This window comes from Streptomyces sp. CC224B, from assembly GCF_030010595.1.
GTDB lineage: Bacteria > Actinomycetota > Actinomycetes > Streptomycetales > Streptomycetaceae > Streptomyces > Streptomyces longispororuber.
The window spans coordinates 1-56868 of sequence record NZ_JASCXL010000061.1 but is presented as its reverse complement, the minus strand read 5'-3'; the positions used below and the strand labels follow the sequence as shown (position 1 = coordinate 56868).

The following is a 56868-nucleotide window of genomic DNA, read 5'->3' as shown; positions in this document are numbered from 1 at the left end:
CCCTACGACGCCTGGCGCCACGTCGTCGACACGAACCTCAACGGCGCCTTCCTGTGCGCCCAGGCCGCGTTCCGGCAGATGAAGGAGCAGGAGCCGCAGGGCGGGCGGATCATCAACAACGGCTCCGTCTCCGCCCACGCCCCGCGCCCGCACTCCGTCGCGTACACCGCCACCAAGCACGCCCTCACGGGCCTGACCAAGTCGCTGTCCCTGGACGGGCGCCCGTACCGCATCGCCGTCGGGCAGATCGACATCGGCAACGCGGCGACCGACATGACCGCGCGGATGCGGTCCGGGATCCTCCAGGCCGGCGGCGAGACGGCGGTCGAGCCGGTCATGGACGTGGCGGACGTGGCCCGGACGGTGCGGCACATGGCGGAGCTGCCGCTGGAGGCGAACGTCCAGTTCGCGACGGTCCTCGCGACGGCGATGCCGTACATCGGACGCGGCTGACCGCCTCCAGCTCCTCCCCGGTCGCCTCCGCCGCCCCCACGGCCGCCCTGGCGCACCATCCGCCGCACACAGGCGCGTACTTGAGGCAGGGAACACGACCCGCGACCACCCGGAGTCGTACGAATGCCGTACGTCGCCGGGGGCGAATTCCGGTCATGCGCCGGAGTCCCGCCCGGAGCCGGTGGCGCCCGGCTATGCTCAGCAGCTCTCCACACGAACTTCACACACGGAGCACATGTTGCGCATTCGTTCCGCGGCCACGGCCGTCCTCGCCGCCACCGCCGTCACGGCCCCGCTGCTCGCCGCCGCCCCGGCGTCCGCGGCGCCGCGCCACCAGGGTGGCCTGCACATCGGCTACGTCCAGTACGACAGCCCGGGCCGGGACAGCAGCTCCCGGACCTCGGTCAACGGTGAGTGGGTGAACATCCACAACAACTCCCGGAGCGCGATCCAGCTCAAGGGCTACAAGCTGAAGGACAACACCGGCTACACGTACACCTTCGGCAGCTACAAGATAGGCGCGGGCAAGACCGTGAAGGTCCGCACCGGCAAGGGCACCAACGCCTCCGGCGTGCGCTACTGGGGCCGCTCCTGGCACGTGTGGAACAACACCAGCGACAAGGCCCGCCTGATCAGGCCGAACGGCTCGCAGCTCGACTCGTGCGCGTGGACGACCCGCGACCGCGGCACCAAGAACTGCCACTGAGCCCCGGCCCGCACCACCGCCGTCCCACTGCCGTCCCACCGCCGCACGACTGCTGTGCGACTGCCGTGCGGCGGCCGTACGACCGCCGCACGACCGCCGCGCCGCCGGGAATGCCCCCGGCCGCGCGGCGGTTGTCGTCCGGCATGACCCACACCGCTGACCAGCACGCGAAGCCGCCCGAGGTCCTGCGCTACACCGCGTTCGCCACCGACCCCGCGGGCGGCAACCCGGCGGGCGTCGTCCTCGACGCCGCCGGACTCGACGACGCGCGGATGCTCGCCGTCGCCGCCGACCTCGGCTACAGCGAGTCGGCGTTCCTCACACCCGGCCCGGCCGGCACCGGCCCCGGTGAACGCGCCTACACCGTGCGGTACTTCAGCCCGCAGGCGGAGGTCCCCTTCTGCGGGCACGCCACGGTGGCGACGGCGGTCGCGCTGGCCGAGCGCGACGGGCCCGGCGACCTCGTGTTCACGACCCCGGCCGGGACCGTCCCGGTGACCGTCGCGGAGGCCGACGGCGCGCTGCGCGCCACCCTCACCAGCGTGGAGCCGTACGTGGCCGAGGCCGAGGCCGCCGACGTCACCGAGGCCCTGGCCGCCCTCGGCTGGGCGGCGGCCGACCTCGACGCGGCGCTGCCGCCGCGCATCGCCTTCGCGGGCGCCCGCCACCTCGTCCTCGCGGCGGCGACCCGCGCCCGGCTCGCCGACCTGTCGTACGACTTCGAGCGGCTGAGGGCGCTGATGCTGCGCCTTGACCTGACGACGGTGCAGTTGGTGTGGCGGGACGACGCCCACGCGTCCGGGACCGTCTTCCACGTGCGTGACCCGTTCCCGGTCGGCGGTGTCGTCGAGGACCCGGCGACGGGCGCGGCGGCGGCCGCGTTCGGCGCCTACGCGCGCGAGCTGGGCCTCGTCCGCGCCACGGCGGAGCTGACCCTGCACCAGGGCACGGACATGGGCCGCCCCGGCCTGCTCACGGTCACCCTGCGCGAGGAGGACGCCCGGGTCCGCGTCTCGGGCACGGCGGTACGCATCCCGGGGTGAGCACCGGCCCCGGGGCGCCCTGCGCGGTCAGGGCCGGGCCCGGCCCGGCGCCGGTTTCGAAGCGCGTGACGTTCCCCTCGGCCACCGTGGACCGCCACCACCACGTACGCATCTCGCCCCGGGTGTCGTCGCGGTACCGGGCGACCGGCGTCCGGCCGTCGCCGGACATGGTGACGTCGCGGGCACACGCCGCAGGCCGGACCGGTCGCCGCCGTTCAAGGCGGTGACGAAGGCCTGACCGCGGGGTCGGCGAGCCGGTCGGCGGGGACGGTCATGGCTCCACGGCCACACCGGGGCGCCCGCCCCGCCACCGGCCCGCGCACACTGTGTGACCGCTCACCCGGACGGCGGGCCGCACCGGGTGCGCGGGCCGCGCCCGGTGGACCGTTGAGAGCGGAGGGGGACGCGCCCCCGCGTCCCCGCCGACCCTCCTGACTCCGAGCCCGCCCGGGAGCTGCCGTGACCTGTCGTCGTCGTACCCCTCAGTCCGCCTGCCGCGGTCGGCAGGACGTCGGCCTGCTGCTGCTCCGCACGGGCGTGGGCGCGGTGCTCGCCGCGCACGGGGCGCAGAAGCTGTTCGGCTGGTTCGGGGGCGGCGGACTCGAGGGCACCGGCGCGTGGTTCGAGTCCGTCGGCTACCGGCCCGGCAGGACCAACGCCCTGCTCGCGGGGGCCGCGGAGGTGGGCGGCGGGGCGCTGCTCGCGCTCGGGCTGGCCACGCCGGTGGCCGGGGCCGCGGCGGCGGGGGCGATGGCCGGGGCAGCGCCCGTGCACGCGCCGAACGGCTTCTTCAACCAGAGCGGCGGCTTCGAGTACCCCGCGGTCCTCGGCCTGGCCGCGGCGGCCCTGGCGGTCACCGGGCCGGGGCGGCTCTCCGCCGACCACGCGCTCGGCGACGTCCTCAACCGCCCGTGGATGGCCCCGGCAGCCCTGCTCGCCACGGCCGCGGGCACGGCCGCCGTCCTCACGGCCCGCGCCCGCGCGCTGCGCGAGACCCCGCCGCCCGCCTGACCCTGCCGGGGGCTCCCCCCAACCCCGCCCCTTCCCGAAAACCAGGAGCTGCCGCCCCTGGACCCCGCCTTCATCGGCCTCCGGCCTCGTCCTCAATCGCCGGACGGGCTGGATATTTCCGCCGAGCGCGGCTGAGATCTTCAGCCGTGGCCGCGCTGAACGTCTCAGCCGTGGCTGCGGTAGAGATCCTCAGCCCGTCCGGCGTTTGAGGACGAGCCGCGGAGCGGCGATTTCGGGGGGCCAGGGGATGGAGCCGGGACATCGAGGAGTGGCTGGCCTCGCACGCCGGGCACCCCCGGGCCGCGGAGGTGCGCGAGCGCGCCGACCGGCACCGTGCGGCCTGGCTGCATGGCTACCGCCGCGTGCTCGGCGTCGCCTACCTGACCCTCATACCGGTGGACTGACCGGCCCTACGCCCGCCCGAACCAGCACTCGGCCAGCGCGTCGAGCGTCGGCTCGGGCGGGGCGGGCAGCTCGCGCAGGTACCAGGGCAGGCTGCTGTAGACGTGCAGCAGGGTGTACGCGAGCAGCAGGCGCGGCTCGAAGGTCCGGCCGTACGCCGCCATGAGGCGGGCGAGGAGGCGGGGGTCGGCGCGGGTGACGAAGAGGCCGACGCCGACGAACTCGTACGCCGGGTCGCCGATCATCGCGGGCTCGAAGTCGAAGAGGCCGGTGAGCTCCCAGCCACCGCCGCCGGGCGCGGGCGCGGCCAGCAGGTGGTCCCGCATGAACTCCGTGTGCAGCAGCGCCCGGCGGCCCGTGTCGGCGGGCAGCGGCACGGAGGCCAGGAAGTCCGGGATCTGCTCCAGCCAGTGTTCGGGGAGCCCCTTGGCGCGCTGCTGCTCGACCGCGCCGGCCCGCTGCCGGTCGACGAACGCGGCCCAGTCGCCGGGCCCGACGGTGTCCGCGAGGGGCGCGTGGTCGAGGGCGTGCAGCGCCGCGAGCACCTCACCGGCGCGCGCGACCAGCCGCTCCCGGCCGCCCTCGGGCACGCGCGGCCAGGCGTGGTGCAGCCCCTCGCCGGGCAGCCGGGACATCAGGACGTAGCGCCAGCCGTTCTCGTACGCGCCACTGGCGTGCACCTCGGGCGTGGCGACCGGCAGCCTGCCGTGCACATGGGCGAGGACCCGGGCCTCCGTGGCGCCGTCGGCGGCCGCCGCGCCCGGGAAGAGCTTGAGGACGAGCGCGTCCCCGACGGCGTACACCGGCTGCGAGCCCTCCCCGAAGCGGGTCAGGGGCGCCCCGGCGTGGCCGAGCCGCGCGCACAGGTCCTCCGTTCCCGGGCGCATCACGGTCTCGTCCGGGACGACGGCGTCCCACTCCTCGCCGGTGTACACGGGGGGCAGCATGAGCGGCACCGTAGGCGGGCCGCCGCGCGGCGACAACAAGATTTCGTACGGGGGCGATCGCGCACGGGAGCGATCGCGCAGGGGAGCCCCGGAGGGGCGCCGCGGCCCGCCGTCCGGGCCACGGCGCCCCGGTGGTGCCCGGCGGGGGCGTCAGAAGACGAAGGGCCCCGGCTTCTGCTCCGAGGTGGCGTTGCACGTCACCGTGATGCCGAAGACGACGATCCTGAGGGACTTCGCCGAGAGGCTGTCGCCAAGGGCGACGGTGCCGTTGAGCGGCCCGGTGGAGACCGGACTGCCCGCGGGCAGGGCCGGATTGGCGTTGCCGGTGAAGGTGGTGGTGCCGGTGCCGTTCCTGGTGAGGGTGAGGGTGGAGTTGACGGCACCCGCGCCGATGGGGACGGGCGCGGTGATCGCGGACGTGGAGAGCTCTATGGTCGCGCTGGTGCCGTTCTGGGCGGCCTTGAGCGTCGCCGAGCCGGAGCCGTACGAGCCGCACTCGAAGTCGAGGGTCGCCGTCTGCGGGTCCACGGCGGCCGCGGCCGGGGCGAGGACGAGGGCGCTCACCGCGAGCACGCCGGTGCCGAGTGCGGAACGGAGCGCGAGTCTGCCGTGCCTCATGAGGGCCTGCCTTCAATGGGGGGAGTGTGGGGTACCGGCTCGCCCGACGCGGCGCATCCCGCGTTTTGCTGACGGGGCGTCAGCGAGCCGGATTGGGGGCATTGAGGCACGGCCCTCCGGAGGCCGCAAGGGCCGCCTCCATGATTCTTGTCATGTCACGACCAAAACAGGTCGCGCACGCGCCGCCCGCCTACCGCGCCGGGCCACGAGTCACCCGTCGCGAGAGGGGGCCGCGCGTCACGGACCGCCAGTCGCCACGCCGCGCGGGCGGGACGGACACCACCCGCAGGCGAGGCCCACCTCCCCCGTCCGGCGCAGCCACCGGGGCGATCGCCTGAACGAGCCCCGTCGTGCGATGAACACACCGGTGAACGGCTACGATCACCGGGACCGCCACTCCGTCACGCCGCCCGGCACCACCAAGGCACCACCACGGCGGGGCAGCGGCAGCGGCAGCGGCAGCGGCAGCGGCAGCGGCAGCGGCAGCGGCAGCGGCAGCGGCAGCACAACGACCCGACGACGACCACGACTCGACCACGACTAGACCTGGAGGCCTCCCCCGTGTCCGAACCGCGCCTGGGTGTGGCCATCGTGACCATGGGCAACCGCCCCAAGGACGTCGACGCCCTGCTGGAGTCCGTCGCCAAGCAGGACGTCCCGCCCACCCGCGTGGTCGTCGTGGGCAACGGCACCGAGCTGCCGGACTTCCCCGCCTACCCCGGCGAGGTCACCACGGTCGAGCTGGACGAGAACCTGGGCTGCCCGGGCGGCCGCAACGTGGCCCTGCGGCGGCTGCGCGAGTTCGGCGACGTGGACGTGGCCGTCGAGCTGGACGACGACGGCCTGCTCGTCGACCCCGACGTGTTCCGCACGATCCAGCGGCTGTTCGCCGAGGACGCGCGCCTCGGCGTCGTCGGCTTCCGCATCGCCGACGAGCACGGCGAGACGCAGCGCCGCCACGTGCCGCGGCTGCGCGCCAAGGACCCGATGCGCCGGGGCCTCGTCACGTCCTTCCTCGGCGGCGGCCACGCCTTCTCCATGGAGATGCTGGCGCAGACCGGCGACTGGCCCGCCGACTTCTTCTTCACGCACGAGGAGACGGACCTGGCCTGGCGCGCCCTCGACGCGGGCTGGAAGGTCCTCTACGAGCCGGCGCTGCTGCTCCAGCACCCCAAGACGTCCCCGGCCCGGCACGCCGTCTACCACCGCATGACGGCCCGCAACCGCGTCTGGCTCGCCCGCCGCCGCCTGCCCGTCCCGCTCATCCCCCTCTACCTGGCCGTCTGGACCCTCCTCACCGTCGCCCGCACCCGCTCCCTCGGCGGCCTGCGCGCGTGGGCGGCGGGCTTCGTCGAGGGCGTCCGCACCCCCGCGGGCGAGCGCCGCCCGATGCGCTGGCGAACGGTCTGGCTGATGACCCGCCTGGGCCGCCCGCCCATCATCTGACCGGCGGCCGGGGCCGATCGGGAGCCGGGGCGGCCCGGGGGCGGCCGACCACGGTCACAGGGTGAGCAGCCGGGCGAGCACCACCGCCGCCGTCCCCACGGTGAGCACCAGCCCCAGTACGAGGAACAGCCGGTCCACCGCCGTCGAGTCCCAGCCCTCGATCACGAAGCGGTGCGGGGCCTGAGGGTCGTACCGGACGGTGACGTACGCCCCCACACCGAACCCGCCGCCGGCGGTTCCGCGGCCGAACCTGGACGCGTACGCGCACTCCGTCCCGTCCCGAGTGGTCCAGGCCGCGACCGGGTGGTGGAACCGGGCACCGTCCTCACCCCGCCTGACCTCGTACCGGACGATCCGGGCACGGGCGGTGACACCCACGCGGCCGAGCACCTGGGCGCGGCGCAGGCCGGAGGCGCCGAAGCCGAGGAAGACCGTGCCGATCGCGAGGGGGACGAGGGAGATGAGCCATGCGCGTTCCATGGGGGAGGTGACGCGTGCGCGGGAGCGCCGGTTGCGGCGAAAGGGCGGGCAGGAGCCCCGGGCGGCACATCCGGGCCGTCCCGGGTCGGAGCCCGGCGCCGGGCTCAGGCGTCGGCGTCCACCAGGCGGCGCCCCGGGGCGGCGGCCGGGGCGCCGGCGCGCTCGGACTCGTCCTGCACGAGCAGGGAGAGCAGCGAGGCCACGGACAGCCCGGCTTCGGCGGGGTGGCGCAGCACCTTGTCCGGATCGATGCGGTAGGTGTTCGTACGCCCCTCGCGGGTGTGCGACAGGTACCCGTCCTGCTCCAGGTCGGAGATGATCCGCGACACGGCCCGCTCGGTGAGCCGGCAGTGGGCGGCGATCTCGCGGATGCGGATGTTCGGGTTGTCGGCGATGGCTGCCAGCACGCGCGCGTGGCTGGTGATGAACGTCCATCCCGTGTGGGACTCAGGTACTCCGGCCATGCCCGGCATTTTAGGGGACGATGGTTGCCGGAAGTCTGTTACATGACATACTTTTCCGGTAACCGACGACGTGTTCCCTCGCGGGAGCGCCACAGAAGGAGCCCGAAGGTGCCCTGGGACAAGGACGCCCTGCCGACGCTGATGAGCACCGCCCATGGGTCACCGGCGTCCGGCCGGGCCGCCGCGTACCCCCCGTACGGCCCGGAGGTACGGCAGTACGCGTGCGGCGGGGCGTGGGTCGTCGTCGCGGACGGCGAGTACGACATGGGCTCGATCACGCCCCTGCGGGAGGCGCTGGAGACCGCGGCGAAGCAGTACCCGAAGGTCGTCCTGGACGCCTCCGCCGTCACGTTCGCCGACTCGACGTTCCTGAACGTCCTGCTCCTCACCCACCAGACGGGCACGCTGCGCGTCGTCGCCCCCTCGCCCCAGGTGCGCCGCATCTGCGAGATCACCGGCGTCGACAGCGTCCTGGAGATCCGGCGGACGGTCGAGGAGGCGGCGGCGTCCTGACGCCACCGGCGCCGGACCGACGCGCCACGCGGCGACCGAGGACGAGCACCCTCACGAGGACGGGCGCCCTCGCGGCAGACAGGGCCCGTGAGCACCGAAACAGCTCCGGGTGCCCCGAAGTAGCAGGGTCATTCCCGTGACGCATGTCACACCTCATGGGGTGGCCGTGGATGCGGAGTGCCCTCTTGTCTCGCTCCGCCCCTTCCGCCCCAGGGGGCACTCCAAAGCACGGATTCGAAGGCGGATGCCCGCGGAATCCGTTCGATGACGAGGCGTCAACCTCCTCACACACCGTGGTCAATGCACGGAATTACACAGTCCGCACGACCCCATCGCGATGATGTGAAGGCGCATCAAGGTATGCGCCTTTCATTCATGCGACATCGAACGGCACTCGCTGTTCGATTCCGCATGCCCAGGGGAGGGATCGCACGTGAAGCGTGCTCACCGCATGCTGTCGCTCGCGGCGGCAGGATTCGCAACGACACTGGCCTGTGCGGGTACGGCGGTCGCCGGCACGGGGCCGACGCCCACGCCTGACCAGCGGCCTCCCGTGTCGACCGTGCCGTCCGAGACGGGCAACCCGCTGACCGCGCGTGCGCAGGCCGCCGGTGTGTGCTCGGACGCGTACCAGATCGGCACCACCTCGTACGCCTACCGGGGCACCGAGAAGATCGCCTCCGTCAAGCAGTTCTACTCGCCCGCGTGCAAGGAGAACTACGGCTACGTGTGGGTGTGGAAGTCCTTCCTGGACAAGGACATCACCTTCGACCTCCAGGTCGGCGTCTGGTCCTACGACCGTGAGTCGCTGATCGGCGCCCGTCACGAATTCGGCACCCACCACCAGGAGTTCTGGGGCAACGGCGCGGACACCGTGAACGACTGCACCTCCGGTGACGGCGCGCTGACCATCACCGGCGAGCAAGGCACCTACGCCGCCAGGACGTCCAAGCGCTGCTGACCCGCTCCCGGCGCGGGCCCGCATCCCGCCGGGGCCCTGTTCCTCGTCGAGGCCCTGGCCCGCGCTGAGGCCCTGGCCCGCGCCGAGGCCCCGGTCCCGACGACCGGCCGCGAGCACCCGAACGTATCCGCAACGAGCCGCAACGAGCCAAGGAGAGCCCCTCGTGCACTTCGTCATGCCCGGAAACAGGCGGAACAGACGCCGCAGACGCTCCGCCGCCACCGCCGCGGTCGCCGCGGGCGCGGGCGCCGCCCTGCTGGCCGTCTTACTTCCCGCCCAGGCGTCGGCGTCACCCGGCGCCGGGAAGCGGCCCGCGCCGCCGCACCCGGCCTCCCCGGTGGGGCAGACCAGGGCACCGGCCAGCACTCCCGTCGGAGTGCCGGGTGAGGACCGGGAGCTGGTGACGCCCGGCATCCTGCAGTCCACGTTCCAGGGCCTGGGCATCGGCCAGGTCCCCTGGTCCGAGTTCTACAAGGCGGCGCTGTCGGACAGCGTCGGCGCCCAGGTCAACTACGGCAACGGCAACCTGCTGGTCAGCGTGAGCGCCTTCGACATCGCCGACGCGGGACCCGGCCTGTCCCTGGGGCACGCGTACAACGGCCTGAACACCGGTTGGAAGGCCACCACCGGCGGCGACCACCTGATCCACGAACCCAACAGCTCGTCGGTCTACGTCCAGGGGCCCTCCGGCACGATCGCCGTCTTCGAGCGCGACGGCTCGAAGTTCACCCCCGCCCCCGGCTACAAGCAGGACCTGAGCGAGTCCGCCGACAAGAAGTCCTTCACGCTCACCTCGCGCAAGAACGGGCAGAAGACGACGTTCTCACGGTCCGGCACGACCGGGGACGCCCGGGTGAGCAAGGTCGAGGACAAGAACGGCAACGCCACCACCGTCACCTACTCCGGCGCCTTCGCCTCGAAGGTCACCGCCGCCTCCGGACGCACCCTGACCTTCGACAACGACGGCAGGAAGATCACCAAGGTCACCGACAACACGGGGCGGTCCGCGTCCTACACGTGGTCCGGTGACGACCTGGAGAAGTTCACCGACACCGACGGCAAAACGACCGTCTTCGCCTACGACGCCTCGCACCGCATGACCAAGGTGACCACGGCGGAGGGCCGCGAAACCCGCTTCACCTGGGACACCAACCGGCTGGCCTCGATCACCCGGGTCGTCGACAAGGCGGCCGGCACCGGCGCCACCACCGCCTTCCGCTACATCCTGCCGCAGCCCGGCAGCGAGGCCGAGGGCGTCGTCCGCATCACCGACCCGCGGGGCAAGAACACCCAGAAGACGGTGGACTCCCGCTGGCGCGTCACCAAGACCACCGATCCCCTGGGCCGTGAACGCTCCCGGACGTGGGGGCCGGACAACAACGTCACCAGTGCCGTCGACGGCATGGGCGTGGGCTCGACCCCGGGCAACACCGTCAAGTTCGACTACGACGACGCGTTCAACCCCGCGTCCGCCACCCAGCCCACCGGCGCCCAGTCCACGATGGCCTGGACCCGGAAGGCCGGCGGCCACTACCCCGAGACCCTGACCTCCGCCAGCAGCGAGAAGGTCACCAACGGGTACGACACCTCGGGCAACATGACCTCGCAGACGGACACCACCACGGGCTCCGACGGCGCCAAGTGGACGTACGACTACAACCCCGGGTCCGGCGCCATGGACTGCGGCGGCCTGCCCGGCCAGCGGTGCTCGGCCACCGACCCCGAGGGCAACAAGACCTCCTTCACCCACGACGCCAAGGGCAACCTGGTCAAGGTCGACCGGCCCTCCGCGCAGGGCGACCTGACGTACACCTACGACGCCCTGGGCCGCACCGAGACGGTCACCGACGGCCGAGGCGTCAGGACCGTCCACACCTACGACCAGCGTGACCGGCTCAAGACCCGTACCAGCGACGGCCGGACGGCGACCTTCACCTATGACGCCGACGGCAACATCACCACCCGCACCACCCCCGCCGGCACCAGCAGCTACACCTACGACGAGCAGAACCGCGAGCGCACCCGCACCCTGCCGGCCGGCGGCGGCAGCGGGGTCACCTACGACGCCTCCGGCAACGTGAGGACCGCCACCGACGCCGGCGGCACCCTCACCTACGACTACAACGACGCGAACCAGCTCACCGCACTCACCCAGCCCGGCGGCGCCAGGACCACCTACGACTACGACAAGAACGGCGACCGCACCACCACGTCCTACCCCGGCGGAACGGTGCAGAAGACGGACTACGACAAGTCCAGCCGTGCCCAGAAGATCGAGGTCAAGAACGGCTCCACCGTCCTGTCCACGATCGCCTACGACTACAACAAGTCCGGCAAGGACAGCGACAAGATCTACAAGCGGACCACCGACGGCGCCGCCCTCGCCTACATCTACGACTCCAAGGGCCGCCTGACCAAGGCGGTGGAGTCCAGGAACGGCTCGACCACCGCGGGCTGGGCCTACTGCTACGACAAGGCCGGCAACATCACGGGCCGCTCCACCGGAACCAGCCTGCCCGGCTGCGACAAGGCCCAGTCGGTCCGCGAGTACAACAACGCCAACGAACTGACCTCGCTCGACGGCAACACCGGATTCACCTACGACGGCGACGGCAACGAGACCTCCGCCGCCTCCCCCACCGGCGCCCGCTCGGACGGCCGGTGGACCCCCTTCACCCAGTTGTCCGACCTGACCGCCTCCGGGGCGTCCTCGGCCCACACCTACGCGGGCACGGACAACAACGACCGCCTCACGCGCGGCAGTTCGTCCTTCACCAACGCCGCCATCGGCATGACCCGGGAGAACACCACCGGTTTCGTCCGCGAACCCTCGGGCACGTTGACAGCCATGACGACCGGCGGAGCGAGCCAGTACTACCTCACCGACGTCCAGGGCAGCGTCATCGGCCTCGTCGACGCCGGCGGCAAGCGCACCGCCACCTACAGCTACGGGCCCTACGGCGAGGCCCGCACCACCACCGGCACCAACCAGCCCTACCGCTACACCGGCACCTACCTCGACCCGAGCGGCCTGTACAAGATGGGTGCCCGCTACTACGACCCGCACCTGGGCCGCTTCACCCAGCCCGACCCGTCCGGCAAGGAGAGCAACCCCTACGCCTACGCGGCCGGCGACCCCGTCAACCGCATCGACCCCAGCGGCCTGGACTTCCTCGGCCTGGACAAGAAGCAGTGGGGCAACGCCCTGGGCGTCGCCGGCACCGTGGTCGGCGCGGCCGCCCTGGCCCCCGTCGGCGGCGTCGGCGTAGCCGTCGGCGCGGCGGCGCTGAGCACCGGCCTCGGTGTCGCGGGAGGCGTGCTGGAAGGAGACTCCGCCGGCCAGATCGCGGCGACAGGGATCCTGAGCGCGGCCAGCGGCGGCACCGGCGTGGCGATGAAGGCCGCGGGCGTCGGCGGCAAGGCCGCCGCCGCCACCGACATCGGCTACGAAGTGGGCAGCTACGTCGGGGGAGCCGCGATCGGCGGCTGGGACTGGACCTGAGCACCCGCTGACAGAAAGGGCTACACCGTGGAGCACCTCTACTTGGCCGCCAAGGGCGACGGCAGCTTCTGGCCCACCGGCGTCATCATGATCATCGTCATCATCGCCATCAGCGGCTCGGTCTGGATGTGGCGAGAGCGCAAGCTCAAGAAGAACAAGTAGAAACCGTGCCCTGACCCCGCGCACAGGGGCCTCATCTGTACGAAGGTGAGGCCCTCCGGCGCGGAGGGCGGACCCCGGCCGCCCGGATGGGCACCGCAGGACAGCGGGATGACGAGGGACCGCTCACGGCAGCGCGCGCAGGTAGGCGGTGTGGCCCGATCCCGACGCTGCCTCGATGCCAGAGGGCCCGCTGGTGGTTATCGTCGCTTCCGTCAACCGTATGGGCCACGCGGGTGCGGAGACCCTGGAGTAACTGGGCCGACTCGACGAGGGCGGGATGTTCGAGCGGTTCGCGGAGCACGCCGACGAGCCAGGAACGGCACTTTCCTGGCTATCTGCACGGCTACGTGAGGAGACGGCTCCGTCCAGGACGCATCGGACGGAGCGCTCGCCGTTCCGACGCTCAGACAGTCCGCTCGATGTGCTCGAAGATGTCCGCGTCCGTCTCCCGCTGCCAGGCCGGCAGGTCGGCCCAGTCGGCGACGTATCCGGGCTTCGGGTCCTCGAAGTGCTTGAACATCTGGGCGGTCCAGCAGATCGCCACGAAGCGGCCCTTCTGTTCACGGGAGAGCCGTGTGGCGTGCCCTTCGCTGACCTTGATGAAGTCGCGAACCTGTCCGTACACCGCCGCGGCGGCCTCGCGCTCCCACTCGGGCGTCTCGTCCCACGGCGTGATGTAGCTGGGCTTCGGCTCACCGGGGTAGTGCCTGGTCACACCGGCGATCCACGCCTCGCGGAAGATCCGACCGTTACTCATGCCCGTTTCCCTCTCGTCATGTGGTGCGCGGGAGCGCCGCGATTCGGTGATCCAGGTCCGAGACTCGGTCATCGGCCATGAGCGGGGCAAGAGAGCCTCGAAGCCCGTCCAACTTCCTGCCGACGAATCCAGAGTGAGACCGGCCGGCCAGTCCGAGAGCCTGCTCCGCGTAGTGCACGACCTGGTCGGTGTCCCGCCGGTACGCCCCGAGAGTGGCGAGGTCGCTCAGAACGGCGGCGCGGCGACGCAGTGACAGGGGCTGGGCGAGTGCCGCGGTGAGGGCCGCCTCCGCAAGGTCGGGACGGCCTAGTTGGAGGTAGCAGGCCCCTCGTTCCTCGGCGAGACGCGAGCCGTCGAAGCGGAGCCAACCACCATTGTGGGAGTGCTCACCATCGAGAACGTACACCTTCTCGGCTTCGTCCAGAGCCCGGTCGCAGGCATCGAGGTCGCCTGTCGCCGCGTACGCCTGCGCTTGGACGGCGGCGACCCAGTGGCGGGTGGAGAGCGCGCCGTCACCTCCCTGAGCGACCCGGGCGGCCGCCGCCAGCAAGGACTCGGCGGCGGGCGCGCGGCGCGCGTACAGCTCGACGTACGCGTGGCGGGTCATGGCACAGGCCCAGAGGTCGTGGTCCCCGCCGACATGAGCGGCGTGGGCGGCCAGTGTGTAGCACTGGGCTGCGTCGGTGTACCGGTTGACGTCGAAGAACAGCTCGCCGACGAGCTGGTACAGGTCGGCGGTCATCCGGCACAGCCGGGCCCGCTCGGTCGATGTACGGGCCTCGGCCAGCCCCTTCGACATCGTGTCGAGCTGCCCACGGACGGCGGGGAAGACGGCCTGCTTGGAATCCGAGAGCGCGTAGACCTTCCAGAGGCTGCGATGCAGGTCGTCCCCCGCCTCCAGGAGAGCCGACGCCGTACGCCCACGGGAGATCCCGTCGGAGTCGGGGAGAGTGACCAGCGCGCCGGTGACGGCGAGCAGACCCACGACTTCGCGACGCTTCATGTCGTCGTCATCACCACGCTGGAGAGGCGGATCGTCGGCAAGCGCGGCGGTCTCAGCCGGCTGCCATTCGGAGAGGAGGGCTTCCAGTTCGGGGAGGGTCACTCCCAACAGCGCTGCGATCTCCGGCCGTTGATGCGGTCGCGGGGTGGCACGACCGCTTTCCCAACGGACCACGGTGGACGCGGCCACCGCAAGCGCCTCTGCGAAGCCTTCCTGAGAGTAACCCTGTGCCACACGCCGCTCGGCGAAGCGCTCGCGCCTCGATGCCATCGGCCTCTCCCTACGAGTACGCCCTTCCCTGGACGCAACGCCTGTGAAACGCCCGGGCATTGCCTGGGCTCCGCTCTGGGAGACCGTAACGGATCGTCGTTCACTGGTCACCCGCCGCTCGTGGGGTCAGAAACTCTTCCGGCGGCTACAAGATCAGCTCCCTCTTCCCTGAGGCAGACGCCTCGTCTCCACCTTCCAAGGAGTCCCATGAGCACTCTTGCTTCTCCCGCCCCCACCCGGCCGTGGGGCGCGAGCCGGCTCGCCCCCTACCCGACCACCGTCCGGCGGCCGCACGCCACCGTCCATGTCGACGCCGTGACCCAGCTCGGAGTGTTCCGCGACCGCGCCGGACAGCTCGTCGAGATGGGCAAGCACGGCACCAGCTCCGGCACCGAGACCTCCACGACGACGAACTCGGACTCCCGGAACGACCAGGGTCATGACCAGGACAGTAGTCAGGACTGATGACCGTGACCGAGGAGAGGCCGGTTCTGGTGGCCACGGAGGCGGATGACATCACCGCCGACATGGTGATCGGCGAACTCAACCGGCGCGATGTGCCGGTGGTCCGGTTCAATCCCGCCGACATCGGAGGAGACCTGACGGTCTCGTCCTGGTTCGGCGTCTGTCCAGCCCCTGTGGTCGGGCAGGTGCGTACCCCGTCGAGAACGGTCGACCTGACTCGGGTCCGGTCGGTGTACTGGCGCCGCCCCGAGTGGCCGACATTCCCCCACCTTTCACCGGACGACTCCCGTTTCGCGGCGGCGCAGGTCCGCTACGGACTCGGGGGTACGCTCTACGCCCTGGACGGCCCTTTCTGGGTCAACCATCCCTTGCGCAGCGCTGCGGCCGACTACAAGCCTGCCCAGCTCGCTCTCGCCCAGCGGCTCGGCTTCACCGTCCCGCGTACCCTCGTCACCAACGATCCGATCGAGGCACGCGAGTTCATCAGCGGCCAAGGCGACGCGATCTTCAAGACTCTGCGGTGGACTTCCTACATCCGGGACGGCGTGCCGGTGACCGGATGGGCCGACCCCGTCAGCCCTGACGAGATCGACGACAGCGTTCGCGTCACGCCTCATCTGTTCCAGACCCGCGTGGACAAGGTCGCCGACGTCCGCGTACTGATCGTGGGCCGGCACACCTTCGCCGTACGCATCGAGTCCGAGCTGCTGGACTGGCGCAAGGACTACAGCGCCCTGGCCTACACCGTGGAGCCCCTGCCCGATGCGGTGGACAGGGCACTGCATGCCTACCTGGAGCGACTGGCGCTGGTTTCGGGAAGCTTCGACCTCGCCGTCGACCATGCGGGGAACTACTGGTGGCTGGAACTGAATCCCAACGGACAGTGGGCGTGGCTGGAGACCGAGACCGGCTTCCCGATGTCCGCGGCCTTCGCCGACCTACTCGCACAAGGAGACCGCCCGTGACCGACCCGGCATCCGAGCGACGCCGCATGTCGGCCGTACTCGTGACCAAAGGTGTCCTGACGTCTCCCTGGCTGCGCACGGCCGTCGAGTCCGTCCCTCGTGAGCGGTTCCTCCACCCGGGAGTGTTCCTGGACGAGGGGCGGACCTGGCAGCCCGTCGTCGCCGCCGACATGGCCCCGGACGAGTGGCTGAAGATCGCATACAGCGTCGACACGCTCACCACCCAACTCGACGGCCACCTCACCGCCGCCCAGACCGACGAACCCGTCGTGGGCGTGCCCACGTCCTCCTCGACCGACCCGGCCACCGTCGTCGGCATGATCGAGGCCCTGGACCTTGCGGCGGGCCACCGGGTCCTGGAGATCGGCACGGGCACCGGCTACTCCACCGCCCTGATGTGTCACTACCTCGGCGAGGACAATGTCACCACGATCGAGGTCGACGCGCAGGTGGCCGCACGCGCCGATGCCGCTCTCGAAGCCGTCGGCTTCTCGACGTGGACGGTGACGGGCGACGGGCTCATCGGCCACCCGTACCGCGCACCGTACGACCGCGTCATCGCCACCTGCGCGGTCCGCCGCATCCCGTACGCCTGGATCCGGCAGACGAAGCCCGGGGGCATCGTCCTCGGCACGGTCGGTTCCTGGCCGTGGGGCACCGGCCTGGCGAGACTCACCGTCGGCGATGGTGGAACCGCGGAGGGCAGGATCGTCGAGCGCTCCTCCTTCATGCAGGCAATGGCCCCTCTGGCGGGCGACGTCTCCGCCCGGGCCGCGTACGCCGACAGCGAGCGACACGTTCTGGTGTCGCCTCTCGTTCTGGAGGAGTGGATGCCCGCGTTCCTCGCGCAGTTGGCCGCGCCCGGCGCTCAGCTCGTCCGCGCGACGGGCGGTGACGGCTCACCCTTGCGGTACCTGTTCGACCCGGAGAGGGAGTCGTTCGCCGAATTCCTCGTCGACGGCGAGAGCTGGACCGTCCGCCAAGGCGGCCCGGTGGCCCTGTGGGACGACGTGGAACGCTCACTCGTCGCCTGGCAGGACGCCGGGGCGCCGGAGATCGACTCCGTGCGGCTCCGCGTGACGCCCGCGTCCCACCAGTACTGGATCGACCAGGTCCCCTCCCTGCGCTGGGAGCACCGGATCACCTGACCCACTGCGCTCCGAGCAAGGACGACGAACAGCTCTCCCCCAGGTGAGAAGCCTGAGAGGCAGACGAGTCGGGCTGTACGCCGGGGACTGTTGGGAGCACTACCAAAAGGGCATCTGACCTGCGCAAAGGCGACAGGCGTTCCACCGTGGTGCACATCCGGTGCACATCCGCCAACGCGCCCGTTGTTGAAGTCGAACGCCCGCAAGGTCTTGCCACGGGGGGAGGCTGCGGCCTTGATACGGCGCTCGGATCGTCTGCGGGCCCGGTCGTCGCACTCGAACGGTCGATCATGGAGAGGAGCTCCTTCGCCACCTGCGTCGTTCACGCTGGGCGCGTGGGACGAGAGCTGCCTCCGGCAGTCCGTGCGGAGCCCGGATCCCGTACAGCTCCTCGAAGGAAGCGGGAGCGTTCTCCCAGTCGACCTCCCACACCAGGTAGCCGTACGTGTCCAGCGTTTCGGCCAGGCGAGCGTGCCGCATGCGTGCCTGCACTTTGCGCGGTTCCAGACCCGACGCCACCCAGACCGCGTCCGCGAAGTGCCGCAGGTCCCGGAGCGTGGCGTCTTCCGGGATGTCGATTCCGCGCGCCCGGACCCGCTTCTTGGCCAGGTTGAAGGCACGGCTCAGTGCGGATTCCTGCACAGGGGTCCAATATCGGGTCAGCGTGACCAGCTCGTCGTACTCCCGTGAGATGGGCGGAAGACTCCGCCGCTCCCGTCTGCGTAGAGCCGCAGCGGACAGTGGCGCACGCCACTGCGTCAAGTGATGCTGGTACTTGGAAAGCAGGAACGAGCCCACGTCGAGCCACTCCTGACTGGCAGCCGTCTTCAACGGTGTCGCCTTCTTCTTGCGGCGCTGTACTTCCACCCGCTGTCTGCCAGGAACGGACTCCATGTCCGTACGGCGCACGCCAGTGGCCTCCATGGACCGAAGCGCTTGGAGCGCCCCGTACCAGATGAGCAATTCGTACCGTGGATCGATTTCCTCGGCCAGGGCGACCACGTGCCTCCACGTCAGCCGCACCTTTCGTCTGGAGCCCGCGGGCAACCGGATTCCAGCTACCGGGTTCGCCTCCAGATAGCCGTCCTCCACGGCCATCGACAGCATGACGGACAGGGCCTTTTTCACTCCAGTCCGGGTATTGTCCGGCATTCCTTCCTTCTTCAGCGCGGTGAAGAAGTCCCGGTAGTCGCCCCTCTTCACCTCGCTCACCCGGCGGTGTCCCAGCGCTGGAACCACATGGCCACGCAAGCGGTACCCGTAGGTCTCCACGGTGCCTTCGCGACCCTCGTGCCGGGACAGAAACGTCTCCGCGTAAGCCTTGATGGTCGGCGACGCTTTTTCTTCCTCGCCTTGCTCGCTGTCCTTGGTGCTCTTCCTCCGGCGGGAGCGGTGCGGCAACGGATCCCGGCCTTCCGCAACTGCGGCGCGCTGGCTGCGCTGATAGGCGAGAGCTGCCTGCTTCCTGTTCTGCGGGAAGTTCTTGGAGCGCTGTCGGCCGTCCTTGTCCCGCCAGCGCGCCTGCCACCGCATGTGCGAACCGTGTATCGGGGCGGGCACGAGCCCTGGGTGCTCAGGGCATTCCGGTTCACCTTTTGTCGGTTGTGCCTTGTGCCAGCGGTCGTACGGCTCTTCCTTCGTCATGGCACGTGCCTCCTCATCGGTGACCGGGAGTCCTCAGCCCGAACGTCGTCGGGATTCGACACATCGCTCGACATCCGATTCCCGGTAGCGGAGAGCACGGTTGCCCACGCGGAGGGGTTCCGGACCTCGTCGCTGCACGTCCCAGGTGGCGGCCCAGTTGTAGAGCGTCTTGCGCGCGACGCGGAGGCGGTCGGCTGCTTCCTGCGCTGTGAGCCAGCGCTCGGGGCGGACGGAGTTCGACATCAGCGCCCCTCCCGATTCAGCGCTCCCGCCTCAGGCAGCGCAGGGGTGAAGAGCGACACGGTGGTGTGCGTACGCTCCGGCCCGGTGGTGCCCACGGGGTAGTGGTCGCACCGCACCAAGGCGTGGCGTCGGGCCAGGGGAGCCAGCCGGTAGCGGACGACCGCGAAGCGCGCTTCGACGGTGTGACCGTGAGTGACGAAGACGAATATGCCGCTGAACCCCAGAAGTCCAGTCCGAGGAACGTCGCCGACCCAGTCCGCCGACCGGTCCCACACGCAGGCGAGCACCGTGTCGAAGGGGACGACCGCCGTGCGGAGCGCCGCCCGGTCCTGGGGAGTCCGGTGAGGGACCGTCCGCATGGCCGACTGCCCAGTCCTGAGTTCGGAGCAGGACTGTGCGGGTACGCCTGCATCCGCGTCAGGCAGCGCGGTCCGGGCCACGGCGCGGAGCACGCGTGCGGTGATCGTCCGGCTCAGTCCCGAAAGGGACTCCGCCACCGCCACGGTGTCCCGCGCGGCGGGGCCGGAAGCGTCCCGTTCAGGCAGCAGCGCGAGCACACGCTCACGGGACCGGCGGTAGAACGTGATGCCCCCGAGGCCGGCGGAGGCCAGCCAGTGGGCAGCGTCCTGGCCGTCGCCGTAGTGGGGATGTCGCATCTCCGGCTCCTCCTGTCCTCCGGTGAGGAATGCTCTGTCGCCTCAAGAGGCCGCGAGCCGTCCGGATTTTCGACATGGGTCTGTGAGACTGCGCCGCGTCGTTGTCCTGTGCCACCGCGTCGGTGACCGGCGCTCAGGCGCCTCTCTGCTGCTGCGTCGCAGGTCAGGTACTACTGCGAGATTGCTAAAACCCGCTTACAACGAGATCGCGGGCATCAGGGCCAATGGTCGGTCACGGTGATCGGGACGTGCAGTGCCACGGCGGTCCTCCGACGTAGCGCTTCAGGCGGCAGTTGTCCGGTGCTTGGCAGCGATCGGGCTTCCTGGGACGTCGTGATGACTCCCAGCTCGGAAGGAGGCGCGACCATGCCAGCCGCCGTACGCCGTGACCGCCATATCGATACCGCCGCCGCTGAGTCGCCGTCGCCCTTGGACGTCGCTCGAAAGGGTTTCGATCACCTGGTGACCGGCACTGAGCCGTTGTCCTTGGACTGCCGCGGCCTCGAGGGACTGCCCGACCGCTGTGTCGCGTTGGACGAACTGCTCGACCGCCTGCTGCACGGCCCCTGTCCGCAGGAGGTGAAGGACTACGTCTGGTGCGTGCTGGTGGAGCGCTCGCGCACCGTTGGCGCTACGTGGGCTCTGGCCTGCGCAGGTATGGCGCTGCCTGCTCTTGCCAACGTCGCCAAGCGTCTGGCAGCGCGGCACTCGGCAGAACCGTACGACGTGCACGCCGAGGTCCTTTTGGGGTTCCTGACCGCTCTGATCACGGTCGACCTGTCCCAGCCGCACATCGTCGTCAGGCTCAAGTGGGCTGCCTATCGACGAGGCCTCGCCGCTCTGACGGCGGCGCTCGATGCGCCCGTCCCGGTGGAAATCAGCAGGTTCGCCGCCGCTCCCTCCGAGCCACCTGCGGGCCACCCGGACCTTGTGCTGGCGCGTGCAGTCCGCGCGGGAGTCCTGACCCGGACCGAGGCGGACCTGATCGGTCGTACGCGGCTGGAAGGAGAGTCCGTCAGCGACTGGGCCGGTGAGCACCACCTGACGCTCGCCTCCGTCTACAAGGCCCGGCGCCGGGCGGAACAGCGTCTGGTCGCGCTTATGCGGGACGAGGACCGGACCGCCAAGGTCCGAGATGCCGCCGCACGCGGGTCGGCCACGCGTCGTTCACGATCAGCTCCCTCTCGGCCTGATCGTCGGGCACTCCGCTCGTCACTCTCCGTACTACTCATGACTGGTTGTCCAAAGGCGTCAGCCGAGCCGGTCTCTTCGGGTGCGGGGGCTCCCCCATAGGCTCCGCGCTTCCTTCGCGCCATCGGAGATGCCTGAGATGCACGAGAAGCCTCACAGCACAGCACGGAAGTGGCTTGGCCACCCTCCCCGGTCTCGTCTCCCCCGGTCCTGCCTGGGCGCCGGACGGGACGGCCACCGGGCCCTCCGGTGGGCGCTGGCCATCGCGCTGACGGCCGCCGTGTCCGTTCTTGCGGCCTCCTCGGCGTACGCGGCGGACCATGCTGCCGTCCTGGCCCTGGCGAAGTCCGTGAACGAGGTGCTCGACAACATCCGCAACTGGATCATGGGCGTCCTCGCCGGGCTGGCCACCGTCTTCCTGACCATCGGGGGCGTCCTCTACCTGATGGCCGGCGGCGACCCGGGTGAAGTGCAGCGGGCCAAGACCGCGTTCAAGAGCGCGGGGTGGGGGTACGGGCTGGCCGCGCTCGCGCCTCTCGTCGTGGAGATCCTCAAAGGGATCGTCGAGGCGTGAGCGCGATGATCTGCCATGTCGTCGCCCGTCGTCCGCGCCGCCGCTGGCGAAGGAGAGCTGCGGCCGGGGGCGTCTTGCTGGTCGTGCTGGTGGCCCTGTACGCGGCGGGTAAGAGTGCCCCTGCTGTGGACGCCGCTGCCACCGCCAGTTCCCCGTCCGTGGTGTCGGTTGCCGAGCCATCGCCGTGTACTCCGGACGGCTGCGTTCCGCAGTCGAGCGCCACCGCGGGCATGCCTGCTGCGGCTCCGGAGGAGGTCACGGCGGCGGTAGCGGAGCAAGCGCCCACCGGCATCGTCGACTGGGTGGCCAAGGGCGTCACCGCGGCCATCAACGCCTTCTTCAAGAGCGTTGTGAGCGCCGCTCTGAACCCGCTGCTGGAGCTCCTGGGCGACACCCTGCTCACCACTCCCGAGCCGGACGGGATACCTCGGATCGGGGAGCTGTGGACGGATTCCTGGAAGATCACGCTTGCCGCGTACGGGGTGCTGATCATGGTGGCCGGAATCCTGCTGATGGGGTACCAGAGCGTGCAGACCCGGTACTCGGTGCGCGAGTTGGGGCCGCGCATTCCGTTGGGTTTTCTCACTGCCGGGCTCTCTCTGCCGCTCGCCTCCCAGGCCGTGGAGTTGGCCAACGCCCTGTCGACGGCGGTGCTGGGACCCGGACTCGATGAGGACTCCGCGGGCACGGCGCTGCGGGACTTCGTCCTCCACAGCTTCACGTCCGACAGCGGCATCTTCATCATCCTGCTGCTGGGCGTGGTCGCCGTCCTCCTGGTGGCGCTCCTGGTGACGTACATCGTGCGGGTCGCGCTGACGATTCTGCTGATCGCGGGTGCCCCGCTGGCGCTGATGTGTCACGCGTTGCCGCAGACTGACGGTATCGCTCGCTGGTGGTGGCGGGTCTTCGCGGGGCTCCTGGCGATCCAGGTCGCGCAGTCGATGGCGCTCGTGGTGGGGATCCGCGTGTTTCTGACCCCGGGGACCTTCAGCCCGTTCGGTCGTGAGCAGAACGACCTGGTCAGCGTGCTCGTCTCATTGGCGCTGATGTACATCCTGGTCAAGATCCCGTTCTGGATCCTGGGTTCGGCGCGGGTCGGACACGGCAGGTCCTTCACCGGCCGCCTCGTCCGCGCCGCGGTGGCGTACAAGGCGTTCGGGCTGCTGCGTGGCAGGCCCGTGCGGGCGGCCGCTGCTGGACATGCCGGCTGGGGTGGCCGGGGAGGGCCGGGTGTCGCCGCTGCTCATCGGCGGACCGCCGTACCGGCGGCTGCGATGCCGGCGACACGCCGACGGAGCGCGGGAGCGGGAACACCGCGGCGTGGCGGGCGCACGGGTGCGGGACGGTTGCGGCCGCCAGGACCGCCGCTGTTCCTCGCGCCCAACCAACCCGGTCAGGCTCCTGGCCAGGGCAGTCCACCACCTGCGGGCGGGCACACACCGGGCCCTCCGCCCATGCCGGTCTTCCTGGCACCGGGCGGGCAGTCGGGCGCTTCGTCCGCGCCCGCGCGCGTCCCCTCGGCTCCGGCACCCGCCAGGCCGTCGTTCAGGCCCCCGGCCACACCCTCGCCGACGGCCACGCACCCGTTGCCCCGCCGCGTCCATCCTCCGGCTGCGCCGCTGTTCCAGGAGCCGAGGTTCCAGCCGCCGCCCGCTCCCTTTCCCCGGGCCGCTCGGCCGCCCGCGCCCACCACCTTCCGCCCGCCCTCGCCGGGGAACAGCGCTCCCCCGCACACCGAGCCCCCGCCTCGATCACGAGGTGATCGCTGATGAGTCAACCGGTGCGCATCCCCGCGGACGTGGAGCGCGAGGACACCGTCCTTGCGAATCTGACCGCCCACCAGTTGCTTTTGCTCGCCGCCACCGGCACCGCGTTGTACGGCTTCTGGTCGTTCACCAAGGGTTTGCTGCCGCTGCCGGTCATCGCCCTGCTCGCCTTCCCGATCGGCGGTACGGCGCTGCTGCTGGCTCTCGGCACCCGCGATGGTCTGTCCCTGGACCGGCTCGCGCTGGCCGCGGTGCGACAGCGCCTGGCTCCGCGCCGTCTGATCACTGCGCCGGAAGGCGTCCACGCACCGCCCCGCTGGCTCCTCGAGCGCGCCACCGACGAGTCCGGCAGGAGCGTGCGGCACGGCATGGACACCCCGGTGGCCCCGCTTCGCCTCCCGGCCAAGGCCGTGTCCGAGACAGGCGTGATCGACCTCGGCACGGACGGCGTCGCGGCCGTGGCCGTGTGCAGCACGATCAACTTCACCCTGCGTACGCCTGCCGAACAGGAAACCCTCGTCAGCGCCTTCGGCCGCTACCTGCACTCGCTCACCGCGCCCGTGCAGATCCTCGTCAGGGCCGAACGCCTCGATCTGTCCGCGCACATCGGTGAGCTGCGCGAGTACGCCGTCCGCCTGCCGCATCCCGCTCTGGAGAGGGCCGCCCTGGAGCACGCCGCGTACGTGGAGCAGCTGGGACGGGATGCTGATCTCCTGCGCCATCAGGTGCTCCTGGTCCTGCGAGAGCCCGCCCTCAGCGCGGCTCGTGCCGAAGGGCCGGGTGGGGCCTCGCCGCGCGGCGTGCTGGCACTGTGGAGGTCCGGCCGGGGCTCCTCCGCCGTGGAACCGGGTTCCCGGCGTGCGGCTGAGGCTCGGCTCCTGCGTCGTCTGAGCGAAGCCGCAGGACTGCTCGGCCCCATCGGGATCACCGTGACCGCGCTGGATGCCGGGCAGGCCACCGCCGTACTGAGCGCGGCCTGCGACCCGGACCGTCTCGTCCCGCCGTCATCCGCCTCGGCCGCCGCCGACGAGGTGATCAGCGGTGGTGCGGGAGCTGAGGGCGACATCGCCGATCCGCCCGCCCCGCGTGATGGGAGGCGAGCGGTATGAAGCGCCGTGACCGCCGCCGTGCTGCGCCCGTCGACTCCGGCAGCCGCAGTGAGGCCGCGCGAGCGTACGGAAGCGCATTCGCTCCCGACACGCTGGTGGTGGCTTCTCGGCACCTCGAAGTCGGCACCGAACGGGTCGCTTCGTTCGCCGTGGTCGGCTACCCCCGCGAGGTCCATCCCGGCTGGCTCCAGCCCCTGCTGACGTACCCGGGCCGGCTGGACGTCTCCCTGCACATCGAGCCGATCGACCCGGTGACCGCGGCCAACCGGCTGAAGCGGCAGTTGGCCCGCCTCGAGTCCGGCCGCCGCTACAGCCAGGACAAAGGCCAGTTGCTCGACCCGCACGTCGAGGTGGCTACGGAGGATGCCTACGACCTCTCCGCCCGCGTCGCCCGCGGTGAGGGCAAGCTCTACCGGCTCGGCCTCTACCTCACCGTCCACGCGCGCGACCGCGAGGAGCTGGCGGACGAGGTGGCAGCGGTTCGCTCGCTGGCGGCCAGCCTCTTGCTGGACGCCAAGCCCGCCAGCTACCGCAGCCTGCAGGGCTGGCTCGCCTGCCTGCCCATGGGTCTGGACCTGCTGCGGCTGCGCCGCACCTTCGATACGAGCGCACTCGCGGCGGCTTTCCCCTTCACCAGTTCTGATCTCCCGCCGGCCGATCCCACCTCGGTCGCCGCGCCGAACGGAGTGCTCTACGGGTACAACGTCGGCAGCCAGGGGTTGGTGCACTGGGACCGCTTCGCCCTGGACAACCACAACGCGTTCGTCCTCGGACGCTCCGGCGCGGGCAAGTCCTACCTCGTCAAGCTGGAGTTGCTGCGCTCGCTGTACCGCGGCATCGAGGTCCACGTGATCGACCCCGAGGACGAGTACGCCCGCCTCGCCGGTGCCGTCGGCGGCACCTACGTCCACCTCGGCGCCGAGAACGAGCGCCTCAACCCCTTCGACCTGCCCGTGTACACCCACCCCGACGGCCGCCGCACCGCCCCCAAGGACGCGCTCGTCAGGCGCTCCCTGTTCCTGCACACGGTCCTCAGCGTGCTGCTCGGCGGACAGCTCGGCTCCACGGAGCAGGCGGTTCTGGACCGCGCGATCGTGGCCACGTACCAGCAGGCCGGAATCACAGCGGACCCTCGGACGTGGAGACGTCCCGCGCCGCTGCTGCGTGATCTGGTCGGCACACTCGAACATTCTGTGGATGCGGACGCGGCACGGCTCGGAACGCGGCTGCACCCTTTCGTCCACGGCGCCTTCTCCGGCCTGTTCACCGGGCCGACGACCAGCCGTCCCGAAGGCCACCTCGTGGTCTTCTCGCTCCGGGACCTGGCCGAAGAGCTCAAGCCCATCGGCACCCTGCTCACCCTGGACGCGGTGTGGCGGCGCGTGTCCAACCCGGCGCTGCGCCGCCCGCGCCTGGTAGCCGTGGACGAGGCGTGGCTGCTCATGCGGGAACGAGCCGGAGCCGACTTCCTGTTCCGCATGGCGAAGGCGGGCCGAAAGCACTGGGCCGGCCTGACCGTGGCCACCCAGGACACCGCCGACGTCCTTGCCACGGACCTGGGCAAGGCCGTGGTGGCCAACGCCGCAACCCAGATCCTGCTGCGCCAAGCGCCCCAGGCCATCGACGAGATCACCCATGCCTTCGACCTCTCCGACGGCGAGCGGCAGTTCCTTCTGACGGCCGACCGCGGCCAGGGGCTGCTCTGCGCGGGTCCCCAGCGGGTGGCTTTCGAAAGCGTCGCCTCGCCCACGGAGCACTATCTGGTGACCTCGGATCCGGCCGAACTCGCCGCGTACGCCGAGGCCGGGGCGGTGAGCCCGCCCGAGGACACGCACCTCGGCTTCGCCCCGGCCGCCGATACCGCGGGGAGCGCGCCCGAGCTGGAGGTGAGCGCCGATGGCCACGTCACCCTCGACCCGATGTGAAGCGTCTCGATGTGAAGGCGGTAGCCATGGACCCAGCCGTTGCCGCGCCGGTGCTGACTGCGGACGGTGGCTCGTTCTACGAGTACCTGCGCGATCCCAGCGCTGCCCTGCCCGCCGTCCTCGCGTACGTCTCCGAGAAGTCCGTTGTGTGGGGGCCGGTCGCTGTCCCTTCGGCCTCCGCCCTGATGGCCGCGCTGATCGTGGCTCGCTGGTGGTGGCGCCGCTGGTGCCGACGGAGGCTGGCTGACGGAGCACGCGTGGTCGAGCTGCTGGCGCCGCCGGCAGCCGACCCGGCGGGGGCAGCCGCCCTGTGGGCCCACTTAATCGGACTTCTCCGTCCGGCCTGGCACAGGCTGCTGACCGGCCAACCGCACCTGTCCTGGGAGTACGTCCTGAGCCGGGAGGCTGTCCGCATCCACCTCTGGGTGCCAGGGGTCATACCTCCCGGGATGGTGGAGCGCGCGGTCCAGGCGGCCTGGCCCGGAGCCCTCGCACGTACCCGCCCTGCCAGCGCACCGGTCCCCCTCGCCGCGAGCAGCGAGGCGGCGTGGGGCGAGCTGCGGCTCGCCCGCAACGAGGCGCTGCCTCTGCGCGCCGACTTCCCAGCCGACCCGCTGCGCGCCCTGCTCTGCGCCCACATCGGCCTGAACCACGACGAGCAGGCCGTGGTACAGATCCTGGCACGGCCCGTCACCGGACGCCGAGTGCAGAAGTCCCGGCGTTCGGCCCGGCGCCTTGGGACGGAAGGATCCGCTCGCCCGGTCATCCGCCTGCTGGACGCGGCGATACCTCGTCTCCGCCCCCGCGGCCAGGCGACAGGAGGGGACCGTCAAGCGGCGCTCGCAACGTCCGCCGAGAACCGGGCCATCGTGGCCAAGCAGCGCGGCGCCTCTTACGAAAGCCGCTTGCGCTACGCCGTCATCGCGTTCGTCTCCGCCAATGCCGACGCCGAGGAGCGCGGTCGCGCCCGCGGTCGGCTGCGCGGCCACGGCCACGCCGTCGCCGGCGCGTACGCCTCGTACACCGAGCACAACTACTTCCGCCGGACCCGGCCCCGTCGCACCCTGGCCCATCTCGCCGAACGCCGTCTCGACAAGGGCGATCTCCTGTCGGTGCCGGAGCTGTCCGCCCTGGCCCATCTCCCGTGGGACAGCAGCGTGCCCGGCCTCCAGCGTGCCGGCGCCCGCGCAGTCCCTCCGCCTCCCGGGCTCGCCGCACCGGGACCGTCGGCCAAGCCCCTCGGCCTGACCACGGCCGGGGGCGTACGCCCCGTCGGCCTGCGGGTCGCCGACGCCCGCCAGCACCTCCACATCCTCGGGGCCACCGGCTCCGGCAAGTCCGAACTGATGGCTCACATGGTGCTCGCCGACGCTGAGGCCGGGCGCGGACAGGTGGTGATCGACCCGAAAGGCGACCTGGTCACAGACGTCCTCATGCGGCTGCCGGAACGCTTGGGAGAGAAGGTCGTGCTCTTCGACGCCAACAGCAGGCACCGACCGCCGGTCCTCAACCCGCTGGAGGGCGAGGACGCCGTACGGACCGTGGACAACCTGGTCTCGATCTTCTCCCGCGTGTACGCCTCCTCGTGGGGGCCGCGCACCGACGACATCCTGCGCGCCGGGCTGCTCACCCTGCGCGCGCTGTCCGACACACCGGCCCTGACCGACCTGCCCACGCTGCTGTCCACCACGGCCTTCCGACAGCGCGCTGTGCGTCAGATCCACGACCGTGTCCTACGCGGCTTCTGGTCCTGGTACGACGACCTGTCCGGGGCTGCCCGCGCCCAGGTCACGGCTCCGCTGATGAACAAGCTCCGTGGTCTCCTGCTGCGCCCCTTCGTCCGCGATGCCGTGGGCGGCGGGCCGTCGAGTGTCGCCATGGACCAGGTCCTCGACGACGGCGGGATCTGCCTGGTGCGCGTCGCCCGCGACCGCCTCGGCGCCGAGACCGCCCGTCTGATCGGCTCGGTCGTCGTCGCCCGCACCTGGCAGGTCACCACGCACCGGGCCCGCGTGCCCCAGGGCCGCCGCCCCGACGCCTCGCTCTACGTGGACGAGGCACACCACTTCCTCAATCTGCCGTACCCGCTGGAGGACATGCTCGCCGAGGCCCGTGGCTACCGGTTGTCGATGACGCTGGCCCATCAGTACCTGCGCCAGCTCCCAAAGGAGCTCGAAGAGGGCATCAGCGCCAACGCCCGAACCAAGATCTTCTTCAACACGTCCCCCGAGGACGCCCGCCACCTCGCGCGCCACACCGAGCCACGACTGACCGAGCACGACCTGTCCAACCTGGACGCCTTCCACGCCGCGGTCCGCCCCGTCGTCCACGGCGCCGAAGCCCCGGCGTTCACCGTGGTCACCGAAAAACTCCCGCCCCCAACACCCGGCCGTGCCCGCCGCATCCGCGCCGCCGCGCAAGGCAACGCGCCACCGGCAGCCGCCGGAAGCTCCCTCCACACATCGGGCTCGCCAGCGGCCGACCCGCGCCGCAGTACCTGAGACCCGTGTCCGCGTCCCGCTACTCGACCTCACGGAGGCAATCCTGTGATCACTAACCCCACCCCGCAGCGCGCTCTGCGCGGCCACCGTCCCAAGCGCCTGGGCAGCCGCACCGCCGTCACCGGCGACCACCTCGCCCGTCTCGTACGCCGCCTCACTCCGCGCGACCGCTGGCTGGGCCAGATGCTGTACGAGCACAGGGTCCTCACCACCGGCCAGATCGCCGACCTGGCCTGGCCGTCGACCCGCGCCGCGAACCTGCGCCTGCTCCAGCTCTACAAATGGCGCGTCGTGGACCGCTTCCAGCCCTTCCTCACCTACGGCTCCGCCCCCATGCACTACGTCCTCGACGTCGCCGGCGCCACCGTCATCGCGCGGGAAGAAGGCCTGGAAACGCGGGAGCTGGGCTACCGGCACGAACGGGCCATGGGCATCGCCTACTCCCTGCAGCTGGCTCACACCGTCGGCGTCAACAGCTTCTTCACCACGCTCGTCGCCTGCTCGCGCCAGGCCGACGACCAGGGCCGGCTCACCGGCTGGTGGTCCGAGACGCGCTGCCGACGGCACTTCGGCGACCTCGTCCGGCCCGACGCGTACGGCCGCTGGCGCGAGCCCGCCGGAGAGTTCGAATGGTTCCTCGAGTACGACTGCGGCACCGAGCGAGCACCGCAGCGTGTCGCCCACAAGCTGGCCGACTACGCGAAGCTCGCCTCCACCACGGGCATCACCACACCCGTATTGGTGTGGACCACGAACGCCCACCGCGAGGCCCGCGTACGCCGAGCCCTCACCGAGGCACGCGCCGCGCTCAACGACCCGCTGTGCGTCCCCATCGCCACGACCACCGCGAACTTCAGGAGCGAGGCGGGCCTGAACGATTTTTCTCAAGCGCGGTGGTTACCCCTGGAAGCGACCTTGCAGCCCTCACGTCGACTGCGCCTCATCGAGCTGACCACCGCATGGCCGCACCTGCCGCCGCTGACGGAGACCGAGGCGAGCACCACCTCCGTCGGGAAGCCGACGGGCGTACTGCCGACCGCACCGCCACCGCAGCCTCCACACCCCCACGACATCGCACGGGGAGGGTGATTCACCATGCTCAAGGCCGCCTGCACGGCCCTCGCGGCTCTCCTTCTGCTTGTCGCGGCGGCCGCCGCCGGAGCCGGCAGCCTGTTCTCCTCGTTCACCGGAGGCATGAGCCGCCCCAGCGGCACCGCGCTCTCCGACATCCCGACGGGCTACCTCGCTCTCTACCACCGGGCCGCGACCACGTGCCCCGGCCTGGACTGGTCCGTGCTCGCCGCCATCGGAAAGATCGAGACCGACCACGGCCGCAGTCCCCTGCCCGGCGTCCACCGCGGCGCCAACGAGGCGGGCGCCCGCGGGCCCATGCAGTTCCTCGCCCCGACCTTCCGCCAGGTCATCGCCCGGCACCCGCCGCCGCCTGGCGGCGCGAGGCCGCCCTCGCCCTACGATCCCCATGACGCGATCCACTCGGCCGCCGCCTACCTGTGCGACTCCGGCGCCCGGCACGGACGCGACCTGCGCACGGCAGTGTTCACGTACAACCACGCGCATTGGTACGTGTCGCAGGTCCTGGCCCAAGCACGGGCCTACCGCAGCAAGGAACCGCCCAGCCCCACTCCGGGATCCGCCGCCTCGCAGGCAATCGCCTACGCCCGGGGACAACTCGGCCTCCCCTACGTCTGGGGCGGCGACGGCCCCACCGCCGGGGACCGCGGCTTCGACTGCTCCGGCCTCACCAAGGCCGCGTACGCGGCAGCGGGCGTGTCCCTGCCGCGCACCGCCGAGCGCCAGTTCGCGAGGGGCCCGGCCGTGCCGAAGGGGCAGCAGCCCGTACCCGGGGACCTCGTCTTCTACGGCCGTCCGGGCAACGTCAACCACGTCGGCCTGTACATCGGCGGCGGCCGCATGATCCACGCCCCGCGCAGGGGCGCGCCCATCCAGATCTCGCCCTACCGCTCCGAGGGCGACAACTACGTCGGGGCCACGAGACCCGGCTGAACGTGCGCTGATGTTCGCGGGCAGGTACCGGTTGGCCAGATGACGTGCCCTTGGGCCGTCGTTGTCAGCTGCACGTCGGGACGCACCCAGATGGCGAGGTGGACGGAGAGGACGCCCGCGGCCTGGTGGACTTCGGCGCGGTGCAGTTCGAGGCCGTCTGTTCCGGTGGCCAGGGCATGGGGTGGAGTGTGCAGCAGCAGGTCCAGGGTGATACGGGCGAAGCGGGTGATGTCCTGGCGTTGGCGGGTGGGCAGAGGCCGGGGAGCCCGCCGCGTCCTGGCCTTGCCCCTGACCACCGGCAACCTCCCCATCGGCGCCGTGTACCTCTACCGCTGCACCCCCACCCCCTTCACCGCAGTACACAAGGACCGGGCCGCCGCCTACGCCCGCATCCTCGCCCTCGACGAACACCCCACCTGATCACCGGCCCCACCCGGCTTGCCCAGCGCGGACCACAGGGCTACCCGCCCACCGTCCACATGGCCGCCGGCGTCTTCGCCGCCATAGACAACCCCACCCCCGACCGCAAGCCGCCCGCGTCCCCTCCGAACCACCCCGGCCTGTTCGGCGGGCTCGAAATCCCGCAACACCACCTGAACCCGCTCCGGCCAGGACGCGTACCCGATGCGCCCGCGGTCGTCGCTGGCCACCACAGGCCCGGAATGTTCCGCTGGCTGCGGTACGAGGCAAAGGTGCGTACAGGCACGACAACCGCAACCGCACCGCCCGCACCCCCCAGCAGACACTCACCGGTGGGGCGACAGGTCAGCGGGGCAGCGAGGCTCAGTCACGCCTCTGTCGACTCATGCCGCCGGCCCGGCTTGTCCCATTCCCTGTAAGCACAGAAGACGTCCATGATTTCCACAGACACCCGGTTCCCCAGGTGGGCCATGTACTGCAGGCTGCGGCTCACCTCACTGCGCTCCCGCTGTCCAGCCCGCGTAGGCGCCGCGTCCGGTTCCACCCCGTCGAGTTCTTCCAGCCGCTCCGCGAGTTCTCGCACGGTCTGGCGCGCCTTACGCAGGTCGATCTCCACAGCTTCCACCTCCAGGAAGGGCAGTCTCCGGCATTGGAAAGCTCGTGGCTTCTTCAACCAGGAACATCTGGCTCGGCTCAGGCTGCTCTTCGCGATGCAGTCCGAGAGCTGCTCCGAAGGGAGGTTAGCCGCCTTGAGCGAGTTGCGCAGGATGGCTGGGGCCTAACTTCGGCCCAGCCACAAGGTCCGTGGCTTGGCCCCGAGCGGACAGCCCGGAGGCGCCACAGCCACGGACACCCGGCTCTACGGGGAGGCGACCGCGCAGGCATGGGACTGCTGCGCCCACAGATCAACCCGCCGTGCCGCTCCGGGAGCCCGAGCGGCTGCCCACGCCGCGGCCGGCGCCCGGTACACCGAACCCGGTGACCGGCAAGCCGACACCCGGGCGGTTCGCCAAGACATCCTGGGCCGACTACCTCGCAGCCCGCGCCGCAGACCTTCGTCGGGAAGGCATACGACACCCCAGGAACAAGTGATGTCCGCCAGTGAACGACCAGGTTGCGGGGACCGGCGCGATGGTCGTACGCGGCACCCCGCGCGACAGCCTCTACACGCTGGACACCCTGCTGAACCTGGATGGCGGGGTGAAGCCGGAGATGGTGGCGACCGACAACGCCTCGCACTCCGACATGGCCTTCGGCCTGTACAAGATGCTCGGCTTCCGCTTCGCCCCGCGCTTCCGCGACCTGTCGGACCAGCGTTTCTGGCGAGCCGACCTGCCTGACGGCGAGTCGTCGGCCGGCGGGTACGGGCCGCTGCAGGCCGTCGCCTGCAACAAGGTCAATCTCAAGCGGATCGTCACCCACTGGCCGGACATGCTCCGAGTCGCCGGATCGCTCATCACCAACCAGGTCCGCGCCTACGACCTGCTGCAGATGTTCAGCCGCGAGGGCCACCTCACCCCGCTCGGCGCCGCGTTCGCCGAGTACGGCCGCATCGACAAGACCATGCACCTGCTCGCCCTGGTCGACCCCGTCGACGAAACCTACCGCCACCTGATGAACCGGCAGCTCACCGTCCAGGAATCCCGCCACCGCCTCGCCCGCGCGATCTGCCACGGCGGCCGGGGCCAGATTCGCCAGGCGTACCGTGAGGGCCAGGAGGACCAGCTCGTCGCCCTCGGTTTGGTCCTCAACGCCGTCGTCCTGTGGAACACCCGCTACCTCGACGCCGCCGTGGCCCGGCTCCGCGCCGAGGGCCACGACGACGACAAGGACGAGGACGTCGCCCGGCTCTCCCCGCTCAAGGACCGGCACGTCAACTTCCTGGGCCGCTACCTGTTCAACATCACCGCCAGCGGCCCCGGCCAAGGCCTGCGGCCCTTCCGCGACCCAGACGCACCCGAGGACGGTGACGAGGAGGAGTAACCTGGGTCAGTCCGAACCGGTGCCCATTCAAGCTATGAGCAGGCGGAGGCCGAGGTCTGCCGTGTCGAGATGGGCGAGGTCGCTGTTGCGCTCAGCCCAGCGGCCGGAGTCGAGGTCGTCGCGGAGGCTTCGCACCGCCCGCTGCTCGGCGTCCGGCCCGACCCTCGTCCACACCGACACCGCACGGCGGACGTGCTCCTCCAGATACGCCCCCGGTCGGCGCCAGTACGCTTCGAACAGGCCGTCAGCGCAGTCCCATGGGATCGGCACCGGCTCAGCGCGGGCGCCGATCGCGTCGGCCATCTTCGAAAGTGAGGGAAATTCTGCGAGGACGGTGGCAAACTCGGGCAGGTAGTCGCGGGTAAGCCAGAACCGGTCCTGCCATCCGGGCTCGTCGGTGTCGAACGTGAGCACCACCGTGCGGCGGGCCACGCGCCGCATCTCGCGCAGCCCCGCTATCGGGTCCCCCCAGTGGTGAACAGTGGAGACGGCCATCGCGACGTCGAAGGAGTGGTCCTCGAACGGCAGGCTCTCGGCGGCGGCCACGCACGGCGCCGAGCCGGCAGGCCGCTGACGCCGCATAACCTCCGACGGCTCCGCCGCGGTCACCTCGCGATCAGCCGGCTCGTAGGAGCCGGTGCCGGCCCCGACATTCAGCACCGTCCGCGCGTCCCCGAGCGCGTCCAAGATCTGCGCTGCGATCCGCGGCTCGGTACGCCGCGTCGCCGTGTAAGCGCCGCCGATCGCGTCGTACAGCCGTGCACCGAGCATCCCCAGTTGCTCCTCCGGTGTCACCTTCAGTCCCCTCGCCCGTGCCTCAAGTTCCCTGTCAATGGCCGCCACCATGGCGTCAGCACGATCACGCCGCTCCAGCAGCAGCCCGCGCAGTCGGCGCAGGTGCGCTACCGCGTCGGTGGACGAGTCGCCGACCAGTTCCGCAACCTCCCGCAACCCAAAGCCCAGCCGCCGGTAGGCCAGCACCTCCCGCAGCCGCTCGACGTCACCCGCCGAGTAGGCCCGGTACCCACCGGCGGTCCGCGCCGACGGACGCACGAGCCCGATCTCGTCATAGTGATGCAGCGTGCGGACGCTCACGCCGGCCAGCTCGGCCACGCGCCCCACGGTCCAGTGATCTTCCACGTCACCGACTATGCAGCCTGACGTCACGTGAGGGTCAAGAGCCGCACTCATAACCCGCAAGAGCCGACGCGCAGGCCGTAGCCGCACGCCACACCACTGTCAGAAACGGTCCTTTGTGCGAGCAAGATCAAGAGCAAGCCGCCGGAGTCCGGCCGACACCGGACTCGCTCTCACAACCCGTTCTCACTGAAAAGCGAGACAGGCCCCCTTCTGAGACTTGCATTGTGCGAAAATCCGGGCCGATGACGGGCCCTCAGCAACCCTTGCCCGCCGACCACTCGGACGCCGACGACGTCGAACGGCACGCCTGCCCGAAGTGCGACGTGCAGCCCGGCTCGCCGTGCCGCTCGGCTCCGGCGCGTCACCTCGGCCTACCACACCCGACGCTTCACTCTGGTGCCCCGGCTGAAGAAGGCGCTGCGGGTGCCCACCCCTGCCGACCGCTCACCGGGCCAGCCCTGGCGGCCCGGCACCCCGCCGCCGGCACCGATCGACCCGGACCTGCCAAGCGCGGACATCCGCATCGGCTACGCCCGCTGCTCGGCCCTCGGGCAGGAACTCGACTCCCAGCTCGACGCGCTCGCGAAGCACGGCATCCCCCGGGACAAGATCTTCAGCGAGAAGGTCAGCACCCGCATCCGCGTACGGCCGAAGTTCGAGGAGGCACTGCGGACCGCACGAGAGGTCAAGGCACACGCCACTGCCGCGTCATCTTCACCGTCTACGAGATGAAGCGGCTCGGCCGCGACGCTGCCGAACTCACCGTGCTCGCCGACCACCTCACCGCCCACGGCCTCGTCCTGGAGAAGCTCGCCGGGCCCCTGCCCGGCATCTACGACCCCACCGGGCCGGGCAAGCTGCTGTTCGCGTTCTTCGCGGCGATGGCGGAGACCGAGCGGGAGAACATCAGGGACTCGACACGGCGGCCCGCAAGGGCAAGCACGGCGGTCGGCCGCCGGTCATCACCGACGACATGCTGCACACCGTGCTGCGGCGCCGCGCGGGCGGCGAGTCGGTCGAGCAGATCCAGCCCGACCTGATCATCCCCACCGGTGAGCGCAAGGGACAGAGCCCCTCGGTGGCGAGCATCTACCGGGCGCTCGCCGAGCACGCGAAGAAGGAGGCGCACCCCGAAGCTGTCGAGCAGGCCCAAGCCGACTTCGCCGCACTCCAGAACGCAGACATTCCCCGACCCCGACCGGACACCGCGAAGCTCAGCGCATGACCATGATCGTTTTCACCGGGATTTCCTGTACCGCAACTACTCACACCCGTGAACCGTGAACGCCGCGTTCAGGACGGACGCAGAAGCATCAAGCGCCGATGAGTCCGGGACTTCAGCTCGTCGTCGGTCCCTTCGAGCAGACGTAGTCCACGAGCAGCAAGCTTGTCCCCCTTCAGCCCGGAGGCCGCGCTCGGGCGGATGGGCGCGAAGTGGTCCAGGTATTCGGTGACCGCCCGCTCTGCTGCGTAAGCCGTGCGGCCGGTGCGTTCGGCTTCGCCCGCGAACAGGTCGTGCAGCCGGTCACGGCGGGCTTCATGGGTCCGGCGAACCCTGGCCGTGGCGTCCTCTTCGTGCGGCCACAAGGTGTCGATCAGATCGTCGAACTCGCTGATCGCGAGGTCGGTGCGCGCCAGCGCGGTTTCCTCGTCCGCCCACTGGTCGTAGTACTTGATCGACAGTCCCAGGGTACGGCGGGCCTCGTGGATCCGATCGAGCGCACTGCGGGTGTGCCGCACGGTCCAGCGGCTGAACGCATCCCGCACAGCCAGCCGCTCGGTGTTTCCGCAGACAGGGCGCCAAGGCGTGACCACGACCTCGTACGGGCAGCGTCCGTCATGGCTGTTGACCACTACGATGAAGGGAATGATCTCGTCGCCGATGCCTTCGGCGTCAACGGTCACGTGCCCCGGAAGGCGCATGGCGACGAACACCTTCTTCCCACCACGCAAGGCTCCCGCTGACTCCCATACCGCGTGGGAGTCGTTGGCCAGTTCCTGTAGGAACTCGAAGGACCGTCGGTTCTGTACGACTGTGTAGCCCTTGCCGACGACGCCGAGAGATGCACCGGTGTCGGTGCGCACGGTGTGGAAGCGATCCTCGGCGACGCGGTACTCCCCCTTCCAGAGGTACGTAGCCGGAACCGTTTCGACGTGGTAGTCGATGCCTCCGAGCCTCAGCACCTTGTCGATGTCATCGGTCCCACCGGGGATGACGTTGCCGACGTGGTGCCAGGCCGGGACGGCGGAGTACAAGGCGGGCTGACCGCGCGAAAGGTCCAGCCCGTGCTGCGGGACACCGCGGGCGCTGAGGATTTCTCCGGCATCCCAACCGCTCAGAACGCGGTAGCGGCCGTCCGGCAGGCGTTTCACTGTTCCCGCGGCGACACTGCTCTGCAGTTCACGCTCCCAGTCACGCGCAGCTTCCAACTGATCCGCGCGCTCGACTGCGAATACTTCATTGACGTCAACAGACATGCGAAGACCTCCATTCGAATTGCGGCGATTTGAAAGTGCAGCGCGACTGAACACCGGCTCTCAGCGACAAGCCGTTCGGCTTCCTCATGCCGGAGCCTCATGCACATGCCGCGGGTGCCTCGAGTGCCGACTTGTGGGCACCTCGGAGCAGGTTGGTGGTTGCGGCGGGACTCGAACCCGCGACCTCGACGGCTTATAAGACCGGCGCTCTACCAACTGAGCTACGCAACCGAGAAGCTGGCCACACCCCTGCACTGAGCGGACGCATCCCGTGAAGAGCCGAACAGCGGGGCTGCGGCCCGACTACTCGTGGGGCATCGCGTAAGGGGCCCGCGAAGGTGCGCTCCTCCCTTGGTCCGAGCTGCTTGCAGCCCTGCTGCGAGGTACCGACGGTTATGCCTTGGTTCACATACTCAGCGCCAGCAGCGCGCCGTAATCCGGCTCGTCGAGCTGGAACACAGCAACCGACCGCACAGGAAAGCAGCCCTCCGGAACTGGGGCACGGTCAGCGAAGCGGCCCTCGTAATGCATCACACCTGTTTGCCCCTGGTACACCTCCGACTCGCCCGTATCGAAGTTCACGAGGTAGCCCCATTCCGCGTCGTACGCGGCAAAGCCTGTGGCATCCGCGAGGTAGCCGCAGGACAGAATGACCGACGGGCGTGCTCAGGATGCCTCCAGGATGAGCCCCGGACGCCCTCGGGGGAGAGTGGGAGAGGCCCGAAGACGCCCGGGAGATCACTATCCGAAACGAGTCGAGCTTTCGTCTCGAAGCGGGGACACGTAAATACGTCGCCGGGAGGCTCCGAATTACCGATCTCCGATGGCATTCACGATGCGTCGGCCAGATGGGAGGGCCGGTCTCAAGCAGCGTCCCGCAGCCCCGAAGCCCAGCTCGTTTCTGTGCCGAACCTGAAGTGGTGCGGCGGAGTGGGCGCCCCACGAAGACGGGGCGCGCTCGTGCGCCCGAGACGCTCGGTATGAACCACCCACGTCACCGCCTGCACTGTGCTGGGCAACTCGCCCAGCCTCGCCGCAGCTTCGCGGTAACAGCACGCCAGCAACCCGTAGCGACGGACGCTCCCCAGGCCTCGGTCGCGCTGTCCGTAGGTCTCACCCACCGCGATGTCGTGTGCGTGCCGGTCGATCACCACCGCGTCGGGGTCATCGGGGTCGAAGATGCAGCGGAAAAACTGTCCCGTCTTGCGCTGCTCAGGCAGCACTTCCCTGGGGTCCGCCCCCGACATGATCCTGGTGGCCTTCCTCAGGGCGTCCAGGAAGTGACCGGATGGTTCACCCGTCTCGAACGCCCGACTGGCCAGCCGGAGAGTCTCGGCCCAGGACGTGTTCGCGGACAAGGCCGCGATGACGCCGGCACCAACGCGTACGTCGCCGCCGGCGATCACGGCAGCGATGTCATGGGCCGTGCGGTACCAGGTGCGCCCACGGAGCAGCTGTTCCTCCGTGGCGGACTCCCACATGGTGATGATGTTGTTGATGTACCGTTCACGCTCCTTCTGTGGTGCGTCGACAGGGATCACGACGATGGCCTCCCTCCTAAGCGATCATCCGCGGACGTGAGGAGAGAGCGGCTGCGAGCAACGGCGCGGCTGGTACCGACGCTTCGGTACCAGCCGCGGTTCGTTCGGCAGGGCTGTGCCGGATCGCGACTCCTCGCCTTACAGCGGAGGTGTCACGTCGTCCACATCGCGCCCGCTCACCGTCATGAAGACGGCTGTGTTCTCTTCGACGGGCAGATCGACGAACTGAGCGTCGTCGTTCAGGGCGATGTACTCCGCCAGTGCCTCTGGGCCCGCCGCTGCCACGACGGTGGGGGCCTCGACTACGACCGGGAAGTGGGTTGTCTTCACCTCCGCCACCGTCAGCACGACGATGGCCTTGATCTGGTCCTGCGGTCGGCCGGTCTTCTCGGTGTTCATGGTCCGGTCCTCTCCTCTCGGATCAGGTAAAGGGCAGGGGCGCCCCGCAGCCGGACGCCTCCGTTCAGCCCCGCACTCCCTCCTGGGGGGAAGTGAGGGAGTGCGGGTGTCTTGGCCGTGCGAGCGGCTCACGGCGGGGAAGACCGTGCCCCGTCCCCGACGCTGCGACGACCAGTCGGCGGGGCGCCGGGGGTCACGCGGCCTCCGCCCCTGTGCGGCCCCCGTACCGGAACAGCACGTCGGCCGGGTACATAAGGGCGTACAGCAGCCCTTGATGCCCCGTTGTGGTCCGCGAGTACGTGACGTCCGGGATGACGACCTCCCCGGAGCGCAGCACCCACGCGATCGGCGTGCGGTAGCTCAGGACGGTGTACGTGATCTGCTCCCTCTCGGCGCTGTACTGCTCTCGCCACCTCGCCGGTAGGCGGGTGCCGAGCGGTAGGCAGTCGCCGTCAACGGCGCGGAACGCGCCATACGTGTCGAACGGTGCGCGACGGGCCAGCGCTTCTCGCACGGCCCATGAGCGCATGGCAAGCTTCCTCACAGGTTCGTTTCCTCTCGGGAGTCGGCACGTCGTGAGGGGCGCCAAACGCCGTAGTCGTTCGGACCACAGCGGCCACGGGGCGGCATTCCCCGTGGCCGACGCTTAGGGCCCTTATTCGTGCTCGCTCGTCCGAGCCGGGAAGGCGTGCGTCAGGCAACGCCGAACTGAAGATCGGCCAGCATGCCCTTGCCCGTGCGGTCCGCCCATCGCCGCATTCCGGTCACCCGGTGCGGATGGAACGGGGCCCAGCCGGTTGGCCGCACGCGGAGGAATTCCCGCGCCTCGTGCTCCTCGATCTGCATGATCACCCGTAGCAGTGCGGCGTACAGGTCCTCGTCGGTGCAGTCCGCGACCACCAACGGAAATTCCGCGTAGGCGGTGACTTCGTTCGGGTGGCCCGCATCGGCTTGGCCCCGATTGCTGTTGACGATCGGGTGATAGACGCCGACAACGATGGCGCCCTCACACCAGCTCGAGTGATCACGGGCATTGAGCTCCCAGCCCGGTTTGTAGATCACCTCGCCGATCAGCTTGATCGCACTTTCGGTTTCCATGAATCCCCCTTCAGGGATCATGGGCGCCCCGGAATGAGCACCCCCAGTCAGCGCGCATACCGGAAACACGTTGAAGTGGGGCTCGATCCGCTTGCAGATCCGTGGCTCACATAGGGACTTACGTCCGCGTGAGCCATATTCCGTTCTCACATATATACGTCCGCCGAAACCGCCCGGTTACCGATCACCGAGAGATTTCACGGAGTTCCCCTATGCGCAAGAAAGGCGAGACAGCAGGATTTACCCACACACAAATACGGGAACGGAAGTCGCCCGTTCACCGACCTTGAGAACGGCATGCACGGCCAGCCCCTCTCATAGGAGCCGGGGCGCGGACGACATCACCCACGCCCCGACTGTGCCGCCGTACTAGCGCTCGCGCTCTCGCGTCTGAGTGCTGCGGTAGATCAACTCTTCCCGCGCGACATCAAGAGCGGCGGATAACGCACGCCATTCCTTGCTCGCCGCATCCTTGGCGCGCTGCACTTTGGAGGACGAGTTGAGCGGCCCCCCGAAAACCTCTTGCGCCGTTTTCCCCATGACACCGGCGCGCCCGAGATCGTCGGCGTTGCTTGCGTGCCGGAGGATACGGCTCAGAACCGGGTACTCCCTGCCGTCGCCCCACACGGAGCGAAATATCGCTTCGCTGTTCCCGGCCAGGGAAGGCCCCACCGCAAGCGTGAACAGCTTGTCCGCGCGAGGTACCCCGCGCGTTACTTGCTCGCCCGGCGTAGCGTCGAGTTCTTCGGGCTTGACGTCGAGCCGGTACCCGTTCTTGGCGGCAGCGTCCCTCACCGCCCAGTAGTGCAGCGTTGAGCGGGTGACCACGATCGTTTCTCCGTCTTTGCGGACGTACTGCCATGCAGAGGGCTCATGGGTCTCCACCCAGAGGGCCGCGACGTCACATGTGGCGATTATCTTCGCCAGACGCTTCGCGTATAACAGAACCGCGTCTTGCGTGACGTCATCACTCACGTCGTCTGTACCGTACGGCGCGACACCATTCCGGAGAACACTCGCACTGCCGTCCATCCGCTTACGCGAACGCGTGGAATCTACGACTCGACAGTATCCGCGCGCCATCCTGCGGAGTTCACAGAAATCCTCCGCCGTTACGCGCTTCATTTCCTCCGCCGTAACGTCCCTCGTCCGGCGGTCGATTGAATGGGACACAATCGTCTCCGATCGTCCGTGACGCGCGCCTTATGCGCTGCGCCTCGTAATTCCATTTTCCCGCAACCAAGCATTATGACAAGGGGTGCGAAGCAGTTTTCTGCCCCTTTATAAATAGGCTCCATGGCGAGGAAAACACACATGAAAAAAAGAAGAAAGTTCCCGCGAAAGCGCAGCAGAGCAAAGGAACCGCCTGCGCGCCAGGAAAAGAAAGTGCGAAGTGGCGAGCCTGCGACACACAAAAGATATTCCCGCAAAAGGCATGAACCCATCTCACCTGGCCGCACACGACTGCAGAACCGCCGATCGGCAGTTCAGTTGCAGGCTACGCAGGCAGGTCTCAGCGGTCGCGGACCAGCGGTAGACGCTTTAAGCAGGGTTACTCCTCTAGCGGGCAGGCCCTTAGGCGACCACATCGGCAGGGCGAGAGGAAGACCGATGCACAGCAATTCAGCAGGAGCGCAGCCGCTCGCCCAGCTCCGCCGCGGACGGCCTGTATTGCGGCGACGCTGCCAGGACCACGCGCAGTTCACGCTGAGCCGCCGGCCACACCGACGCCTTGCTCAGGGGAAGTCGACGCCTGCCGATGACGCGTCGCAATCCCGACGCGTCGAGCTGTTCCGGGTGGATTCCCACTGCGGCGTAATCCAGAGGCCAGGCACCGGTGAGAGCCCACCAGAGCCCGGCGGCGAGCGTGTATGTCTCATCGGTGTGGGACGGCGCGACAGGGCGGCGTCCGGCTTCTACAGAGGCCGCCAGTTCCGGCGAGAGGAGGTGAACGAAGCCGCCTGGGAAAAGGGGCGAGGGCTCGAAGGAGCCCGGCTTCCACGACCAGGAGCAGTCCAGCAGTTGGACGCCGTGCTCGGTGTGGAGGGCGTGGTCGGGCTGGAGGTCGGCGTGGACCCAGCCGGTCGCGTGGAGACGGGCCACCGCGTCACACAGCTCCGCCATGGGTGTCCGAGCCGTCAGGGGGTCGACGGTGCCGTCGCGCACGGCCCGCAGGGCCGTCCAGGTCGAGGGGCCTTCGTACCACGGGGTGATGAACCACGCCGAGTCCGGGCCGCGGCCGTGGGCCAGACGACGCGCAGGGCCCCAGATGGCCGCCGTGACGTCCGTCTCGCGCGCGGTGATCGTAGCGCCTTCCCCCGTCCCCGCCTTGATGGCCACCGCCCGGCGCGGTGCGGTGGCCTTCCAGACCGCCGACCCACGGCGGTCACTGATCGGCAGGAGCTCTACCGCCCCGCCACCGCATAAGGCCTTCGCAGCCGCACGAGCTTCCACTGGACAGGGTGTCTCGCTCATCCCGGCACGCTCGCCTTCCGCGATGCCCTAGGGTCGTCACCGTCCTGGCGAGGTGAGTGCGCCGGGACTTCGTGCTGTGGTGAAGCGGGTTGGATCTTGGGATATCTACGGCTGCTGCGTTGCCGGCGCGTGCTCACCCTGTGGTCGGCGCAGGCCCTGTCCGTCTTCGGTGACCGCCTGTACTCCATGGCCGTGATGTGGGTCGCCTGGCAGGAGTCGGGCGCGGCGGCGATGGGCCTGGTGGCGGTGGCCGAGTCGCTCCCGTACATCGTCCTGGGCACGGTCGGCCAGCGCTTGACAGTCCGGTGCGCCTCCCTGCGCGCTCTGGCCGCGGTCGACCTCGGCCGCCTGGTCCTCGTCGCCGCGCTGCCCCTGGCCTGGAGCGGCTTCGGCGTTCCGGGCCTGTTGGTCTGCGCGCTGCTGCTCGGCGCGGGTGGCGCCGTCTTCGACCCGAACCTCGGGGCGCTCGTGCCCGAGCTGGTCGAGGAGCGCGACGTCCAGGCCGTCAACGGCCTGATGGACCTGTCGGGGCGCATCGCGCGCGTCGCCGGGCCCGGGGCGGCGGGCCTGCTGCTCGCCGTCATGCCGATGCGGCACCTGTTCTGGATCGACGCCGCCACGTTCGGGATCTCCGCTCTGGTGTTGGCGGCCCTGGCTCGCACCACGACGCTCACCGCCCCACTACGGGCGCCGACGGAGAAGCCGGTTCGCCGCCCGCGGGCGCGGCAGCTGCTGCGCGCCCATCCGGACACGGCGGTCGCGCTGGCGGTGCACGGCATCGGGATCGGCGCCGGAGCCGTGGCGCTGGCCATGCCGGCCCTGCTCACGAGCCTCCTTGATGCCGGCCCGGGCGCCTATGGAGCCACCCTGGCGGCTGCCGGAGCGGGTGCGGTGGCTGCGAACGGAATCGCGGGACACGTACGACTCCCCGGTCCGGCGCCCGTGCTGTACTGCGCGGTCTGGGCAGTGTCGGGGGTGCTGCTCGCCGCCACCGGCGCCGCGGTCTCGTTGCCGTACGTGGTGGTGATGTCGGTGCTGTCGGGCGCCATCGCGCCCTTCCTTCAGATCACCTTGTCGACGCACCTGTCGCGCTTCCCTTCGGCGGCCCGGCTGCGGCTGATGGCCGTCGACCTCACCGTCATCCGCACGGCCGGGACGCTGTCGATGCTCGTCGTGCCCGCTGTCGCCGCCGGGCACCCGCAGGCGGGATTCGTCACCGCGGGCGCGGTGACAGCGGCGGCGGCCGCCGTGGGAGCGACCGCCGCCTTCCACTGGTCCCGAGCCGGGGCCCCGATCATCGCTGACGACGATCACGAGCTGACGCGGGAGTGACCACGCCCTCGTCGGCGGAGGGCCGAGAGGTGGGCCCTGGTGCCTCGGACCGCTAGTCGATCAACTGCCAGTGGGTGACGGTGACGTCCTTCAGCGGGATGCCGAGCTCGTCGTAGATCCGCCGGTGCATGACGCCGAACCAGGCGTCCTTGCGGTCCTTGAAGAACTCCTCGTCGTACCAGGCCACCCCGAGGTACACGACGCCGCCGCCGGCGGTGCTCCCCCTGTCGGCTTCGAAGTACGTCGCCTGCCAGTCCCAGAGCATCAGCTCCTCGGGCCGGGCACGCAGTCGCCGGTCCGACTCCTCCAGCGCCGTGATGCACCGGCGCACGGTGGACTCGTCGGCGCAGTAGTACGTGCACTCGCTGCGGATGACCGGTTTCTTGTCCCCACGCCGTGCGGCGTCGGTGTCCTCGCCGCTGAGTACGCGGACACGTGTCGGCGCGTCCTTGTCGATGAACTCCATGAGCGTGTTCACGATCCTGTTCTCCTTTCCTTCATGGATTGCCAGCCCGTCCCGCTCACCGGGTCCAGGCTGGGGCTTGAGCCGTCGCGCATCGTGACCGCACCGGGCGCGACGTACCGGATGTTCAGACCGAGGCGCGCCTTCTCACTCACGTTGGCGAGCGAGCGGTGCAGCAGCCGCACGTCCATCAGCAGCCCGCTGCCGGCCGCCACCGCCATCGGCACACCCCACGTGTCCTTGGCGACACGAGCACCCATGGGGCGGCCTCGTTGTACACACGTGCCGGGCTCGGGACCGTAGGGCAAGTAGCCGCCGCGCTGTGAGCCGGGAATCACGTGCAGGCATCCGTTCGCCCGCCCAGCGTCAGTCAGCGCCAACCACGCGGCCACCGAGCCTTGGGGATCAAGGAGGACACGGTCGTTGATGCCGTCCTGGTGCCAGGGCACTTCGCAGTTCTGGTACGGCCACTTCAGGACGAGAAGGGTGTTCTCCACCGCCACGTCCCGGCCGATCAAGTCCTGCACGGCGCCCAGGAGCCGCGGGGCACGGACGACGGCCTGCGCCCACTCAGCGTTCCGGTGCGGGTTGCGAACGACCTCCGTCCGTGCGGCCTGGTGCGCGGCAACGAGCTCCGCCGCCCGCGCCCGGGCGTATGCCGGGGTGCACCAACTGGGCAGGCTCCGGTAGCCCGCCGCACCCAGCAGCCCGCCGCTCACCGCCATCCCTCCTTCGGGAGGCCGCGGACGTGGACGCGTACGGTCTTGCCGCCACCGCACCGACGGAACCACGACACATCGCCGCCCAGGGCCCGCACCAGTCGCAGGCCCCGGCCCCGCTCCTCCCTCGGTCCCGGCACGACCACTTCCTCGAACCCGGGAAACGCGGGGAGGGGATCGGAGACCTCGATCAAGAGGCTGCCGTCCTCCAGAACCGCCAGGTCCAGGCACAGCGACTGTCCGATCACCCGGGCGTGGTGGATGGCGTTGGTCACGAGCTCCGACACGATCAGCACCGCGTCGTCGAGGTCCCCACCCCACTGCCATGCCGTCAACCGCTGTCGCGTGTACGTCCTGGCCAGCGCCACCTCGCGGTAGAACATCCCGAGGTCGCTCGAGCATTCGCGGACCACCGGGGCCGCGCGGGTCGGCGTTACTCGAGTCACGACTACAACCCCCTCGCTGACGGCCGGGACCGGCGAGGGCGGGCTCGTCCACAGATCAACGCGCTCGGGGCCGCGGGAGTCCTGGAAGAACACGCCAGTGACCGACGGGAGCACATCCCGGCACGGCCCTTGATCGGGCCGCAGGGTATGCCGTCGACCAGCTCGCGACGACCTCGTACGAGGGCCGAGGTCGCCCTTTCGGAATCCGCGGTTCGAAGCCGACAGCGCAGCGCCCAAAGGCTGCTGGTCGGACATCTGAGTGGACAGAGACCGTGCCGGGTTTTCCTTCGCCTCATGGCGATCACCGATCCGTCGCTCGCTGGACGGGTAGATCATCGGCCGTGTGCAGGGGACGCGGTAACCACCCTGAGGGGAATCTCGCGGTCATTCCCGGGCACGGAAATGCCCCCTGAAATGTCCCTAGAACAGGGACCGTTGAATGGAACTGACGACCGCGTCCGTATCGCGAAGGTCGGGAAGAACGAGTGGGGCCCCGGCGGCGGCAAGGGAGGCGGCGTCGTGCACACCGGAGGCGACTGCGACGACGCCCACGCCGCTGTCGAAAGCAGCGGCCACGTCCCGTGGCGTGTCCCCGATCAGAAGCGTGGGGACCCGCTCGTCGACGTCCGCGTAGGCGCGCGCGGCGCGAGCCCGGGCAACCGGCACGAGCTCGGCGCGGTCGCCGCCGTCGGCCCCGTACGCACCCACGTCCAGGTCCAGCCATCCGACCAGGCCGAAAGCGGCCAGCTTCACCTGGGCGTTCGCCCGGATGTTCCCCGTGAGGACGGACTGGACGACGCCGTCCATCCGGCCAACGGCTTTCAGGGCCTCCACGGCTCCCGGCAGCGCGCAGCCACGCTCCTGGAGCGCGTGAAACCGAGCAGCGCCCGCCTGGCTCAGGGCGGACTCGACCTCTGGCCATGGCGGCATCGCCCGGCGGTGGTCGTCGAACATCCCCCGCATGATGAGCCGATCCGTGCGGCCTTCCGTCCTGGCCGGCGTCAGTGGAGGCTCACCCGTCAACGTCTCGTACGCTGCGGCGTACGTCTCCTTCGAAATACCCGCGTTCTCCACGAGCGTGTGGTCGACGTCCCACAGGACCAGGCGGCGCATCGCACCAGCGTAGATCGCCGGACCCTGGCGGAGGCAAGCGCTCCAGGCGGTCATCTCCAGCTCTTCCGGAACCTCTGAAACGTCCCCTTGATGTCCCCCATCATGGAAACGTGAATACACGACTACGCACGACGATGAGGCAACGCGGCCTTTCCTACGAGGACTTGGCCACCGAGTGCGGTGTGATTCCGAAGAGCGTCCAGCGCTGGGTCACGCAGGAACGCATTCCGCACCAACGGCACCGGTGGATGGTGACGCAGGTGCTCGGCGTCGAAGAAACGTACTTATGGCCGAGTCTTCGGCACCGAGGTGCGGTGGACGCCATGAGCTCAGAGCTGATCCAGACCTACGCCGATCGCGCTTCGGTCCCACGAGAGGTGTGGTTGTCCCTCCTCACCGGCGCGACGGAGCACATCGACGTGCTCGTGTTCAGCGGGACGTTCTACGCCCAGACCAACCCGCGCATCGCCGCGATGCTCACGGAACGAGCCGACGCAGGGACGTGCGTACGGCTGTGCTTCGGAGATCCGGATGGCGCGGCAGTCGCCCGACGAGGCCAGGAGGAGGGCATCGGGGACACGCTCGGTGCCAAGATCCGAGCTTCGATGACCTACTACCGACCTCTGGTCGCCCACTCCGGCTGCGAGGTGCGCCTGCACGACACGACGCTGTACAGCAGCCTCTTCCGCTACGACGACAACCTCCTGGTCAACCCCCACGTATGGGGCCAGCCCGCGAGCGCCAACCCCGTGCTCCACCTCCGGCGCTGCGGCAGCGAGGGCTGGTTCGACAACTACGCCAGCAGCTTCGAGGCCGTCTGGGAGACTGCCAAGCCCTGGGCCTCGACGTAAGGAGCATGAAGGTGGCACGTACCGAGTACTGGAACGACCCGAAAGCCCCGAAGCCGAACACCCTGATCCCGGCGTCGAACCTCCTCGTCGTACGGGATGACGGAGCCCTTCTGCTCCAGCGGCGTCGTGACACGGGCCAGTGGGCTCTGCCCGGCGGTGTACAGGACATCGGGGAGTCGCCGGTTCAGTGCGCGGTCAGGGAGTGCGAGGAGGAGACCGGCATCATCGCCGAGGTCACCGGTCTGCTGGGGGTCTACTCCCCGCCCGGTCACGTCGTCGCGTACAGCGACGGCGAGATCCGGCAGGCGTACGAAGTCACCTACATCGGCAAGCCCGTCGGCGGAAAACCCACGGTCAACGAGGAGGCGGACGGGGTCCGCTGGGTGCTACCCGAGGACCTGGACTCCCTGGACATCCACGTCTCCATGCGCATCCAGATCGGCGACTTCCTCAGGGGCCAGTACCCTCGCGTCGACTGAGTCACCTCAGCGGCGACGGTCCATCCGTTCTTCGACACGCCCCACAGCCGCTCGGATCTCCGGTTCCGCCCGGCGGATGAACCGGCCGACGACGCTGTCGGCCCCGTACCGGCTGACGATCTCTGAGATCCTCTCGCCGCACGTTGTCCGGGCTCCGTCGGGCGTCGTCGTCATGTCGCAGTACACGAGCGCGTCGACCAGCTCGGTCTGCTCGGGCAGCGGGAACGCTGACTCCAGCTCGCCTCGCAGACCGCGCTCCTCCGCCTCCAGCAAGGCGAAGGAGTGGTTCGCCACAAGCCGCACCACGAGGTCGTCAGCCTGCCCCTGCTCGCGCAGGAAGCGGGCGCCGTCGAGGGGGTGGAACCCCGTCGTGTTGATCGCGGGCGAGTAACCGATGTCGTGGAGAACGGCCGCCTGCAGCAACGCCTCGCCGTCCCGCTCAAGGACCGGCACCAAACGGCTCGCAGCAGCGGCCACTCCCTGGCAGTGCGCCCAGCGCCGAGGCAGGATGTCGGCGAGCAGGGAGTGAGCGAGCTTGTGCGCCTGCTCCATCGTCATGACCGTCAGGGTACGTGCCCCGGAAACTGGCGGTCGAGGCAGCAGCAACGCTACGGCGGCTATAAGCAGCAGCCGCTTGCGCGTGTTGTGCAAGGTCGTATTGAGCTGGTCAGAGTTGTGAACCTGACAGGCTCAACGCGCGTGTGGAGCGCCGAGGCGGCCGGTGGCCCTCTTTAGACGCCATTTCGGGCCTACCGCGGCGAGCGGCCCGCGGACCGCGACCTGCGCGGGGTGCTGTGGGGCCGGTGCGCAGAGAACCCGCGGGACGAGCACCAGATGCCGATGGGCGAGCCGCGGTGGCGGCTGGTGCACCCCGTCCGGCAGCGCGAGGCGATGCTGCGGGGCCTGTGCCAGGTTTGCGCTCGGCCCGCGCGGACCGAGCTCGGCTTCGTCTTCCTCGCCGGGCCGGGCGACTACGCCCCCCACGACACCGTGGTCACGGCCTGTCAGCCGCCTGTGTGCCCTCCGCACGCTGCCGTGGCCGCCGCGCTCTGCCCGCACCTGGCCGGGGATCCGGTCGTGTTCCTCGCGGCGAGCTGCCCGCTGTACGGAGTGCTCGGCACGCCGTACGAGTTCGACGCCGGTGAGCTCCAGGCCCTGCCCTCCGAGGGGCGGCCTGTGCCCTACGGCGACCCCCGGCTCGACTGGTTCCTGGCCTCCCAACTGGCTCGGCGGCTGCGCACCTTCACCCGCATCGACCTGGCCGAAGCCCGGGCATTGGGCCCGCGGGCCCGCGCGGACGGCCTGGAAGCGCCTCGCTGGGCTGCCTGAAGCTCCTTCTCGGCGTCGACCGCCGGGGAGGCCCCGGGCGGGCCCCGCACCGGGGACGGGGCCCGCCCAGTGCGCTCGCCCCGGCCCGGCCGGGGTGAACGCCCCTCACTCCCTTGTTTCTGCTTACAGAAAGCGACCTTCACCGCATGATGACGTGCGACATCCGCCAGGAGACCGACCTGTATCCGGAGTACGCCCAACAGCTCCCTTACCTCGCCGAGGAGGTGTGGCCGGTCCTGGCGGACGTCACAAGGCTCCCCGTCAAGGACGTGATGATCCGCCTCCTGGACAAGGACACGTTCATGGACACGGTGATGGGCGAAGACCACCGTGGCATGGCCCGCCGCGCGCAGGCCTTCGACCTCGATAAGGCGGAGGTCAAGTCCATGGAGGCGTCCGCGGAAGCACAGCGGCAGGCGATGCACGAGTTCTGGGTGTTCGCGGCTGGCTGCACCATCACGGTCGAGGGTGAGCCACAGATCCTGATGATGCCCGAGGCCCTATACCACGCTGGCTGCAAAAGGCCCCACCTGATGCAGCTCCTGGCCCACGAGGGGTGCCATGTCGCGCAGCACCACGCGGGCGACAGCGTCATCTACCGCGCCCGCGACCTCGGCCGCGCGCGGCCACACCTGGCCGGGTTCCTGCCCGGCGCCTTGGCTGACTTCGTCCTCAGCGGGCACGCCAGGTGGGCGGACCAGCAGGTCACCCGCCAGTTACTTGGGCACCCGGTGGACTCGGACAAGATCACCGGGGACGAGGTGCTGGAACTGTTGCGCCGCGAGCACGACACCAAGCGCGCCTACCTGCCCGTTTTCCACATCGGCGAACTCGCCGATCCCGGCAACCCGGATGTGGCGTGCCTGGCGGGCCTGCACCTGCTGGCCCGCGACGGGCGGCTGCACATGGTGTGCACAATGCGCGCCAACGACCTGGACTGCGGCCGGCTCAGTGACGTGTTCAGCTTCACGATGATCCAGGAGTACGCGGCCATCCAGCTCGGCCTGGTCCTGGGCTCCTACACGCACACGATCGGCTCGGCCCACGTCAACGACGCCAATGCCGACCGCGTCAAACGCGTCCTGCACGAGGCCGAGACCCGCTCGCGACGAGATCCAGGCGTACTACCAGGCGCACGGCCTGCCGATGCCGTACGAGGACACCGCCCGCCGCAAGATCCTGCCCGAGACGCTGGAACAGCGGGTCCTGAAGGCCTTCCAGCGCAGCGACGGCGGCTGGGGGCGGCTGTTCCGCAAGACCTCCTGCGCCGTGGCCTACGCGCACAAGGAGGCGGACTACAACGGCCACTACGGCATCAAAGAGCTGTGCGACATCTGCCCGCCGCGCCAGGTCCGCCGCTGCAAGAAGGCCTTCGTCAAACCCGACCTGAAGCAGGTCACCCAGCAGGCGAGGGTCCTGGGCTCGACCGGCGAGATCGAGGTCACCGACCGTGCCATCGTCGTGGAGGGACTGGACGAACCGCCGCGCTACTTCCTGCAGCACGGCTTCGGCTATTAGTGCCACGACCGTGCCAAGCCTCACCACCCCCGCCAGCACGGCCGCGCCCCGATCGGCTGGCCGGCCCAGAACGGAACCGCCCCGTGAACTTCGCCTCCTGGCCCCCGCTGCTCGTCGTCGACGTCGAGGGCAACGGACACAACCCGCCCGACCTCGTCGAGATCGCCGCCCTGCCCATCCGCGGCGGCCGCCCGGACACGAGCACCGCTGGGGCCTGGCTCACCAGGCCCCAGCGCCCCGTGACCCCCTTCGCCGCCAAGGTCCACGGCCTGAGCGACCAAAAGCTCGCGGGCCAGCCCGCCTGGGCGGAGATCGCCGAGCCCGTCCACGCCTTCCTCGGCACCGCCTGGTTCTGTGCTCACCACGCGCACGTCGACTACCGCGTCCTGTCCGCGCACCTGCCCGCCTGGCGGCCCGCCGGCGTCCTGGACACGCTGCGCCTGGCCCGGGCCACACGGCCGGGCCTGCCCGGCTACGGCCTGGACGCCCTGATCGAACACCTCAAGCCCGACCTGAGCCAGGCCCCCGCCCAGCGCCACCGCGCCACCTTCGACGCCTACGCCACCGCCCAGATCCTGCTCACCCTGGCCACCGAGTACGGCATCTGGGACGAGCTCGTCGCCGCGGCGGTCCCGCCTGGACTGCCCGGCGCCCCCGAACCCCAAGGAGAACCCACACTGTGGTGACCCACGCGCCCATCCGTATCGGGGTCCTCGGCACCCACTCCACCGGCAAGACCCTGCTCCTCAAACGCATCGAAAGCTCCTCAAACGCATCGAAACCCGTCTGCGCGACCACGGCCTGCTCGTGGCCCGCACCGGCCAGCTCGCCAAACGGGCCGCCCGACTCGGCCTGCCCAAGATGCAGCACCACCGTCACCTCCACCGAGTGGATCATCACGCAGGGCATCGCCGACGAGCTCGCCGCCATCGGCCAAGGCGCCGACGTCGTCCTGGCCGGCCGCGCCCCCCTCGACGCCCTGGCCTACCTGCGCGCGGCCGCCGAGTACCGCGGCGAGATCCTGCACCGCCGCGAGCTGGAGCGCTTACGCCAACTGACTACCACCCAGATTCCGCAGTACCGCCTGCTGCTGGCCACCGTGCTCGACCCCGCCCTGCCCGTGGACACCCGCCACACCTACGACCCCCGCTACCGCGCCCTGGTCAACTCCCACGTCCACCAGCTCCTGGACGAAGAAGACATCGACCACCAGCGCGTCACCAGCGACCCCGACAGCCACGCGCGCGCCGTCGAATGGGCCCTGCAGCTCTGCGTGAAGGAGCGCGCCGCATGAGCACCCCACCCCCGCCCGGCGGCACCATCACCCTCGCCGGCAAGACCGTCTCGCGGCTCGGCCTGGGCACCATGCGCCTGACCGGCCCCGGCACCTGGGGCGACCCCGCAAACCGCGACAGCGCCCTGAGCGTGCTGCGTCAGGCCGTGCACCCCTACGGCATCACCCACATCGACACCGCCGACGCCTACGGCCCCCACACCGTCGAACACCTCATCCGCGACGCCCTCTACCCCTGCCCTCCGGGCCTGCTGATCGCCACGAAGGTCGGCATGCTCCGCCCCGGCCCCGACCTATGGGCGCCCCACGGCCACCCCGCCTACCTGCGCTCCGCCGTCGAAGCCAGCCTGGGCGCCGAGTGGCTGGAGCTGTGCCACCTGCACCACATCGATCCCGAAGTCCCCCTCGCCGACCAGCTCGCCACCCTGCACGCCCTCCAGCAGGAAGGAAAGATCGGGCTCATCGGCCTGTCCAAGGTCACCCCGGAGACGGTCCGCGCGGTCGCCAAGGTGACCCCCGTCGCGGCCGTCCGGAACGTGCTGCACCTGAACGACCGCCACGACCCCGTCCTGGAGCTGTGCCGCGACCAAAACATCCCCTACATCCCCTACCGCCCCCTCACCGCCAGCAGCCTCGCCCGCAACCAGGGCCCGGAGGCAGCCCTAGCCTGGTTGCTCCAACTCGGCCCCCACGTCGCCCCCACCCGCGGCACCAACCAGCCGCACCACCTCCACGAACTCGTCACCGCCGCAGGCCGGTCATGACCACGACCACCACCCCGCCGCGCGCCACTACCCTGTCCTGCCGCGGGCACCGTATGAGAACTGGCGGCCGCCGCTGCACGGTGTCTGCGAGAGTGCCACGCAGTGGTGATGCTCCCTGCCGATGTCGACCCCGGCCCAGATCGCGACAATGGCCGCCTCCGCCAGCTGCTCGTTCTGTGATCCCGCAGACGGCCTTGCCGACGTTGCCCTACACAGCGAACCAAGTCGCGTAACCCAATGGGAGGTTGTGGCCGTCGCGGGCTCCGGGCGACCAAGTCTTTTCAGCCATCGAACGGCGACAAGCTAACAGCCATACCCGGAGTCCTCGGGCTCACTGCTCCTACGCATAACCGGCATGGGCCCGCGCTAGAACGTAGGACAAGCTGAGCGCGCCCAGCGCCGCCATCGGCCATTGCTACTGCACGATCCGGCCCCGCTCTCGTTCGAGAGCGGCGCCTTATGGGAAGACCTCTTCTGTCCTGCCGACCGGACACTTATCTACAGTGCCGGTCCTCGGACGTCGCCACGTCTTCCGCCTCAACACACAGCGATAATAAGCAATACCTTGCTCGGGTTAGTTCCATATGTCATGGTCGATGCTCTCCCCCCTGAGCCTGCGCAGCCCGCCGCAGGCGCAGAAAATACCCGGTCCTACCCCTCCGTCGGATGGGAGTGCGGTTCTCCGTGGCAGATTTTTCCTTTGGGTTCGAGCAACTACTTTCAAGTCAGCCGCACCTATCCGAGCATGCCTTTGACGCCGTAGAGTTCGGCTTGGACCATCAACTCCTAGGTAATGTCGCCGGGTTGGCCAAGAGGCTCGGCGCCACGGCGCCCGTGGTATTGCAGGCGGCATACGAGGTGCTGCTCCACCGGCTCGGCGAAGGCGACGGCCTGCCGGGGGACGATCCATCGTTCGCCGACGTGGTGACGCGGGTACGCGACCGGGCCGCCCGCGCGGAGGATTCACAGGGCCTCCCTTCCCGGCTGCGCGACCCACTGACCGTGCACCCCGTGCTCGCCGAGCGGTTCGTGCAGGTCGTACGGCAGGTCGTGGCCGAGCCCGGTCGGCCGGTCGGGGCGGTACGGGTGTCGCTGGCACCGGTGGGCCGACGCGAGGTCGAGATGTGGGAGCGGCGTTATCCCGGGTTCGCCGAGGTGTGGCCGCTGACCCCGCTGCAGGCGGGGCTGCTCTTCCATACGTACCTGGACGACGCCTCGCGGGATGCGTACCAGATGCAGTTCGTCCTCCATCTGCGCGGACCGGTGGACGGGGCGCGGATGCGGGTGGCTGGGCAGGCACTGCTCGACCGGCACGCCAATCTCCGGACGGCCTTCGTGGCGGGATCAGACGGGGAATCGGTGCAGGTGGTCGTCGACGGGATCGAGCTGCCGTGGTGCGAGCTGGATCTGACCGGGCAGGGGCCGGCGGACGCCGAACCGGATGCGGCGCTCGAGGCTTTCCTGGCCAAGGACTTCCGGGACCACTTCGACGTGACGGTGCCGCCCGCGCTGCGGATGACGCTGGTCAAGGTGGCAGCCGAGCGGTTCGAACTTGTACTGACGGCCCACCACCTTCTGTTTGACAGCGCTTCGTTACAGCTACTCGTGCAGGATCTGCTGTGCCTTTACGAGTCCCGCGGTGACGCCGCGGAGCTTCCGCGCGTACCGGAATTCCGCGACTTCCTCGTGTGGTTGTCCGGACAGGACCGGCAGGCGGCGGCTCGGGTGTGGGCCGAAGAGTCGGCGGGAGCCGAGGAGCCGACGCTCCTTGCCCCCATTACCGGAACCGCTCCCGCGGCGGCTGGCCCGAAGGCCGCGGGGGTGGGCGAAGCCGTGGTGCCGATGAGCCGCGATACGGCACGTGACCTGGCGGGGCTGGCCGCCGCATCGGGTGTCTCCCTGGACACCGTGGTGCAGGGCGCATGGGCACTACTGCTCGGGGCGCTGACCGGACAGCGGGATGTGGTGTTCGGCGCGACCGTGTCCGGGCGACCGGCAGCGGTGCCCCAAGTGGCCTCGATAGCCGGGCTCTTCGTCAATACCCTTCCGGTACGGGTCCGGCTCGCGCCCACGGACACCGTGGCCGACCTGCTGCGCGGAATGCGGGAGCGGCAGACGGCGCTCCGCGACCACTACTGCGGCCTCGCAGACATCCACCGGGCCACCGGCAAGAACGTCATGTTCGACACCCTGGTGACGACCGAGTCCTACGAAGGAGCAGGGCGCCACGGCGATGACGGCACCACCATTCAGATCACCGGTGTCCGTTCGTCCGCGGGCACCCACTACCCGCTCACGGTGACCGTCACCGCCACCCCCCGGCTCCGGGTGACCGTGCAGTACCAGCGTCACCTCTTCGACCGCGACGCCGCCGAAGCCGTCGCCCAGCGACTTGCGCGCGTCGTCGAGCAGATCGCTGCAGACCCCGGCGCGCTCGTCGGCCGTCTGGATATGCTCATCTCCGAAGAGCGCGAACAGCTCCTGACCGGGCACAACGACACGGCCGTACCGGTCGAGGCCGGTACCTTCCCCGCGCTCTTCGAGAGGCGGGCCGCCGCAACACCTGACGCGGTGACCCTCGTATGCGGCGACGCGTCGCTGACGTACCGGGACCTCGACACGCGCGCGAACCGGCTCGCGCGCGAGCTGATCCGGCGTGGCGTGCGGGCGGAGACAGTGGTGGCGGTGTCCATGCGGCGCTCGCCCGACCTGGTGGTGGCCTACCTGGCCGTGCTGAAGGCCGGCGGCACCTATCTGCCGGTCGACGCCGCCCTCCCGGCGGACCGGATCGCGTACATGCTCGCGGACTCCGCTGCCCGCCTCGTCCTCGCGGACACCGCTACCGCACCCAGCCTGCCCGACCTGGCCGTGCCCCTGCTGCAGCCGGACGACCCCGTCACCGCCGAGGGGCTGACACGGCTCGACGGCGCCCCAGTGACCGATGAGGAGCGGGACGGCGGCCCATTGGCCGTCGAACGCGCCGCGTATGTGATCTACACGTCGGGTTCGACCGGCCGGCCCAAGGGCGTGGCCGTCACCCACCTCGGGGTGGCCGGTCTGGTCGAGACGCAGCGCTCGCGGCTCGGGCTGACCGCCGCCAGCCGTGTGCTGCAGTTCGCCTCGCCGAGCTTCGACGTCTCGGTCTACGAGATGTGCATGACGCTGCTGACGGACGCCACACTGGTCCTAGCCCCCCAGGAGGAACTGGCCCCCGGCCGACCGCTGATCGACACGCTCACGGAGCAGCGGGTGAGCCATGTCTTCCTGCCGCCCGCCGTGCTCGGAGCGCTGCCGCCCGGCACGCTGCCGGGCGTGATCTCCCTCGCCGTGGGCGGCGACGCGGCCACGCCGGACCTGGTGTCCGGATGGTCCGAGGGCCGGGACATGGTCAATGCCTTCGGGCCAACCGAGACCACGGCGATCGTGACCTTCAGCGATCCGCTGACCGCTGACGGCCGCACCCCGCCCATCGGCCGGCCCGTCGCCAACACCCGGATGTACGTCCTGGACGACGCGCTGCGCCCGGTGCCCACCGGCGTGGCGGGCGAGCTGTACGTGGCGGGTGACTCGCTCGCGCGCGGCTACCTCGGCCGACCGGGCCTGACCGCCGGGCGCTTCGTGGCCTGCCCGTTCGGCGCGCCCGGCCACCGGATGTACCGCACCGGCGACATCGTCGCCTGGCGATCCGACGGCCAGCTGGTGTTCCACGGCCGCACCGACGACCAGGTCAAAGTGCGCGGATTCCGCATCGAGCTCGGCGAAGTCCAGGCTGTGCTGAGTGAGCACCCCAGTGTGGCACAGGCGATCGTCGTCTGCCATGAGCAGGGCGGCGACCGGCGCCTGGTGGGCTATGCCGTCCCCGTCGAGGGCACCGGTCTGCCTGCCCCCGCCGAGCTGCGGGCCTTCATGGCCGAACGGCTGCCCGACTACATGGTCCCGTCGGCGGTGGTGGCGCTCCCCGAAGTCCCGCTGAACCCGAACGGGAAGCTGGACCGGCGTGCGTTGCCCGCACCGGACTTCGTTCCCCGGGCTGCCGGCCGTGTTCCGCGCACGTTGCGGGAGGAGCTGCTGTGCGA

57 protein-coding genes, 1 tRNA gene and 5 pseudogenes (1 of these 63 only partly in view) are annotated in these 56868 nt (G+C 70.1%); 37 read left to right on the top strand and 26 right to left on the bottom strand.

Annotated features, from left to right (window positions below; genetic code table 11):
* The 3 genes from QK440_RS24030 to QK440_RS24020 form a co-directional block, all read left to right on the top strand.
* A protein-coding gene (locus tag QK440_RS24030; RefSeq protein ID WP_349239317.1) for an SDR family oxidoreductase crosses the window boundary here: on the top strand, positions 1-453 show its 3' portion. Its footprint begins 279 nt before the window's first position; only the last 453 of its 732 coding nucleotides appear in the window; its start codon lies off the left edge, out of view; its stop codon occupies positions 451-453.
* Between the two features lie 238 nt (positions 454-691).
* Positions 692-1159: a lamin tail domain-containing protein gene (locus tag QK440_RS24025; protein ID WP_282795263.1), complete on the top strand. Its 468-nt coding sequence runs from the start codon at positions 692-694 to the stop codon at positions 1157-1159.
* Between the two features lie 143 nt (positions 1160-1302).
* Complete coding sequence (locus QK440_RS24020; protein ID WP_282795257.1) at positions 1303-2202, top strand: PhzF family phenazine biosynthesis isomerase; 900 nt, start codon at positions 1303-1305, stop codon at positions 2200-2202.
* Between the two features lie 49 nt (positions 2203-2251).
* Here QK440_RS24020 and QK440_RS24015 read toward each other — a convergent pair.
* A pseudogene (locus tag QK440_RS24015) lies at positions 2252-2477 on the bottom strand (nuclear transport factor 2 family protein); the annotation flags it as partial.
* Between the two features lie 184 nt (positions 2478-2661).
* Here QK440_RS24015 and QK440_RS24010 point away from each other — a divergent pair.
* Complete coding sequence (locus tag QK440_RS24010) at positions 2662-3213, top strand: DoxX family membrane protein (RefSeq protein WP_282795256.1); 552 nt, start codon at positions 2662-2664, stop codon at positions 3211-3213.
* Between the two features lie 245 nt (positions 3214-3458).
* A pseudogene (locus QK440_RS24005) lies at positions 3459-3617 on the top strand (SAM-dependent methyltransferase); the annotation flags it as partial.
* A gap of 6 nt (positions 3618-3623) precedes the next feature.
* Here the strand turns inward: QK440_RS24005 and QK440_RS24000 are convergent.
* Together QK440_RS24000 and QK440_RS23995 are read right to left on the bottom strand one after the other, a co-directional pair.
* Positions 3624-4562, bottom strand: coding sequence for an aminoglycoside phosphotransferase family protein (locus QK440_RS24000; protein WP_282795255.1), 939 nt, complete (start codon positions 4560-4562; stop codon positions 3624-3626).
* A gap of 150 nt (positions 4563-4712) precedes the next feature.
* Positions 4713-5180, bottom strand: coding sequence for a hypothetical protein (locus QK440_RS23995; RefSeq protein WP_282795254.1), 468 nt, complete (start codon positions 5178-5180; stop codon positions 4713-4715).
* A gap of 355 nt (positions 5181-5535) precedes the next feature.
* On the opposite strand from QK440_RS23995, the gene QK440_RS23990 reads away from it, so the two are divergent.
* Entirely contained in the window at positions 5536-5724 is a 189-nt protein-coding gene (locus QK440_RS23990) for a hypothetical protein (protein ID WP_282795253.1), read from the top strand.
* Between the two features lie 17 nt (positions 5725-5741).
* Complete coding sequence (locus tag QK440_RS23985) at positions 5742-6626, top strand: glycosyltransferase (protein WP_282795252.1); 885 nt, start codon at positions 5742-5744, stop codon at positions 6624-6626.
* A 54-nt stretch (positions 6627-6680) separates the two neighbouring features.
* On the opposite strand, the gene QK440_RS23980 is transcribed toward QK440_RS23985, so the two are convergent.
* Together QK440_RS23980 and QK440_RS23975 are read right to left on the bottom strand one after the other, a co-directional pair.
* Positions 6681-7106, bottom strand: a complete 426-nt coding sequence (locus tag QK440_RS23980) for a DUF3592 domain-containing protein (protein WP_282795251.1) — start codon at positions 7104-7106, stop codon at positions 6681-6683.
* A 104-nt stretch (positions 7107-7210) separates the two neighbouring features.
* Complete coding sequence (locus QK440_RS23975) at positions 7211-7570, bottom strand: helix-turn-helix domain-containing protein (protein WP_282795250.1); 360 nt, start codon at positions 7568-7570, stop codon at positions 7211-7213.
* A 108-nt stretch (positions 7571-7678) separates the two neighbouring features.
* Between QK440_RS23975 and QK440_RS23970 the strand changes: the two genes are divergently transcribed.
* From QK440_RS23970 to QK440_RS23955, 4 genes are all read left to right on the top strand, one after another.
* On the top strand, positions 7679-8083 hold the full coding sequence (locus QK440_RS23970) for an STAS domain-containing protein (protein WP_282795249.1): 405 nt from the start codon (positions 7679-7681) through the stop codon (positions 8081-8083).
* Positions 8084-8645: 562 nt separating this feature from the next.
* Positions 8646-9044, top strand: coding sequence for a hypothetical protein (locus tag QK440_RS23965; protein WP_282795248.1), 399 nt, complete (start codon positions 8646-8648; stop codon positions 9042-9044).
* A gap of 163 nt (positions 9045-9207) precedes the next feature.
* Complete coding sequence (locus QK440_RS23960; RefSeq protein WP_282795247.1) at positions 9208-12546, top strand: RHS repeat-associated core domain-containing protein; 3339 nt, start codon at positions 9208-9210, stop codon at positions 12544-12546.
* Between the two features lie 27 nt (positions 12547-12573).
* The gene (locus QK440_RS23955) at positions 12574-12708 is read left to right on the top strand and encodes a hypothetical protein (protein ID WP_282795246.1); all 135 of its coding nucleotides are present in this window, start codon (positions 12574-12576) and stop codon (positions 12706-12708) included.
* Positions 12709-13111: 403 nt separating this feature from the next.
* On the opposite strand, the gene QK440_RS23950 is transcribed toward QK440_RS23955, so the two are convergent.
* Positions 13112-13465: a hypothetical protein gene (locus QK440_RS23950; protein ID WP_282795245.1), complete on the bottom strand. Its 354-nt coding sequence runs from the start codon at positions 13463-13465 to the stop codon at positions 13112-13114.
* Positions 13466-13481: 16 nt separating this feature from the next.
* Positions 13482-14738 carry a helix-turn-helix domain-containing protein gene (locus tag QK440_RS23945; RefSeq protein WP_282795244.1) on the bottom strand — a complete coding sequence of 419 codons (1257 nt, stop codon included), beginning with the start codon at positions 14736-14738 and terminating at the stop codon, positions 13482-13484.
* 207 nt (positions 14739-14945) lie between these two features.
* On the opposite strand from QK440_RS23945, the gene tgmA reads away from it, so the two are divergent.
* From tgmA to tgmC, 3 genes are read left to right on the top strand one after another with little or no spacing between them, the layout of a single operon-like run.
* Positions 14946-15203 carry a putative ATP-grasp-modified RiPP gene (gene tgmA, locus QK440_RS23940; protein WP_282795243.1) on the top strand — a complete coding sequence of 86 codons (258 nt, stop codon included), beginning with the start codon at positions 14946-14948 and terminating at the stop codon, positions 15201-15203.
* Positions 15203-16168 (top strand): ATP-grasp ribosomal peptide maturase, encoded by a 966-nt coding sequence (gene tgmB, locus QK440_RS23935; RefSeq protein ID WP_282795242.1) that lies wholly within the window; start codon positions 15203-15205, stop codon positions 16166-16168. The genes tgmA and tgmB overlap by 1 nt, the downstream gene beginning before the upstream one ends.
* The gene (tgmC, locus tag QK440_RS23930) at positions 16165-17316 is read left to right on the top strand and encodes an ATP-grasp peptide maturase system methyltransferase (protein WP_282795241.1); all 1152 of its coding nucleotides are present in this window, start codon (positions 16165-16167) and stop codon (positions 17314-17316) included. Before tgmB ends, tgmC begins: the two co-directional genes overlap by 4 nt.
* A 185-nt stretch (positions 17317-17501) precedes the next feature.
* On the opposite strand, the pseudogene QK440_RS23925 reads toward tgmC, so the two are convergent.
* The 3 genes and pseudogenes from QK440_RS23925 to QK440_RS23915 all read right to left on the bottom strand — a co-directional run.
* Positions 17502-17594: pseudogene (locus QK440_RS23925) on the bottom strand (AAA family ATPase); the annotation flags it as partial.
* Positions 17595-17604: 10 nt separating this feature from the next.
* Positions 17605-18960 carry a hypothetical protein gene (locus QK440_RS23920; protein ID WP_282795240.1) on the bottom strand — a complete coding sequence of 452 codons (1356 nt, stop codon included), beginning with the start codon at positions 18958-18960 and terminating at the stop codon, positions 17605-17607.
* 242 nt (positions 18961-19202) lie between these two features.
* Positions 19203-19859, bottom strand: a complete 657-nt coding sequence (locus tag QK440_RS23915; RefSeq protein WP_282795239.1) for a hypothetical protein — start codon at positions 19857-19859, stop codon at positions 19203-19205.
* 366 nt (positions 19860-20225) lie between these two features.
* On the opposite strand from QK440_RS23915, the gene QK440_RS23910 reads away from it, so the two are divergent.
* The 9 genes from QK440_RS23910 to QK440_RS23870 all read left to right on the top strand — a co-directional run bounded on the left by QK440_RS23910 (position 20226) and on the right by QK440_RS23870 (position 31370).
* Positions 20226-21152 carry a hypothetical protein gene (locus QK440_RS23910; protein WP_282795238.1) on the top strand — a complete coding sequence of 309 codons (927 nt, stop codon included), beginning with the start codon at positions 20226-20228 and terminating at the stop codon, positions 21150-21152.
* Positions 21153-21330: 178 nt separating this feature from the next.
* Positions 21331-21624, top strand: a complete 294-nt coding sequence (locus QK440_RS23905; protein WP_282795237.1) for a pilin — start codon at positions 21331-21333, stop codon at positions 21622-21624.
* A 230-nt stretch (positions 21625-21854) separates the two neighbouring features.
* Positions 21855-23393 (top strand): hypothetical protein, encoded by a 1539-nt coding sequence (locus tag QK440_RS23900; RefSeq protein ID WP_282795236.1) that lies wholly within the window; start codon positions 21855-21857, stop codon positions 23391-23393.
* The gene (locus tag QK440_RS23895) at positions 23393-24499 is read left to right on the top strand and encodes a PrgI family protein (RefSeq protein ID WP_282795235.1); all 1107 of its coding nucleotides are present in this window, start codon (positions 23393-23395) and stop codon (positions 24497-24499) included. The genes QK440_RS23900 and QK440_RS23895 overlap by 1 nt, the downstream gene beginning before the upstream one ends.
* Positions 24500-24597: 98 nt before the next feature.
* Entirely contained in the window at positions 24598-26424 is a 1827-nt protein-coding gene (locus tag QK440_RS23890) for a DUF87 domain-containing protein (RefSeq protein WP_282795234.1), read from the top strand.
* 26 nt (positions 26425-26450) lie between these two features.
* A complete protein-coding gene (locus QK440_RS23885; RefSeq protein WP_282795233.1) occupies positions 26451-28925 on the top strand; it encodes a type IV secretion system DNA-binding domain-containing protein in 2475 nt (824 codons plus the stop codon).
* 45 nt (positions 28926-28970) lie between these two features.
* Positions 28971-30014, top strand: coding sequence for a replication-relaxation family protein (locus tag QK440_RS23880; protein ID WP_282795232.1), 1044 nt, complete (start codon positions 28971-28973; stop codon positions 30012-30014).
* A gap of 6 nt (positions 30015-30020) precedes the next feature.
* Positions 30021-30950 carry a C40 family peptidase gene (locus tag QK440_RS23875; protein ID WP_282795231.1) on the top strand — a complete coding sequence of 310 codons (930 nt, stop codon included), beginning with the start codon at positions 30021-30023 and terminating at the stop codon, positions 30948-30950.
* Between the two features lie 282 nt (positions 30951-31232).
* Positions 31233-31370, top strand: coding sequence for a hypothetical protein (locus QK440_RS23870; RefSeq protein ID WP_282795230.1), 138 nt, complete (start codon positions 31233-31235; stop codon positions 31368-31370).
* A gap of 367 nt (positions 31371-31737) precedes the next feature.
* Here QK440_RS23870 and QK440_RS23865 read toward each other — a convergent pair whose 3' ends face one another.
* On the bottom strand, positions 31738-31986 hold the full coding sequence (locus tag QK440_RS23865; protein ID WP_282795229.1) for a hypothetical protein: 249 nt from the start codon (positions 31984-31986) through the stop codon (positions 31738-31740).
* Positions 31987-32471: 485 nt separating this feature from the next.
* On the opposite strand from QK440_RS23865, the pseudogene QK440_RS23860 reads away from it, so the two are divergent.
* Positions 32472-33353: pseudogene (locus QK440_RS23860) on the top strand (Tn3 family transposase); the annotation flags it as partial.
* A 27-nt stretch (positions 33354-33380) separates the two neighbouring features.
* Here QK440_RS23860 and QK440_RS23855 read toward each other — a convergent pair.
* Positions 33381-34475, bottom strand: a complete 1095-nt coding sequence (locus QK440_RS23855) for a MerR family transcriptional regulator (protein ID WP_282795262.1) — start codon at positions 34473-34475, stop codon at positions 33381-33383.
* A gap of 414 nt (positions 34476-34889) precedes the next feature.
* Here QK440_RS23855 and QK440_RS23850 point away from each other — a divergent pair, with 414 nt between their 5' ends.
* Genes QK440_RS23850 through QK440_RS23840 form a run of 3 tightly spaced genes read left to right on the top strand, consistent with a single transcriptional unit; the run spans position 34890 to position 35718 of the window.
* The gene (locus QK440_RS23850) at positions 34890-35225 is read left to right on the top strand and encodes a recombinase family protein (RefSeq protein WP_282795228.1); all 336 of its coding nucleotides are present in this window, start codon (positions 34890-34892) and stop codon (positions 35223-35225) included.
* Positions 35222-35533: a recombinase family protein gene (locus QK440_RS23845; RefSeq protein ID WP_282795227.1), complete on the top strand. Its 312-nt coding sequence runs from the start codon at positions 35222-35224 to the stop codon at positions 35531-35533. The genes QK440_RS23850 and QK440_RS23845 overlap by 4 nt, the downstream gene beginning before the upstream one ends.
* The gene (locus tag QK440_RS23840) at positions 35467-35718 is read left to right on the top strand and encodes a hypothetical protein (protein ID WP_282795226.1); all 252 of its coding nucleotides are present in this window, start codon (positions 35467-35469) and stop codon (positions 35716-35718) included. The genes QK440_RS23845 and QK440_RS23840 overlap by 67 nt, the downstream gene beginning before the upstream one ends.
* A 68-nt stretch (positions 35719-35786) precedes the next feature.
* Here the strand turns inward: QK440_RS23840 and QK440_RS23835 are convergent, their stop codons facing one another.
* The 9 genes from QK440_RS23835 to QK440_RS23795 form a co-directional block, all read right to left on the bottom strand.
* Complete coding sequence (locus QK440_RS23835) at positions 35787-36971, bottom strand: DUF932 domain-containing protein (protein WP_282795225.1); 1185 nt, start codon at positions 36969-36971, stop codon at positions 35787-35789.
* Positions 36972-37124: 153 nt separating this feature from the next.
* Positions 37125-37202 (bottom strand) — tRNA-Ile (locus QK440_RS23830).
* A 174-nt stretch (positions 37203-37376) separates the two neighbouring features.
* On the bottom strand, positions 37377-37553 hold the full coding sequence (locus QK440_RS23825; RefSeq protein ID WP_282795224.1) for a hypothetical protein: 177 nt from the start codon (positions 37551-37553) through the stop codon (positions 37377-37379).
* A gap of 281 nt (positions 37554-37834) precedes the next feature.
* Entirely contained in the window at positions 37835-38512 is a 678-nt protein-coding gene (locus tag QK440_RS23820) for a hypothetical protein (protein WP_282795223.1), read from the bottom strand.
* 138 nt (positions 38513-38650) lie between these two features.
* Positions 38651-38911, bottom strand: a complete 261-nt coding sequence (locus QK440_RS23815) for a hypothetical protein (protein WP_282795222.1) — start codon at positions 38909-38911, stop codon at positions 38651-38653.
* Positions 38912-39104: 193 nt separating this feature from the next.
* Positions 39105-39440 carry a hypothetical protein gene (locus tag QK440_RS23810; protein ID WP_282795221.1) on the bottom strand — a complete coding sequence of 112 codons (336 nt, stop codon included), beginning with the start codon at positions 39438-39440 and terminating at the stop codon, positions 39105-39107.
* Between the two features lie 164 nt (positions 39441-39604).
* On the bottom strand, positions 39605-40009 hold the full coding sequence (locus tag QK440_RS23805) for a hypothetical protein (RefSeq protein ID WP_282795220.1): 405 nt from the start codon (positions 40007-40009) through the stop codon (positions 39605-39607).
* Between the two features lie 369 nt (positions 40010-40378).
* Positions 40379-40984 (bottom strand): hypothetical protein, encoded by a 606-nt coding sequence (locus QK440_RS23800; protein ID WP_282795219.1) that lies wholly within the window; start codon positions 40982-40984, stop codon positions 40379-40381.
* A 648-nt stretch (positions 40985-41632) separates the two neighbouring features.
* Positions 41633-42484, bottom strand: a complete 852-nt coding sequence (locus tag QK440_RS23795; RefSeq protein WP_282795218.1) for a hypothetical protein — start codon at positions 42482-42484, stop codon at positions 41633-41635.
* Positions 42485-42613: 129 nt separating this feature from the next.
* Here QK440_RS23795 and QK440_RS23790 point away from each other — a divergent pair, with 129 nt between their 5' ends.
* Positions 42614-43816, top strand: coding sequence for an MFS transporter (locus QK440_RS23790; protein ID WP_282795217.1), 1203 nt, complete (start codon positions 42614-42616; stop codon positions 43814-43816).
* Between the two features lie 52 nt (positions 43817-43868).
* Here QK440_RS23790 and QK440_RS23785 read toward each other — a convergent pair whose 3' ends face one another.
* The 4 genes from QK440_RS23785 to QK440_RS23770 all read right to left on the bottom strand — a co-directional run bounded on the left by QK440_RS23785 (position 43869) and on the right by QK440_RS23770 (position 46557).
* Positions 43869-44294, bottom strand: coding sequence for a hypothetical protein (locus QK440_RS23785; RefSeq protein WP_282795216.1), 426 nt, complete (start codon positions 44292-44294; stop codon positions 43869-43871).
* Positions 44291-44998 (bottom strand): phytanoyl-CoA dioxygenase family protein, encoded by a 708-nt coding sequence (locus QK440_RS23780; protein WP_282795215.1) that lies wholly within the window; start codon positions 44996-44998, stop codon positions 44291-44293. The genes QK440_RS23785 and QK440_RS23780 overlap by 4 nt, the downstream gene beginning before the upstream one ends.
* The gene (locus QK440_RS23775) at positions 44995-45444 is read right to left on the bottom strand and encodes an ATP-binding protein (protein ID WP_282795214.1); all 450 of its coding nucleotides are present in this window, start codon (positions 45442-45444) and stop codon (positions 44995-44997) included. The genes QK440_RS23780 and QK440_RS23775 overlap by 4 nt, the downstream gene beginning before the upstream one ends.
* A 420-nt stretch (positions 45445-45864) precedes the next feature.
* Entirely contained in the window at positions 45865-46557 is a 693-nt protein-coding gene (locus QK440_RS23770) for an HAD family hydrolase (protein WP_282795213.1), read from the bottom strand.
* Between the two features lie 323 nt (positions 46558-46880).
* On the opposite strand from QK440_RS23770, the gene QK440_RS23765 reads away from it, so the two are divergent.
* Positions 46881-47408: a hypothetical protein gene (locus QK440_RS23765; protein WP_349239316.1), complete on the top strand. Its 528-nt coding sequence runs from the start codon at positions 46881-46883 to the stop codon at positions 47406-47408.
* Between the two features lie 11 nt (positions 47409-47419).
* Complete coding sequence (locus QK440_RS23760) at positions 47420-47887, top strand: NUDIX domain-containing protein (RefSeq protein WP_282795211.1); 468 nt, start codon at positions 47420-47422, stop codon at positions 47885-47887.
* Positions 47888-47893: 6 nt separating this feature from the next.
* On the opposite strand, the gene QK440_RS23755 is transcribed toward QK440_RS23760, so the two are convergent.
* Complete coding sequence (locus QK440_RS23755; RefSeq protein WP_282795261.1) at positions 47894-48439, bottom strand: HD domain-containing protein; 546 nt, start codon at positions 48437-48439, stop codon at positions 47894-47896.
* 288 nt (positions 48440-48727) lie between these two features.
* On the opposite strand from QK440_RS23755, the gene QK440_RS23750 reads away from it, so the two are divergent.
* The 7 genes and pseudogenes from QK440_RS23750 to QK440_RS23720 form a co-directional block, all read left to right on the top strand.
* A complete protein-coding gene (locus QK440_RS23750) occupies positions 48728-49216 on the top strand; it encodes a hypothetical protein (RefSeq protein ID WP_282795210.1) in 489 nt (162 codons plus the stop codon).
* 146 nt (positions 49217-49362) lie between these two features.
* A pseudogene (locus tag QK440_RS41455) lies at positions 49363-50253 on the top strand (hypothetical protein); the annotation flags it as partial.
* Positions 50254-50362: 109 nt separating this feature from the next.
* Complete coding sequence (locus QK440_RS23740) at positions 50363-50734, top strand: hypothetical protein (protein WP_282795264.1); 372 nt, start codon at positions 50363-50365, stop codon at positions 50732-50734.
* An 83-nt stretch (positions 50735-50817) separates the two neighbouring features.
* A complete protein-coding gene (locus tag QK440_RS23735) occupies positions 50818-51420 on the top strand; it encodes a 3'-5' exonuclease (protein WP_282795260.1) in 603 nt (200 codons plus the stop codon).
* Positions 51417-52028 carry a hypothetical protein gene (locus QK440_RS23730; RefSeq protein ID WP_282795209.1) on the top strand — a complete coding sequence of 204 codons (612 nt, stop codon included), beginning with the start codon at positions 51417-51419 and terminating at the stop codon, positions 52026-52028. Before QK440_RS23735 ends, QK440_RS23730 begins: the two co-directional genes overlap by 4 nt.
* The gene (locus tag QK440_RS23725; protein WP_282795208.1) at positions 52025-52792 is read left to right on the top strand and encodes an aldo/keto reductase; all 768 of its coding nucleotides are present in this window, start codon (positions 52025-52027) and stop codon (positions 52790-52792) included. The genes QK440_RS23730 and QK440_RS23725 overlap by 4 nt, the downstream gene beginning before the upstream one ends.
* A gap of 684 nt (positions 52793-53476) precedes the next feature.
* Positions 53477-56868 (top strand): amino acid adenylation domain-containing protein (locus tag QK440_RS23720; RefSeq protein ID WP_282795207.1); only part of this gene is annotated, 3392 nt, incomplete at its 3' end.

Coding starts and splice junctions, on each gene's coding strand:
- QK440_RS24020 (WP_282795257.1), top strand. CDS start 1,303: ATGACCCACACCGCTGACCAGCACGCGAAGCCGCCCGAGGTCCTGCGC.
- QK440_RS24000 (WP_282795255.1), bottom strand. CDS start 4,562: ATGCTGCCCCCCGTGTACACCGGCGAGGAGTGGGACGCCGTCGTCCCG.
- QK440_RS23995 (WP_282795254.1), bottom strand. CDS start 5,180: ATGAGGCACGGCAGACTCGCGCTCCGTTCCGCACTCGGCACCGGCGTG.
- QK440_RS23990 (WP_282795253.1), top strand. CDS start 5,536: ATGAACACACCGGTGAACGGCTACGATCACCGGGACCGCCACTCCGTC.
- QK440_RS23980 (WP_282795251.1), bottom strand. CDS start 7,106: ATGGAACGCGCATGGCTCATCTCCCTCGTCCCCCTCGCGATCGGCACG.
- QK440_RS23975 (WP_282795250.1), bottom strand. CDS start 7,570: ATGGCCGGAGTACCTGAGTCCCACACGGGATGGACGTTCATCACCAGC.
- QK440_RS23950 (WP_282795245.1), bottom strand. CDS start 13,465: ATGAGTAACGGTCGGATCTTCCGCGAGGCGTGGATCGCCGGTGTGACC.
- QK440_RS23945 (WP_282795244.1), bottom strand. CDS start 14,738: ATGGCATCGAGGCGCGAGCGCTTCGCCGAGCGGCGTGTGGCACAGGGT.
- tgmA (WP_282795243.1), top strand. CDS start 14,946: ATGAGCACTCTTGCTTCTCCCGCCCCCACCCGGCCGTGGGGCGCGAGC.
- tgmB (WP_282795242.1), top strand. CDS start 15,203: ATGACCGTGACCGAGGAGAGGCCGGTTCTGGTGGCCACGGAGGCGGAT.
- QK440_RS23920 (WP_282795240.1), bottom strand. CDS start 18,960: ATGACGAAGGAAGAGCCGTACGACCGCTGGCACAAGGCACAACCGACA.
- QK440_RS23915 (WP_282795239.1), bottom strand. CDS start 19,859: ATGCGACATCCCCACTACGGCGACGGCCAGGACGCTGCCCACTGGCTG.
- QK440_RS23910 (WP_282795238.1), top strand. CDS start 20,226: ATGCCAGCCGCCGTACGCCGTGACCGCCATATCGATACCGCCGCCGCT.
- QK440_RS23900 (WP_282795236.1), top strand. CDS start 21,855: ATGCCTGCTGCGGCTCCGGAGGAGGTCACGGCGGCGGTAGCGGAGCAA.
- QK440_RS23895 (WP_282795235.1), top strand. CDS start 23,393: ATGAGTCAACCGGTGCGCATCCCCGCGGACGTGGAGCGCGAGGACACC.
- QK440_RS23885 (WP_282795233.1), top strand. CDS start 26,451: ATGGACCCAGCCGTTGCCGCGCCGGTGCTGACTGCGGACGGTGGCTCG.
- QK440_RS23875 (WP_282795231.1), top strand. CDS start 30,021: ATGCTCAAGGCCGCCTGCACGGCCCTCGCGGCTCTCCTTCTGCTTGTC.
- QK440_RS23845 (WP_282795227.1), top strand. CDS start 35,222: ATGAAGCGGCTCGGCCGCGACGCTGCCGAACTCACCGTGCTCGCCGAC.
- QK440_RS23840 (WP_282795226.1), top strand. CDS start 35,467: ATGCTGCACACCGTGCTGCGGCGCCGCGCGGGCGGCGAGTCGGTCGAG.
- QK440_RS23835 (WP_282795225.1), bottom strand. CDS start 36,971: ATGTCTGTTGACGTCAATGAAGTATTCGCAGTCGAGCGCGCGGATCAG.
- QK440_RS23815 (WP_282795222.1), bottom strand. CDS start 38,911: ATGAACACCGAGAAGACCGGCCGACCGCAGGACCAGATCAAGGCCATC.
- QK440_RS23810 (WP_282795221.1), bottom strand. CDS start 39,440: ATGCGCTCATGGGCCGTGCGAGAAGCGCTGGCCCGTCGCGCACCGTTC.
- QK440_RS23805 (WP_282795220.1), bottom strand. CDS start 40,009: ATGGAAACCGAAAGTGCGATCAAGCTGATCGGCGAGGTGATCTACAAA.
- QK440_RS23795 (WP_282795218.1), bottom strand. CDS start 42,484: ATGAGCGAGACACCCTGTCCAGTGGAAGCTCGTGCGGCTGCGAAGGCC.
- QK440_RS23770 (WP_282795213.1), bottom strand. CDS start 46,557: ATGCGCCGCCTGGTCCTGTGGGACGTCGACCACACGCTCGTGGAGAAC.
- QK440_RS23765 (WP_349239316.1), top strand. CDS start 46,881: ATGAGCTCAGAGCTGATCCAGACCTACGCCGATCGCGCTTCGGTCCCA.
- QK440_RS23755 (WP_282795261.1), bottom strand. CDS start 48,439: ATGGAGCAGGCGCACAAGCTCGCTCACTCCCTGCTCGCCGACATCCTG.
- QK440_RS23750 (WP_282795210.1), top strand. CDS start 48,728: ATGGGCGAGCCGCGGTGGCGGCTGGTGCACCCCGTCCGGCAGCGCGAG.
- QK440_RS23740 (WP_282795264.1), top strand. CDS start 50,363: ATGCCGTACGAGGACACCGCCCGCCGCAAGATCCTGCCCGAGACGCTG.
- QK440_RS23725 (WP_282795208.1), top strand. CDS start 52,025: ATGAGCACCCCACCCCCGCCCGGCGGCACCATCACCCTCGCCGGCAAG.